Source organism: Butyrivibrio fibrisolvens, assembly GCF_037113525.1.
GTDB lineage: Bacteria > Bacillota > Clostridia > Lachnospirales > Lachnospiraceae > Butyrivibrio > Butyrivibrio fibrisolvens.
This window is the reverse complement of the sequence record NZ_CP146963.1, coordinates 807,399-865,069: the sequence shown is the minus strand read 5'-3', so window position 1 is coordinate 865,069 and position 57,671 is coordinate 807,399. Positions and strand designations below refer to the sequence as shown.

Below are 57,671 nucleotides of genomic sequence, written 5' to 3'. Positions count from 1 at the left end.
CGGAACAAGGCCATCGATCATTATCACACGGAAATACTTGATATATACATAAACCGGATTCAGTAAAAATAATCTCTGTCCAAAAGCTGAAAACTTATCAACTGAATAGAAAACAGCTGAAACATATGTCAGAAGTGTGAGTACGATATCGTAAAGGTATCTGATATCTCTAAAGAATACGAACATCGCTGACAGAATAAGACCAACTCCGATATTAAGTCCCAAAACGCAAAGAATCGGGAAGAACAAAAGGAACTGTCTTGGATGGAATGTTATTCCGTCAAATGCACAGAAAATAAAGTATACGACCAGTGTAAGTCCAAAGTTAACAAGCGCTGATACGTTCTTGGATAAAAGGAACATATACTTTGGCACATTGATCTTAGTAAATATCTTGGAGTTATTAACAAGGCTGGTCATACCATTCTTGGTAGATTCCTTATAATATGACAGAACAAGCTGACCACTGAAAAGGTATGTTACATAGTGTTCCATCTTGTGACCAAACAGATTTGAAAAGATCACATACATAACAAGAAGTGTGAAAAGAGGTGAAAGAATACTCCACCCCATTCCAAGAATACTTCTCTTATACTTTTGTTTAAAATCTCTTTTAACCAGTTCTTCAAAAAGGAACTGATACTTTTTGCATTTTTTAATTATCTTTTTCATTTTTTACTAAAATAGCTTTTAAGCCCCTCTTAAAGTTTGGTGACACCTTCTTATAAAGAAATGCCAATGCTTCAACTACAAGTGCCGTTACAAATGAACAGGCAATATAGATCAAAGTCTTTTCCTGCTTACTGAGACTGTCTTCCAGTATCAGATTCAGATTCTGAGCATAATATAAATGTGAAAAATACATTGCTGCTGAAAATCTTCCCAGTATCATACTGAATCTGTTGTTAAATGCATCAGATAAGATACCGACCTGCGCAAAGGACAGGATAATTGATATAGACAGCACCATCAGGAAGAAATAGTCATCTTTGCCCGGCTTATCACTATACATATAGATAATAGCCATACCATATCCTGCCAGCTGAAGAATTTCAAAAATAAATCCGGCCAGCTTAGACCAGTTTACAGACTTTATTTTCCTGACTATGTCGTATGACCAGATACCAATGCAAATCTCAGCAAAAGCTCTTATGTTGCCTTTATAAATAATACTGTACACCTTTGTAGGATTTCTTGGATGACCATCAAGAATGCACATCATTCCAAGAAACATAAGTGCCAAAAACGGACACCAGATCTTCCTCATCATATGAGGAAACCTTCTAAGCAGCGGATACAATATCGTCATGCAGATAAGCATTGAAGATATGTACCACATAACTCCATCGAGTCCGCCATAATAGATGCCTGTCATCTTCAAAAGAGAAAGTTCCCAGAAATCCTGCTTGAACTCCTCGAAAGCATCTACAATTGTCATGTGGTTAAGAATGATCACAAACAAAAGTCCTATAAACCAGGCAATAGGGAATTGTGGAAGTATTGCCTGTACCTTCTTTTTGATAAAAGAAGCTGTTTCATTTGCAAGATTCTTGTCAACCGGAATTGTATTATAGTTTTTGGAAGACACTATGCGGTCTACCGTATTCATCATCAGATAGCCGGACACTATGAAGAAGAACTCTACGCCCAGCGAACCTCCCAGAAAATAACAATTATCATCTCCCAAAAGGTACCTTGAATGATGAAGGAGTACAATAAAGGCGAAGACAAAACGCAGAATTTCTATTCTGCCATTTCTTCGGCTTTTTGTTTTTTCCGCCATATTCCAACCTCTAAATAATTATGTAAAAAATCCAAATAAGGGCGCAAAGGTACAATCCCCATGCGCCCTAACTATTTTAACCAAGAAGTTTCATAAGACGATCAGCGATTCTTTCACTCGCATGACCATCATCTATACATTCCTTACCATCCAGGAATTCCTTAACCTTCTTTGCATAAAGCTCTTCATCAAATGAACGAACATTGTTCATCATTTCATCATTGCTCTTTGCAACAGGGAATGGAGACTCTTCAAGTTTGAAGTAGAATCCACGTTCGTTGTTATATATATCAACGTCACGAGCATAGATAAATCCAGGCTTTCCGCTGAGAACGAAATCATAGATCCATGAAGAATAGTCTGTGATTCCGCAATCAACAAAAGAAAGAAGTTCCTGAATATCCGGAAGATCTGTTACGTCGATAACACAATCCTGCTTAAGCTTGTTCTGAGTCTTTTCTTTCTTCTTATCATTGTCATGATAACGAAGAAGTATCTTCCACTCGCCGCCAAAACGCTCTTCGAGTGCTTCAACAAGTCTGTCACAGTTAAGGTCATATACCTCGAAATTGTGAGTATCACGGAATGTAGGAGCATACAGACAAAGCTTTGTCTCAGGCTTAAGGCCTCTTTCTTCGAAGAAGTCCTTCTTCCACTGCTCTCTCTTTTCCTTATATGTGTCAAAGAAGATATCGTTTCTGGCATGTCCAAGACGCATGATCTTAGTTTGCTGCCAGAATGTCTCTCTGAATACATCCTCTTCAAACTTGGAGTTTGAAATACAGTAGTTTGTAAGCTTACCTGTACGGATAGCAGCTTCAGGCCATGAAAGGTTTGTATTGTAGTGATCAATGTCGAAACGCTTGATACCAAGACTACCATGCCATGTCTCAAATACACGCTGCTCCTTCTTAACAGGGAACGGATAAAACTTATCGCCAAGCAGTGAATTGATGATGATAACATGTGAAGAGCAAGCTGCTACGAAATATTCATAACTGTTCATCTTAACTACATGAACGTTAGGAAGATCCGGAACATAACCTCTTGTATTCATGTTGGTAACGCCCCAGTAAATCTCAACATTGGCATTACGCTTGATAAGCTCTTCGCAGATATACTTAGGGTTACATGAATAGCTGTGGTTAAATGTAATGAACATTATTCTGTTATGTATAACAGGTGTGTTCTGTGAAAGAACCTTACGGTTCTCATAACCTATAGAACGGTCAACCCATGTCTTAGTCTGCTTCCAGGCTACACCCATTCTCTTAAAGAATCTTCCTTCTACTGCAGCAGGAAACATTCTCTTTGCTTTTCTCTTTACAATCTGTACTACTGGCATTTTAAATCTCCTAAAATACTACTAATTATGTGTCTATGTACTAGTCTAATTTACAGACCAAAGATCTGCTGATTCTCACGGGCATCAATTATAGCACGGAACATATAGAAGTCAACCGGAGTTGTGATCTTGATGTTCTCAGCGCGGCCTTCTACTGTGAAAAGCTTATGTCCATAATACTTCATCATACTTGCTGAATCGATGAAGTCATCTTTCTGCTCTTCAATAGCCTTGCTGTGGCATGCCATAATGTCTTTGATATGGAAGCACTGAGGTGCTCTTGCCATAAGACACTGCTTACGATCAATGATACGTCCAACTTCGCCGTCTGCCTCGTTATCAAGGAAGATAGTCTCGATAGCAGGAGTAACAGTGATAGCATTACCCTTAGTATTAGCGCACTCGATTGCCTTAGTGATCGTATTAGGATCAACAAGTGGACGAACACCATCATGAATAAGAACCACGTCATCATCGCTATACATTGATGAGATAGACTTAAGACCATGATAGATTGATTCCTGACCTGAAGCACCGCCAGGAACAATAGCGCGAACCTTTGTGATATTGAACTGTTCACAGTACTTCTTCATCTGAGGGATCCACTCTTCGAGACATGCAATAACGATGCCGTCTACATCAGGATGGTTCTCAAACTTCTCAAGAGTATATATGATGAGTGGCTTACCATACAGTATAAGGAACTGTTTTGGTACTGCCTTTGAATTCATACGCTTACCGGTACCGCCGGCGAAAATTAATGCTGCGTTCATTTGTAAATCCTTTCACTACTACTTTTATCTTCAAGGCTCAGATAGAATGGTTTAAAGAAAATATGCTTCTCTATCTGATCCTGAGATGGCAACTTCATGTAATCTCCGTAAAGATTCTTCAGATACAGATCGATATTACGTGGAACTCTGTACAATTTATCATCATACAACACTTTTCTCGTTCTGCAAACATCTTTTCGTAAATACATCTCTCCCCAGAAATATTTGCGTCCTGTCGGAACCGTAATATACTTGGAATGATCATTCTTACAGATGCGGTTCCAATTATCTCCCGCCTTTACAAGCGTATCAAGAGAGATAAAAGAAATCAAGAATCCTATCACAATCTTCATTCTAAAAACTTTAGCCAGCTTATCTTCACCGGCATCAGATGCCATCTTCATCATCTCTTTCCTGTCACGGTAGAACTTTCTGCATGACACAAGAAATCCCAATCCACAACATCCTACTCCATGAAGGTTTCTGATGAGTGCATTGTTAAAAGTATTCTCCATGACAAAGAGGTCAATGAAAGCCCCGGCTTCTTTGTTTTTAAAATCTTCTCTGGTTACTACACTGGTTCCTTTTAGTCTTATTCGGGACAAAAGCAGATTGTAGCCTTTAGTTCCCTGCGGAGTATGTATCCAGTACTTCCATCCAAATTTTCTCTGAAAAATAGGGATGAATCTGTCATAGTCTTTTCGTGGCATATTGATATCAATATCATCATCCCACGGAATAAAACCATGATGGCGGACAGCGCCAAGTGCTGAACCGCCACCCAGTGTGTACGTTATATTATTCTCCTCGCAGACAGAAACAACATCTGCAAGGATCATGTTAAGTGTCTTCTGAAGCGCATGGAGCTGCTCATCATCAAGAACAACATTCCCTGCTGACTCCATGTGCTTAAAAGCATTAACCGTCGATAACAATTTTATTCTCCATTATTCATACTTCTCATGGAAAATCTTAGCACGAAGGAATTTACTTATCTTTTTAACCCAGTCTATTTTTTCCATGTACACATATGGAAGAATCTTCACTTCGGACTGATCGATTCGACCTGTCTCGATCTGATAATCCAGCCATACATTAAATATGATCTCACTGACTCTGCCGCAGTATCTACCCTGGAAGTGAGACATGTGTCTGACATCGATCTTCTTCTCAAGTTCTGCAAGGATGTTAAAGAGCCATGTGCAATATTCATCAAGAAGTTCACGGTCCATGATCATCATATTGAACATATGTCCACTTGTCTGACGAAGAACCTTGTCATACGTCTCGATGTATTCAGGATACATCTGAGATATGATTCCTCTTGTTACATAAAGGTGCTCTATATAATGAGTGTGCTGATAATGTGAATACAGCGACTCGATAACATAGTGACGTTTAGTCGGAAGGAAAACACGATACTTACCAAGCATGGGCTGAAGCTCACGACGAAGAAGAATCTTTCCCTTAGGGTTTCTTGATGATCTGAAACCACCAAAATAACGTCTATAATGGCAAAGGCCTATATAATCCGCATCAAGGTTCTTCCAAGCCCAGTACAGACCTGTAAGTTCGCAATAAAGCGGATTTTTTTCTGAAATATTATCACCCTCGTTGTCCTTCTGGTAGCCAAGATCCTTCTGATTACCATTGGTGTCCTTATCAAGGGCAGCACCAACCTGCATAGGAATATACATCTTGCTATGAGGCATCCAGTACTTCTTATGAGTGTTGACTATTATCTTTACTGACTGATACTTTTTCATGTTTTTCCCCTAGTTAGATGTCGGAATAGAGACCACTCTGTTAACAGTTATCAAAAAACTATTTTTACTAAATGTATCCGAGAGCCACTCTTTGGCTCGAAAAAAGGTACACTACCCTGTGTACCTCGCTTTCCCCTAACTAAATGATACTATAACATAAAGAAATTGCCGTGTCATTGACATTTGTAATAAAAGTAAACTTTTTTTGATAAATTTTTTGTAAATTTTAATAAAAGATGAACAAATTATGAACGCCGCCCCACTTTCAGCAGTGGGACGGCGTTTGGAATTTCTTAAGTCGATATATAAATATCATAAGGTAAAAAACAGATTAGATCCACTTTTATTAATGAAGCTTCTCGATCTTATTTGGCCTCTTCATCAAGTTCAGCCGGAAGCTCTGCAAGCGATACAACACTATATTTGAAGTCTGCTCTGGAACCTGCGATCTCTTTAAGTCTTCTATTGATACGGCGATAGATGATATCGCAGTCTTCCTGACTTGTTCCAACCAAAAGGATAAGGAACTGGCTGTTAGAGTACTTGGTAAAAGTATCTCCCTGACGAAGAGTATCATGGATTGCTTCCCAAAGAGCCTGGCTTCTTGCACGAAGCTTGTCCTGATTGCGGATCATCTTGCCTTCATAGTCAACCAGAGTACACAGCATCATGAATACTGAATATCCGGTTCTCTCCATATTTCTGGAAAGAATGTGATAGGCATCGATAAAGCTTGGATATGAGCAGTCGTAAGCGCCCTCATCATCTGTAACTTCAACAGATCTTCTGTCCTGAGTCATCTCAGCCTGAATCTGATGGATCTGTCCCGGTGCATTATCGATCTTTGCACTCATCTTGTGATATACATCAAGGAGTTTCTCCGGAATAGGAAGACCAAGCTCAGTTGTATAATAAGCAACTGTACTGTCATAAACTCTAAGAGCATTCTTATAATCACCCTTAGCGATAAGTGTCTCTATCTGACCAACCTGCCAGTCATTCTCAGGATATATCTCTGCTGCACGTCCATAGATATGGTAAGCTTCTTCATATTCCTTCTTGTTAAGGATATATTCGCCAAGCCATGCTACAACTTCATCATACATCTTGCGAAGAGCTACGCTTTCCATAATGACCCAGGTCTCTGTAGAAAGTGCAGGAAGAAGTTCTCCCTGATATAACTCAAAAGCTTTATTGAAATACTCGTATTTAAGTTCAGGGTCTTCTGTATCATGACCCTTTCTGTAGTTATCTTTAAAATCAAGAGCATCAACCCATACTGGTACTGCAGGGTCTATAATAAACATCTTCTTGTGCTTTTTAACATAGCTTTCTGCAGGGAGTCCTGCAGCAACCATCTGCTTACGCATCTGATAAAGAAGATTGTTGAAGCTGTTACTGATGTTCAGGGTCTCTTCTTCACCATAGAGCGCGGAAATAAGCTCATCTTTATAAACACCTTTATCACCCTGGAGCCACACGATCTGCAAAAGCTGAGTAAACTTCGATGCGTTGTTACGCCCCGGAGTCACTTCTTTTCCATCATAGATAAGAGAAAATTTTCCAAGAAGCCGTACCTGTAATACTTTTCCATCCACTTTGGTCTGTTCCATATTCAAGTCCTTCCCCTTTACAATACCCTCTGAATAAAAAGAACGAAATAGTATCTTTTATCATAAAATCAATCATATTTAGTATAACACATTTTAGTTATTCATCATATTTACATTGAAAATTTTTTTTAAGATATATTTTTATAATTTTTATAGTGCGCGGGGAGGTTTATTAATATGAAGAAACTCCACACCATGCTATCACAGTGTGGAGTATTGAAAAAACAAATGCTTTATGACTTCTATAAAAAATCTCCGTGTTAATAGATACTAATTACTACTTTTGAAACTAATATGATCATTTGTTTTTATTCTTGCAATGAACAAGGAAGCATGGAAGACCTACGAAGATCATTCCTCCGAGGATATTACCGATAGTAACAGGAATCTGATTAGCGATAAAGCCTCCGATGCTGAGTTTTGAAAGCTGATCTGCTGTTATTCCATATACTTCCTGAGCTTTAGCCACATAGTTTTCATTAGTTGCTGCCATGATTCCAACAGGGATATAGAACATGTTAGCAACGCAGTGTTCGAAACCGCCTACTACAAAAGCCATGATTGGGAAGAAAATAGCCCAAACTTTGCCGCCGATATCTTTGGCTGCTGTTCCCATAAGGATAGCTGCGCATACAAGTATGTTGCACAGGATTCCTGATGTAATGCCTTTTACAGGTGTAATAGAACATTTGCCGAGCGCAACTTTGATGGAATAAGCTCCGAGAAGTCCTGAAGAATAGTCGAGGTTGCCGGAAAAATATGTGAGTGCTGAAATTATAAGAGCGCCAACGAGGTTTGAAAGCCAGATGATGAGAAGGTCTCTTGCAACCTTGCCCCATGAAAATCTGTGGTCCATGGCGCCCATAGCTGTAAGGCAGTTACCTGTAAAGAGTTCTCCGCCTATGAAGGTGATGAGCATAAGGCCTACGGGGAAAATGATGCCTGATACGAATCTTGAAAGGCCTACATTGTCTACAGAGTGAGCTGCGGTTGAGCTTGTGGCTCCGCCGAGGGCGATGAAGGCGCCTGCCATGATTCCGAGGAGGATCATCTTAATAATAGGAAGATTAACTTTGGTTTCTCCTCCTTTAATATTTGTTTCGATAACCTGAGCTGGTGAATTAAATAGATTGTCCATTTTACAATATTGTCTCCTTGTTAAAAAAATCACATCACATTATAGCAGATTATGCGGGGATGTCCAATGCACAGGGGAAACATTTTAGGTGGTCGCGGATTCGGGAGGAGGGCAGTTAATAAATGATTTGGTTGTCATGAAAAATGTATAAAATTCAAGGCATGATATCTGGAGATTTCTATTCCCAGGGTCCGAAACTCGCTACGCTCAAACATGCGGACCCTAAACGGGAATATAAATCTCCATCTATCAAGCTCTTGAATTTAATACATTTTTCAAAGACAACCAAATCATTTATTAACTGCCCTCCTCCCGAATCTTCAAAGTATCGAATATGTTTATTTGTGCTTTGATTTTGTTATAAATACTTTTAATTGTACGGGATTGGTAAAGCTATAGCATTAATATGTAAAAAGACGTGAGCAATTCAGTCGTCAACTGTAGAGTTGGCGTTTGAATTGCTCACGGCGTGTTAGAGATATGGGGGATCATCTGATGACTACAAAGTCGGTAATTCTAGCGGAGTCACTATCGCTGTTTCCTTCAAAGCGCACGGGAATCACTAGGTATTCTTTGTCATAGGCGGTTATGAGCTGGGCTTTACGTACCAGGTCTAAGGGGAGTTCTATATCAATTGTATATTTAGTTGCTTCCTGGTTGCCTATGTAGTTGATGTGGTTTAGGTTGGAGTTAAATACTATTGTACCAGCGGCGGATATTTTTAAAGGCTTGCCATCATCTTCGGTGAGGACTGTTATGCTGAGGGTGTTGGGGCGGCCAGGGTTTACGATCATGCGGTAGGTGAAGCTACCGGAAGGTGTTGCTCTTCGGCTTGTGATGGGGCTGGTAGTTCCTAGGCTGCCGTTGTCTTCCATGTTATGGAGGGCGTCGTTTTCGTATTGGCCGTAGCCGGCTTCGATCATGTCGAGGACGCCGGATTTGTTGTTTTTCCTTGATATGAGGTCATCTTGCTGCTCTTTTTCAGACATATAGTAAAAGTATATTCCGTAGCGGTGTCTGTATTTGAGGAAGTGTGGAGCAAATATGTAGCCTGCGCCAGTGACTTTGAAGGCTATACTGCCATCGGCACTAAGGACGGGCTTTACATAATCTGTGATGTTCTGAGCAAAATCTTGGGCAGTCATATCATCAGGGATTGTGATGTATTCTGATTCTACGATCTTCTCAGCAGGGATGGTAACGTCAACGCCTGTGGTTGATGTCTTAAGGTCCTTGTCTCCAAGGTCTGCGGACAGAACATATGGACCGTAACATAATGCCATACAGCTCGCAGCATCAGGAAGAGGCTGTGCATATACTTTCATGTTAAATTTTACGATTACTTCATCGCCCGCTTTCAATACATTACTGATAATAAGAATTTTATTTGTAATAGTATACTCAGCTTTATTATCATTAACATGGATCTCCAGATCACCATCCTGCCAAGCGGGGATTCTAAGAGCAAGTTTTCTTGTATTTGTGCTGTCGCCTGTAAGTTTTATAACTACTTTATCTGATCTAAGAAGATCTGCACTGATCTCATAGGTTATATTCTTTCCATCGAGTCCTGTAGCTTGAAGCTTGGAGCTCATGTACATTCCTACGTAGACATTTTTTTCATCCTGATAAAAGAAGCCGTCGCCAAGCTTAGTGAAGTTCTCCATTCCTGTTCCTGTGCAGCACCAGAACTTATTGAACCTTTCGCCGTATACCTTGAAGTATCCTGTAGACATAGGTTGGAAATAAGTGGTCATGCCTGTTTCAGGATTTTGAGATGAGAGGATTGAGTTGATGAAGGTCTTTTCATAATAGTCAAGGTACTTAACATCGCCGGTTACTTCAAAGAGGGTCTTGGCGAGTTTGAGCATGTTGTAGGTGTTGCAGGTTTCGTTGTTTGCATTGGTACGTTCTGCATCAAGTACGTTGTCAAGGCCAAAATGCTCCCATTCGCTGTTGCCGCCGGTTGCATAGGTATGTTTTGAAATTACCATGTCAAAAAATTTCTCAGCATACTCAAGATAACGGGTTGCATCAACCAGCTCGCCGCCTACTGTCTTTCCATGGACCTGCACGTATCTATTGATTGCGCCAAGGAATTTGGGAATTGTGGTATTGGCATGGAGGCCGTCAAGAGCATTGGGGGCGCCTTCAGATATTCTTTCAAAAAGCTTATCCTGGTCAAAATAGTGAGCTGCTTTAGCGTACTTTTCATCCTGAGTGCAGTTATAGAGTTCATATAAAGCATCATTCATTCCGCCGTATTCTGTAGAGAGAACAACTTCGTTAAGATCAGGCCCCCATAAAGATGCTCTGTCATAGGTCCAGTCGCCAAGGCCTTTGGCAAGGGTGAGTGCTTCAGGATTTCCTGTAAACTTATACACGTCTATAATTCCAGCAAGGATCTTGTGCATGGTATACCACGGAACCCAAGCCTCTGTAATAATGTTGGTCTTGCGTTCTTCAACATTATCAAACTGAATCTCAACATTATCGCGGTCAAGAATAGCTGCTCCGAATATGAAGCCTTTCTTTCCTTTTGAATTATTCTGGCACTCAAGGAGTGATGAGATAAGATAGTCTGTTTTTTTCTTGATCTTGTTCTTATCATCAGGTGTTATGCATCTGCTAACATAGCTCTGGGCAAGAGCTGTGAGGTAATGTCCCATTGTATGTCCTCCAATGAGCATGTTCTCCCAGCCTTCATATCTGACTGCGCCTTTCATGTCAATGCCGGCAGTGTCTCTGAAGCCGGCGAGCATCCTGTCATCATCTATGGATAAAAGATAATCGAGTTCCTTTTCAAAGGCATTGGTCATGTAGGGATCTGTCGCCTCGACATTTTCTAATCCGAAACAATTTATGATTTTGGTATTGTGTAGCATATTGGCCTCCGGGTGGTTTTTTGGGCTTTGCCTTCAGGGCAATGACAAATATAATCATAAGTCTCATGTGAAAATAATCTAGTTCTTCTAAGGGGATTTTCCGCTTACGTAAACACGCAGTACTGCAGCTCCAAATCCCCTAAGAAGAACACGATTATTTTCAAAATCGACTTATGATTTTATTTGTCATTGTCCTGAATTGAAAGTTCTTGAATAAACTGGAGCGATAATTCTTCTGGCTCAGTTTACAAATTTCTGCAGATGAATTAGTTAACAGGCAACTTATTTGCAACAATATTTCAAATGAACTATCACTTCCTTTGAACAATACCATAGGAAATAAAGATAAAAAATAGCACTTTGATATTTTAGGTGTCATTTTTTCTCTATTTACAAAATGACACCTAAAGCATATATTTAAAATGTAAATATGTGATATTAAAGCTTAATATTTGGCGTAAAATGCGCAAATACATTGTTAGTCATAATATGCTCAGATTAGAATCAGTGCTAATACGGTGTCATTTAGTTATATTTGGTGTATTTTTGATAAGATATTTGTTTTTGCTAGTATTCAAGCGGTTTTAGCATGCGCCATGTTTTCAGGTGTATTTTTTACATTTAAATGATTCATTCGTTTTTTACAATATATTATGCCGAAAATCGCTCCTACAAAATTAGTTTTTCCTTTCAGTCAAAACATGAGGTTAGGAGTTAATCGTAGATTAACTCTGCGAATTAGTTCCGCTTCGCTACACTAATTTCGAACCATTAGTTTTTCCTTTCAGTCAAAACATGAGGTTAATCATGAAACTTATTCCAATTGCCTTATATTCGTTATATTCATACCATTACACGGGGAAGTTTAAGGCGCTTTCGTCGGAGTGGCAGCATAATAAGACCTCTCTCAAGGATTATGAACTGATAATCATGACAGAGGGAGAGCTGTATCTTAGGTATGATGGGAATAACTATACTGTAAAAAAGGGAGAATATCTTCTGCTGCCGCCATCAGAGAACGGGTTTAGGGAAGGTTTTAAGAAGGCTTACTGCTCTTTTTACTGGATGCATTTTGTGACTGACCATAGCAGTAAGGTGCCTTATGAGATAAGTCCGGGGAATCCTAAGATAAAAGAGATTGATACTTCCAAATATGGATTTATTCCTCAGAGCGGTGCGATAGCATCTCCCGAGAGAATTCTTGTAATGATGAAACAACTTCAGGATATGGTCAAGAATAACTATCCTACCGTTTCACTCAATGCTATGGTTACAAGCATAATGATGGAGCTTTATGGAGAGATAATCGTTGGTGCTCCTGCCGCCTCTGACCCTGCTGCCAAGAAGCAGATTTATCTTGATATCATAGACTATATCCAGACCAATATATCCAAAAATATAAAGATATCTGATATTGCAGACGAATTCGGCTACAATCCGAAGTATCTGTCGCATCTTTTTGTAGAGATCAGGAATATTCCGCTTAAGCAGTTTATAATAAGCCAGAAGATGGATGCTGCCAATTTTATGCTGGCAGATAATGACAAGACCGTATCACAGATAGCAAGTGATCTTGGATTTTCTGATGTTCATAACTTTGCAAGAGCATACAAAAAGTATACAGGACTAACGCCCAGCGAATACAGGAATGCTTTCGCAAAGCGTATGTTGTTTCATGTATAAACAATTCCAGCATAAAAGCCAACCAGAGCAGAAACCTCTTCATTTCAAGATCATAATATTTCCTGAACAGAACCAATCGTATGAAATGACCAGAACCTCTGTTAATTACGAGTACAGCAGATTCAGTATATCCTCTTTTGACGGCATCACTTTCAAAGCGCCTTTTCTTGTAGTAACGATTGATGCCGCAGCATTGGCGAATATCAGCATTTCTTTCAGGTTATCTTCATCAAGATTATCAAGCCCCTGCTCAAGTACATAAATTACTCCTTATTTATGTTCCAGTCTTATTCATCTTCCGGCAGATATTCGTACCCATACTCATAAATCTCATCAGTAAGGCCGATTTCCTGTTTGCGCTCTTTCAGCTTCTTTTCGTGTTCTTCCTTACTAACAACTTTAACACCATTCTTTTCGCACTCTTTTATGATCACTTCATATGGGTCATCAGGATTATTGGGATCATATGTGAGCTCATCACCATACATACCCCAAATTTCAAAATAGAAGTAATCATACTCACCGTCATCTCCATATGATATCTCTTCACTATACATACATGCGACTTCAGGAATATCAAATGTAAGATTAACAGATTCATGGTTTATAAATAGACGAACCGAGTATATTCCGTCATTATCATAATCGTACTGGCCATCTTCAGATTTGTCATACCAATGTTTATACTCACCATCAGCATTTATAAAGCCTTCATGTGTACCATGAGAATCTGCTCCAGAAGATCCATAAGAATATACTACTCCGTTGTAGTAGATAGTAGTGTGAGATCTGCTCCAACTTTCTTTGAAATAGCACATTTTCAGACAACCATCAATATTCTTGATCACCATATCAAAACTGAAGTCAATATTAAATGAAACACTCACAACCATTTCATAATCGCCATCTAAACCACAATCAATATATGTGTCGGTAATGTCTTCAATTGACTCATCATCATAAATTAGTGAATCCACAATTTCATCAAAAGTATATCCTTCTCCGTCTGTAAGTTTCCGTGAAAGATAATCACCCTCACTATTATCGCATCTTGTATCAAAAGTTACCTTTTCACTTCCATCCAGAAATGCCTGATACAATTTTGATGACTCTTCATCTATATTTATGAAATCCTTGTCGCGTGATGAAATAACAGTTCTATAAGCGGCATCTTCACCTTCATTGTTGAAATCAATATTCCATTCATTGTCTTTACAATAGATAATCTTATATGCTTCTTGGTAGACCATCCCCTCAACTTTGCCAAAAGATTTAAGTTCAAGTCCGTTCACAGTCTCATTGACTGGATAATCAAGCTTTACATCTCTAATCTGGCAGTCGTACAGTACGTCATCATCAACACTTTCTATTCCGCTTACAGGGAACAACTGTGAAACTTTCCCATCTTCAAAAGTATATGCATATATGATCTGATACTCTGTATCCGTATTGGCAAAATAGCCCAAGATAACATAATCATCAGTTCCATCATTATCAAGGTCAACCATCTGCAACTCTTTGACAGAAATTGGAATATCAGACTCGAAAGTCTGTATACTACCATCGCTCATGTTAAAAAAGATTTGGGTATTTTCTCCATTTCCTGAAGGCTTTGCCGAAGAATCATCCCATGTTACTGAATCGATGATAATATCAGAATCAGCGCTGCTATCATTTGTGCTATTTTCAGTACTAGTTTCTTCTGTTGCATCTTTATTTGAAAAAGTATCGTCAGCGCTGCACGCAGTTAAACAAGTAGTAATTAGTATAGCTGAAATCAGCCGTTTCCCACCATGAAAAAATTCTTTTCTCATATCTTGTAATTCTCCCCTAGATAAAATAACTAGTATATATTATCATCGTGGCAGTTTGTGAACAAGCCGTTTATAGAGCTTTCTAAGGCATTATAAAAGCTGCCACACCGTAGTGTGACAGCCTCAGCTAAATCCATACTTTTTCAACATTCTGATATTCTAAACAATTATCTTTATTTCAACGCCTCACCCTGGGCCTTTGCCTTTCTTATCAAGATCACATTTCTGATTCCAAGGATCAGGAATAATGCTGAAAAGCACCACATCATTATAGCAGCTCCTTTATTTCTGTGGGGAGGGATAGCTTTTTTGTTGAATTCCTCTTCGTCCATATATTCATCTTCGACTGAGAGGGCATCCATATCTTCGCACAGTTCCAGAGTATCGCCGTTCTGATAGCCAACTACTGTTACGTTCCCATCACCACTTATTTTGGATATGGTCCAACGCATCCTGTAGCTTCCTTCATAATCCTTCTCGTACTTTTTTTTGTTTAGAGCGCTTGAATCAAGCTGGCTTACCCATAACTGAGTACCATTTTGAAAATGATAGCCTTCGCTTTCAAGTCTTTCTATATCTTCCTGACTAAAATCACTCTTTTTTGCATCTACATTATTAAAACCAAACTGAATTGTAAAATCAGGACTAAGTATAAAATCACCTACCATAAGGCTTCCGCCAAGCATCTTGCCTTCGTAGCCATCAACTCCCTGACCGGCATATACTTCTTCCCAGACCCACTCTTTTGAGGATGAGCGATAGGCTAATTTCTCAACATGTCGATCTACTCTTGGGGCATCAAATGTCACATCAACAAGTTCGTCATAGCAAGAACTTGTCGATACAAGCTTACCTGAAATCGCAATGAGTTTACCTTCGTTCTCCGGATGAGGCTTGGCATCTTCTACATAAGTTGCATCTGTCCAGTAGAGATTACCTGCATGGTCCGGATCATCGTCATATCCAAGGTCTGCTATGTTGACCCAAGCCCAGAAAACTGCCAAAGCAAAAAATATGATCGTACTTTTTTTGCCGGGAACCTTTTTAGGTTTAGCTTCGGTTTTAGCCATATCCTTTATCCTCCATATATAATCCTGTACAGCTTAGTTAGTAGATCTTCACCTCTTTATATTCAATTAGTAAATAACTCATTCCTTCTGCGCGATCTCATTCTTCTCGTTCTTGATCTCCCAATGGATAAGGAAGGTAAGGACGCCTCTAAGAAGTATGATAGCGCCAAGAATTCCAAGCTCTGACCATTCTCTTACTACAACAGTTCTAAGGACCTCTCCGCCAAGCTTAAACTCAAGTGCAAGTGCTATTCCCTGAGCAAGGTGGAGCCTTATGTTCTCATCTTTTTTGAGCCATTCGGCGAAGCTTTTGATCGCCGTAAAAACAAGTATCATTACTCCGAAGAGTTCCATGATGATGGTACAGAGTTCAACAATGTAATATATATAGTTATCTGCTACAGAAATGACAGTTTCCATAGATTCCCCCCTTGTAAAACGCTGTCTCAAAGAAGTTGCATGGCAAAGACACTTTTACATATATTTGGTTATCATTTTTACAACTACTATTGTATCAAAAAATCGCTCCGATGTTCCTCCTATATGACTAATTAATTTGATGACGTAAGGGTCAAAAGTCATTTCGATTCGAGCTTGCTCGAAATCGAATATGAATTTATGACCCGCAAAACATGAGCAAAGTAGCACGTAGTGCGGATTTGCGAATGTTTTAGGATTGTGAGAGTTTCGAAGAAACGGAACAATCCGTTAGTCATAAGGTGTCAAAAGGAACTTTTGACACCTACCTCATTTGATTTTACAGTTAGTGATAAAGAAGTTTCCATTCTCTCCAAACCTCTAATTTCTGCTCTTACTGTTAAGACAACTCCCCCTTCTTCATATCCACTTCTGATAACTGCCATAGCTCTGCCTTTATAACTTTCAGCTATACTATCTGTATAGTTTTCTTCAGTAACAGGATTGCCACTTCCAAGCCCTGCAAGAATAGCCGGCCCTGTAACTTCTACTGTGATCACAGCGTTACTATCAGGCACTACATTTCCTTCATCATCCACAACTTCTATTCCAACATATGAAAGGTCATGCCCATCTGCCCGCAAATCATTCTTTTCCGGAACAAGTCTAATGCCAGACGGCGCTTTAGTTGTAGATATCTTATCTCTACTAATTTCCTTGCCATCTTTATAGCTGATTGCTTCAACAATACCGTTCTCATAAATCGTCTCGAAAGATGCTGCATTAGGGAATCTCTTATCGAGATCTGTTCTCTTTGTGCCGATGGATTTGCCATTTACTAATACCTCAACTTCATCTGCCCCGGAGAAAACAACTATCTCGATATTCTTGCCTTCATAGCCTTTATAATTCCAGCTTTTTTCTACATAAGGAAATCCCCACATGCCACAGATCTCCACCTTGCCAAAGGTATCGGGATGCTTGGAATAAACGAAAGTTTTGTCGCTGTGCCATGCTATGCTTCTATATTCGCCCTGGGGCATGAGCCGTCCTGTTATATCGAAATCCGCATCATTAGCGCATCTCCAGGGATATGGCGATGTCTCATATGGCATAACTGCCCATGGACCTCTTTTTACAAGAGGATCATCATTATCGACGTATACCGTCTTGCCTATTCCGGCCTCTCCGAGGTAATCCCAGGCTGTCCAGGTAAAGTCTCCTATCACATACGAATGCTCCTCAACAAAAGGCCAGCGAAATCCGATTTCCTTAGGGAAAGTCTCCGTACCAAGCATGACTCTGTCAGGAAACATGTCATGATCTTTCTCGTACAGATCTTCAAGATAGTTGTATCCCACAATATCAAGACCATTGGCAAAAGGCTCAGTCACCTTTTCCCATAATATATCATCGCCCTTAGCAGATGCATTCTGCTGATGGTCCTGGCACCTTGCAAGCTCATCATCAAGGCCGCTCCACATGGAACACAAGGCATTGCTTACAGGCCTTGTTGTATCAAGCTTGCGGAATGCTCTTGCAAGCATAGAGGCCGTCTTATATCCGCCGCCAAGACCGCCTCTTTCAGGGATTTCATTACCTGTAGACCAGATGATGACGGCAGGGTTGTTACGATCTCTTTTGACAAAAGAAGTAAGATCTTTATTCCAGTCGGTCGCAAAATACTGGCTATAGTCGCCGCTTCTCTTAGCCATATTCCAGGCATCAAAAGCCTCGTCAAATACGTACATTCCAAGCCTTGCGCAGGCTTCCAAAAGCGCAGCTGAAGGCGGATTGTGAGCGGTTCTTACAGCGTTATAGCCAAGTTCTTTGAGTTTTCGTATCTTCCTAACCTCTGCCTCGTATAATGAAACTGCACCAAGAAGGCCATTATCATGGTGAAGGCAGCCGCCTTTAAGTTTTATACTTTTTCCATTAATTCTTAATCCTCTTTTTGCATCAACCGATAACATCCTGATTCCAAAAAGAGTTCTCGATTCATCTATTCTCTCGTCTTCTTCAGGTATTAAATGAGTGCGGTATTCGCCAAGATTCTGAACCCTGACTGTCACTTCGTAGAGATTTGGATTATCTGCATCCCAGAGTTTTGGATTATCTATGGCAAAAGAAAATGAGGCAATCTCAGATGAACCTTTAGAGACATAAACTGCGCTACAGGCTTTTTTGATAACGTCGCTGCTGCCTTCTTGCTTCATCTCAAGTACTACCTGCACAAGTCTGTTTTTGTCAGAAGCATTCTCTATAGTTGCTTCAGCTTCGATCAAGGCATACTCTGCCCTGTCAGATTCTCCGTCAAAAGATACGTCACCTATTTCTTTGGTATATACATAGATGCCGATTTCTGCAACATGTACTTTAGGTCTATGGCACAGCTCAACGCTTCTATACAGACCGGTTCCTGTATACCATCTGGAATTCTCCTGCATGCTGGTATTAAGATTAACCGTGATCCTGTTAAGCTGACCGAAGGTTACATAGTCCGTAAGATCAGCATAAAATGGAGCATATCCATAGTGCTGAGAAGTTACCTTATAGCCGTTTATATCGATCGATGCATTGGACATGGCACCGTCAAAGCAAAGAAAAACACAGTCACCTTCCCACTCTTTTGGAATATCTATCTTTTTAGTATAGTTAACAATACTACCTTTAAAGTAACCCATATCAAAACGCCCTGGGGCATCAGACGTTACGGCGCCTCCTATCATGGCATCATGTGGAAGATTAACGAGTACTCCATTTCCATCTTCTAAAGTCTCCACCATATCAAGAAATCCTTTTCGAAACTCCCAGCCCTGATCAAGCAATATACGCTCCATTACTACCTCCCAAATAAAATCAAACTAATGATTTATATCTACAACGCTTTTACATAATTGGCAAAGTTCTTTTGCCACTAATCTATTATATTCTTAAACTATCATTGACATATTTCATATACAACATCATTTCTTATGATATACACCACATTTTTTGCGTTCAAGCTTGTTCTACTTATATTCGGACTTCAGTTTAAAGCATGGATCAATGTCTGGTGGCTTGGAGCTGTGGTTGTTACAAAGGTGGCAGAGTGATATCTGCCATAAAAAAAGGAGTCTTGAAGCTTTTGCTCCAAGGCTCTTTTTACAAGGACTCAACCGATTGAAAGTCCACCAAATATAATCTTAAGGAACCAATCTATACAATAAATAATAAATGGTACTGCGGCTATAGATAACAAAAATAAAATCACACCGCCGACAAACCACGCAATTGCAATTGCTTTCCCAGCTTTTCGTGTTGAGTTATTGATGCCCCCTGCTTGTACTGCCTTATTTGAATAAACAAGCGCCAGTACTGTTCCTACGATAGGTACAAATATCGAAACTATTGCCCATATAAGAGTCCAGTTGCTATATTTTTCAGCAAGCTCATCATTGGTCTGATAAGCTGCGTAAGTTCCCTGATTCTGTTGGGCCTGCTGAGATGACCAGTAATACTGATCTGTACTAGCCTGCTGATTCTGCTTTTTTTCCATAGCATCTATCTCTTCTTTGGAGTAGCCTGCTGCTACAAGTTTTTGAATTTCTTGTAATTCCATACCATATTCCCCTTTAAAATCTATGATTTATATTATGCCATTTAAAACTGTTTTTGTATGATCAGCCATTTATAGCTGATATCAAAAGAGATAATCTAAAAAATACACAAACAAGAAAGCCGGACCAAGGCACACCACCACAGGAATAAGTATAAGCTCTATAACAGCTATCTTATGTCCTAATTTTCTTTTACTGTTATCTTCTCCGCCTACTTTTTTTGCTTTTGAAGAATATATCAGTGCCACAATTGATCCAAAAAACGTTGCTGGCCAGATTCCAAGTAAAGCCCAGATATAGGTTCTTTTACTGTATTTTTCAGCCAGCTCGAGATTTTTCTGTTTCCATAAATAATCTCTTACCTGATAATCTTCGCTTCCTTCCTGAGGCTGTTTAGATGACATATCCTGCCAAAAAGTCTCGTCCTGCTGCTTTTTCTGCTCCTTGTCTAAAGCATCTATTTCTTCTTTGGTGTAGCCTGCAGCTACGAGTTTTTGAATTTCCTGTAATTCCATACCACTTTCCTCCAAAAGTTCAAACTTAAAAACTTAAAAAAATTTTATCTTCCCCCAAAAGACAAAGCATGGCAGAAATTATAACATATTGTTAAAATATTTTATACTCTTATGTACTTGGCCATATATTATTCACTTTTTTACCATTAAAAAGAGTCCTGAAGCTCCATGCTCCAAGACTCCCTTTATAATAGGTCCTTTATATAACATATTAGTAATGCTTATATTCCTCGACTTTTTCAGACATTCTCAAAGAAACTACTAACCCTTTACAGATCCCGACAGTCCTTCTACATAAAACCTTTGCAATACTATAAAAAGTATCACTATCGGTATAGACACCATAAGTGCGCCTGCTGCAAACTGAGTGTAGTAGCTGTCTATTCTCTGAAAATCTGTAAGCCACTTAAGACCTACTGCTACTGTATAGGATTCCTGCTTGTCTCCAAGGACCATACTTGGGAAAATATAGTCTGTCCAAGGCCCGAGGAATGAAGTCAGGATCGTATAGATGATGATGGGTTTTGAGAGAGGGATGGTGATCTTTATAAAAGTCTGCCACCGTGTCGCACCATCTATAGTTGCTGCTTCATCAAGAGACTTTGGAATTGTATCAAAAAATCCTTTGCAGATATAGTAGCCCATAGCTGATCCCGCAGCGCTTACTATTACCAGAGCCGCAAGTGTCTGGGAAAGGCCTATTCCCTTTAAGATGTTATAAACTGCGATCATAGACATAAATCCAGGAAACATGCCGATTATGAGCATGAACTTCATAAGGGTCTTGCGTCCTGCAAATCTTGTCCTGCTTAAGGTATAGGACGTTGCGAGTATTATCATGGTAGAAAGAAGGCATGTACATACCGCAACTATAAAGGTATTGACCCACCACTTTCTAAACGGGATGATACTGCCGGGACTAAGAAGCTTTATGAAGTTATCAAAGGTAAGATTCTTAGGGAAAAAATATCCTACATAATAACCGCCTTCACCTCTGAAAGCTGTAAGCACTATCCACAGTATAGGGAAGAGCCATATGATACTTAATATCACAAGAATTATATATCCTGTGTGAATTCTCATGCCCTTCATAACATTAGCCAGTGCCACATATGCGGCTATCAGACTTATCCAGTAGACGATTCCAAAATCCTGTACCAGAAACTTCCCATTCAAGATTCCAGCTGCGTCAAAGATAAGCTTGCTTGCAAATAGCTCAATACTTATAGCAACTGTATTAAGCGCAGAAATAATGAGCCAGGAAAAGCCAAGTTTTTTATCTGGTCTTATATTCGTGATGATAGCCATAAGTATCTGAGCACAAATAAATACCGCCCCCCAAAGGTAAAGTATGAATCCTGCGCCTCCGGATAAGCGTAGCTGTCCTACGATTTCCACATAGCTTCTACCACCTACGCTTTTACTTGTTACAGGCATAAAAAGACCCAGCATAGGAATTATAGATGCAATAAGAGCTATTCTTAGATTTCTAAGTCTTATACCTATCACGATTTTTTCTTTCCCTGTGATATCAGCTTTTTTCTCAAAATTCATCATATTCGTATCACCTGTAAGACTTGTCATATTCATCACTGGAATCCCTCCTCATCCTTAAGCGCCTTGGATCTTGAATAGGAAATCAGTGAAAAAACAACCGAGATAAAGAAAATGATGATACCTATTGCTGCTGCAAGGTTATAGTCCTTACTGTCTTTGGTCAGCTTATAAAGCCATGTAACAAGAAGGTCGGTCTTGCCCGCTCCCTTATAGTATGACAGGGTATTGGGCTCGCCCCCTGTAAGGAAGTAGATAACGCCAAAATTATTAAAGTTACTTATAAGGTTGGTTATAAGATATGGAGTTGTGATAAAGAGCATATACGGAAATGTGATCTTTACAAATACCGTTACAGGGCCTGCTCCATCTATAGCTGCGCTTTCATATAGCTCAGCCGGAATGTTCATAAGTATTCCGCTTACCATAAGCATTGTCACCGGAACTCCGACCCAAAGGTTTACGACTATTACAGTAACCTTGGCCCATAGACCATTAGTCAGAAAAGGCACAGCCTGCGTTGTAAATCCCCAGGTCTGGAGAAGAACGTTTACGATACCATTTTTGCCCAGCATTGTTGAAACAACGAGAAGAGATATGAAAGTGGGTATAGCCATTGCTGTTACAAAAATTGTTCTCCAGACTTTTTTGCCTTTAATTCCTTTTGAATTGATAAGCATCGCCAGAAATATTCCAAAAAAGTAGCATGAAAAGGTTGCTACAAAGCCCCATACAAGTGTCCAGCCAAGTATTGGCCAGAAGGTTTGGGACAAGGTATCTGATGATGATAATAGGAGTCTGAAATTCTCAAGACCGACCCAGGTAAAAAGATTACCAGGTGGCTGGTGCTCGGCATCATAATTGGTGAATGCCATAAGGATCATATAGATAAGCGGCATTACCGTAAACACTAATATTCCAAGCATCGGAAAAAAGAGAAAAAGCCTGTGAATATTACCGTTAAGAAGACTTCTAAGATCCTGACCAAATGAAGGAACCGGGTGTCCGCCTTCCTTTAGCTTTCTGACCATCTCACCTGAATAGACAGATGACATCCATACTCCAAAGAATATAGCCGTTATAACTATCGCTATTACTCCATATAAAAGAATGAGCATGGAATTATCACCCTGAGTTATCTCATAAATACCTATAGCTTCATTAAAGGTCATACCCTGTGTACTTGTTCCAAGACTTCCAAGCATTGCCATGTTATGAAGTCCGCTTGATATCATAAACCAAATGTATGATATCTCTAACAAAAGATATATAATCCCCTTTATAAGCTGGCCCCTGACAATATTTCCAAGGCCCCATATAAGGAATGACAGCTTTGTGATGCCGTCACCCCTTAAAAATATTGAAACCGGATTTGTTCTTTGCTCCCGTTTTGCCATGGGATGCCTCCTATAATTATTCTGTAAGACTTGATGTTACAGAGCTTGCTACTGTATCAAGATTTTCTTTGAGATTATCTTTATTGATCTCTTTATTAACGATGCCTGTTCCAAAGGCTTCCACAGGAGTCCAGTACTCGTTGATCTGAGAGATGGCAGGCTGTGGTATAGCATAGGCTGTCTGTGCAAGAAGAGCTGATGTAGCAACGTTCTCTCCTATCTCCTCATTGTCCTGAAGTGAAAGGCATGTTGGTGTTGTTGCATTTGCCTTATATCTGGCAAGCTGGTTTTCTTCATTGGCAAGCCACTCGGCAAGCTGCTGGGCTGCAAGAGGTTCACTGGTACTGGACTTAACTGAATAGCACTTATAATCTGCGAAGTTACTCATCTGAGCTTCTTTTCCATTAATGTTGAATGTAGGAAGTGCTACTGCACCAAGATCATCGCCAAGGACTTCGTAAAGTTCTGAATATGCCCATGTTCCGGAACAAAGAGCTGCAAGTGTACCCTCTTTCATACGGGCACCGGCAATTCCATCCTGATCTTCAAGGTACTTAGGATTATTTACAAGATCGATAAGATACTCACCTGCTGCAACTCCGTCTGCGTTATTCCATGTACAGTCCTTAGGATCTGTTCCATCTGCTCCATAAAGTGTGCATCCTGCGCCATAGAAGAAAGCTTCGATATACCATGAATTAGCGATAGTGCAGGAGAAGTTTGCAATGCCGTCACCGAGATCTTTGGCCATCATGGTATCAAGGCTTTTTACCTCCTCCTCTGTGTACATGGTCTTGTTGTAATACATAAACCATGAGTTGGGTGTTGAAGGAATTCCGTAAAGGATATCATCCTTTGAGCAGGCATCAAGAGCATTCTCACTGTACATAGTCTTGATATTGTCCTGATCATAAGTGATAGGATAAAGAAGACCGGCATCCACAAGCTGTGATACAGAGCCTGACGGCATGATAAAAACATCTGCTGCCGTATCTGCATCTGTCGTGAGTGCGTCACATGATTCATCAACATTAGTAATGGAAATATCCCATGTAATGTTGTATTCAGGATGTGCCAGCGCAAATTCATCACACATAGACTGTGTAAGCTCAAGATCCTCTTCAGGGCTCCATACCTTAAGACTTACATTCCTGATGTCCTGACCGGATGTCCCGGCATTACCACCTCCGGCATTTGTTCCTGCAGCCTTACCTGCGCAGCCAGTTACTACACTTGCGACAATCCCCATTGTCATTACAGCACTTAATAGTTTTTTGTAATTCATAATAATCTCTACGCTCCTTCTCTTTTTAGATAGATTCCAACGTTCATTTTCTTTGTTATGGTTAAGCGGTTAACTATATGCGATATTAATCTAATACCAACACTTTGTCAATAAATTACGGATTAATTAATCCTGTTAAAATACGATTTGTGGTTAACCGCTAAATCTAGTGGGATAAATTTTGTGAAAAATGTATAACTTTTAATCTAAAAATTACAAAAACGCGCATTTACTGCGCGTTTCGTAATCATATGGTCATATTAAAAGATTTAAAAAGCCGTTACAAATTCAGTTATAGCTCCATAAAGTTCCGGCATCACATCCATAGAATATACTTCTGCCAAGAACTGTACATCAGACTTTCTGTTAATGTATCTAAAATAAATATCCTGCTTAAGGTTATAGCTGATACATGCTGCCTGAAGAGTTTCAAAGAGCATATTTGTGATATCCATTTGACGAATGCTGCTATCTGTAAGATTTATGTCAATTTCAAAGCTGCTACATCCTTCTTTTCCTGCATCAATACTGATCTCAAGACACCTTGCCTTATCATCGTATGAGTAGGTATAGTCCTCCTTGTTAAGCCCTTTGGCAGCTACTTCTTCTGCATCATATACTCCGTTTAGTCTTATCTTATATCTGCGATCCTTTGGAATAACATCCATATCTCCCGATACAGATACACGTATAGAGCTTGATACGCCATCGCCCATGATATATTCAACTTTGGTAAATGCTTTCTTCTCAGGATCATCCGGAAGGTCTTCATAGATAGTGAATTCCCCGCTATCGCCATGATATATGTTAAGTACCATTTCATGCGGATTCTCCACGTGACAGTTCATATAATCACCAGCAGTTGGAATAATGCTTCCTGCCTTCACAAGTACAGGTATTGACTCAATATCCCTATACATCTTGATCTTTTTGCCGCCGCTATATACAAGGCCTGTAAAAAAGTCATAGTATGTTCCTTCAGGAAGCCAGGTCATGGTTTCAGATCGTCTGGTAACATGGCTGGACGGACTAGTTACAGGGCTAACTATGATATTTTCACCAAAATAGTATTCATTGGGAACATATCTGGCAGCATAATCCTCGTTCTTATAATACATAGGCATTATAAGAGGCATACCTTTTGTATGAGTAAGGTAATTCATGGTATACAGATATGGTATGAGCTCATTACGAAGCTGCAAAAAGCGCTTCATTGAAGGCTGCACGTATGCTGCATACTTCCATGGTTCCTTGCCAAGGAATATGTTAGATGTCGAATGAAGACGCATTATCGGAGAAAAAACTCCAAGCTGAATCCACCTAAGTGTTCTCTCATCGTCATGGTCGCCGTTCATATGTCCGCCGATGTCGTGACTCCACCAGGTATATCCTGCATTAGTCGCAGTTGCAGTAAAGTAGGGCTGGAACTTAAGCGATGCCCAGGTTGCCACAGTATCACCGGAAAAGCCTATAGGATATCTATGGCTTCCTATTCCGGCAAATCTTGAAAAGGTCAAAGGATGACTGTTCCTTGCAGCATTATCAAGGTAGTGAAGGTGATTGAGCATCTTAAGAGTATTAATTCCCTTTACGCTGGAGCCATTTTTTTGCTGCCAGTCGATCCACCAGAAATCAACACCTTCGTCCTCAAGTGGGTGATGAAGATCTTCAAAATAGCATTCCATAAACTTCTTGTCACCAGCATCAAACGGAATCTTCTCTTTAGTCTTTGGGTCTTTTCCCATATCAAGAGCCATCTTCTCATAGGCATCTTCAAAAGCCCTGACTCCATCAGCAGGGTGGACATTAAGAGTTGTATGCATTTTCCTTCTGTGAAGATCCGCAAGAAATCTCTTCGGATCAGGGAACAGGTCCTTATTCCAGGTATAGCCGGTCCAGCCGGAACCGTACTCTTTGGGGACATCCGTGATATGCCAGTCCATATCTATCACGGCAACAGATATCGGTATATTTTCCTGCTCAAACCTGTCCATAAGCTCCAGATAGCTCTTTTCTGAGTACTTGAAATATCTGCTCCACCAGTTGCCAAGTGCGTACCTGGGAAGCATAGGAACTTCTCCGCTTAGATGGAAAAAATCTCTGAGGCAGGAAAGAAAGTCATGACCATAGCCAAAGAAATAAAGGTCTGTAAGGCCCTCTTTTCTCGGAGCCATGAAGCCATCATCAAGAAGTATCTCAGACTTTGAATCATCAATAACACTAAAGCCCTCGAAAGACATAAGTCCATCCTCGATAGGAATAGCGCCGTCTGCTTCGTCCAACGTCCTTGCCGTTCCACCTATGTTCGATACTTTATCGCCGTATGACCATCTTGAACCATGAAGAGTATAATCGCCGCACAGGTGCACGCTAAGACCTTCGCTGGAAAAAGGCCTTTTATCATAGTATAGATGCAGGTCGTCCGTTACTATCTCAAGACTGTTTTCAGCCTCTTTTACGGAAAAAACAGGCCTGTCAAAATTTCTGTTTATGGCAAGCCAGGTGGCATCATCAGTAAACTTACCATCTTCCGAATACTCCATCCTTATCATTCTGGAGGTAAGGATGGTAAATCTGTATTTATCGCCTTTTACAATGCATGACTTATCTGCTCTAGCCATACTTGTATCATATTTATAATTCATAAAATATATAACTCCTTAGGTATGTTTCAATAGATATTGATGCCCTTACGAGTTCTTTTAGTTAGGTCTTATGGTCCTTACAGATTCTCCTTCTGATATCTCAACATCTACGATCTCGTTAACCGCTATTTTCTTTTTATCTTTGATCATTTTGAAGAGATACTCACCTGCAAGCAAAGCTTTCCTGCTCAGATTCTGGGATACGCTTGTAAGGTGGGGAGTTGTATATCTGCATTCAGGAAGGCCGTCAAAACCTATGACAGAAATATCATCAGGCACGACAAGGCCGCTAAGATGCAGGCCCTCCATAATTCCAAAAGCAAGGACATCAGACATGGATACTACTGCTGTGATCTTTTTGGATGCAAAGGCTATTTTCTTGCCAAGTTCTATTCCATCTTCGTAGTTGGTGGGAGCTTCGAATATAAGATCTTTGTCTAAATGAAGATCTTTCTCTGCAAGGGCATCGTTTATACCCTTAATGCGATTACCTATAACGCCCGGACTATCGATCCCGGGACCTGCATATCCGATATGCTTATGCCCCTTACTAAGAAGATATCTTGCTGCAAGATATCCGCCCTTATAGTCGTCAATTCCTATATTTGCGATCTTTGATTCAGCATAAGTATCTATAAAGACAACAGGAACTCTTATACTTCCGATGATCTCCTTAACTTCTCTCTTGTCCGCTCCAAGTATTATCATGCCGTCAACGTTCCAGGTGTTGAACAAGGGAATAACTTCACCGCATCCGCCTGTGCAGCGTATCATCATATAGTATCCCTGCTGCCTTATATAGTTTTCTAAAAGCGCCAGTATTCTAGTATAATACGGGCTTCTGGAAAAATCCTCATCCATTCCTACATAAGGAAGGACCACACCTATGATCCTGCTCTTCTTACTTGCAAGAGACCTTGCTGTTGCATTGGGGACGTAGTTATGCTCTTTGATTATCTTGTTAACCTTATCTATGGTTTCTTTGGAAACCTTGTTGTGGTTGCCGTTTATAACATTAGATACAGTAACAGAGCTGACCCCTGCAAGCTTGGCAATGTCTTTAAGATTCATAGTGTGCTCCTTGAATTTCGGGTTTAGATTTGGGTTTTGGTTTACCGCTTAACTAGAGTTAGGATAGCATTACTAAGAGGGAATCGTCAAGACAAAAAAATAGTGCCAGGCATGTAGAGTTGGCACTATTTCGAAAACACTTATTTTATTGTTACCGGCAATGTCCCTGTCATAGGACTTCCACCAAAGATCGCATATATAGCTGCCGGAATGCCGGGACCATACTTGGTCTGTCCGGGAAGTCCTGTTGGAATCTGATCCATACCCCTTGTGTTATAGCAGGCAACAATTCCATCGGCATCTGTAAAAAGAGCTGTGTCGTAAGGAAGCTGTGAGCTAAGGAGTATGAACTTGCCGCCATTTGTATGGGTCTTAGCTATCATATATAGGATCGTATCTGCACCTGTTACCGTTGCAGAAGATGTAGCTGTTATCGCTATTACAACGTCTGCGCCATTGATAGAAGCTTCAAGGGCCTCTATTGATTTATCCTTGGTACATATACTTGTTACATTTCCCGCATTAACAGCTATACCATCTTCATTAAGCTTTTTTACCGCATAATCAATAGAATTCTTTTGATCTTCTGATGGATATAGAACTACAACTTTTTTATCTCCAGTTACAGGGAAAGCATTGTCGTTCTTAACTGATGTAATCGCCTGCAATGTAATGGTCCATTCTATATCGTGATGGGCTTTAGAACCTACTGTTGCTACCGCAAGTTCTTTAGACGGAGTAATACGGGATGCTTTTTTCATAACGTTCAGAGAATCATCATTCATAAGGCCGTACTTTGCTTTAGTGCTAAGTATGCGGTATACAGAAGCATTTACATTATCTATAGATATTAGCCCCGAATCTATCTGAGCTACAATACCATTTATATAATTATCCATAGCTTTGATATCTGCAGTTGAAGACATATCAACGGGAATAAGAAGCATATCGGCACCTGCATTTATTGCAAGTCTTGCAGCATCCATAGAATCAAAGTGCTTGGATATTGCATCCATCTCCATGGCATCTGTGATTATAATACCTTCAAACCCCATATCATTTCGAAGAATTCCTGTAAGGATCGTCTTTGAAAGGGTTGCAGGAAGGTATACCTGCTCGCCTGTTGAAATAGAGGTATAAGTTCCTTTTTCTATATTAGGGTACTGAATATGAGCAGTCATGATGAAGTCAGCTGTTTTTGCTGCACTTGCAAAAGGAACAAGCTCTGTCTGTTTGATCTGCTCATAAGTTTTTTCTATAAGAGGAAGGCCTGTGTGGCTGTCGGTATCTGTATCGCCGTGGCCGGGGAAGTGCTTGAGAGCTGCCATTACAGCGTTATTGTGAAGACCGTCAACAAATCTTGTGCCGTACGTAGCTACAACATTCGGATCATCAGAAAAAGAGCGAACGCCTATAATAGGATTGGCAGGATCGTTATTAACATCCATTACAGGGGCGAAGTTAACGTTAATGCCTTGAACCGCAAGTTCATTGCCAATGACATCTGCTGCCATATATGCATAATCAGGATTGCCTGTAGCTGCAAGAGCCATATTGCCGGGCATTGATGTTCCTGTTCCAAGGCGTGTAACCTGTCCGCCCTCCTGGTCTATTGCTATGAACAAGGAACTGCAGGAGGCGCCCTGGCTATTAGCTTTTTGCATGGAATTTACAAGATCTACAGTCTGACCTGCTTCTTTGGTGTTCTGACCAAAGAGGATCACGCCGCCAAAGCTGTATTTTTTAAGAACTGCCTTTTGCTCAGAATTAAGGGTCGTGGCATCTTTCCAGCCGCTTCCATTATCCCAGCCTCTGAATGCAGGGATTATCATCTGGGCGACTTTCTGCTGCGTTGTCATTGAATCGATGATGGACTGAATAGTGCCGGATGCGTTTGCGATGGTTACATTAGAATTCATATTGAAGACTCCCGTGAACATGATAAGTGTTAGAACAAGTGAAAAAAGCTTTTTCCTGTTATTCAAGTGACACCTCCATAAGTTTTACTTCAGCCTATAAGTACCTTCTTACCTTCAATTCAGAAATCCTATTATCGATCATAACTGTTCTCCTTATAACTTCCATTATAGAACAAAAAAATTGCCAAATGGCAATTTGCATCATTATTATATTTCCATTTGGTAATTTGTGAAGTTTATAAATATCCAGTTCTTTTTTCTTCCAACAAGCATAGCGCCTTCAATTTTACTTAATCGTGATTTTAATATAACTTTAAGTAGATTCCAATGCCACTTTCATTATCTTGAAAAAGTTTAGAAAAGGCAAAATTGTAGAAAAAAATCAAAGTAGTAGAATAGATTCAGTAATACATTCATATCTGTTGAATTAATAAGAGCCGGATAATCACTATCCGGCTCAAATACTCAATTCGAAGATACTTTATCTTTATTAAGTTCAGCATAAATCTGCTCAGAATCATAGTTAGGAGCATATTTCAAAGCGATATCGTAAATTTTCTTTATTTCATCTTCCTTCTCTTCCAATTCTTCTGCAATTATAGCAATAGTCTTACCCTTTTCCATCTTACGACAAATCATCTGAATAAGTTTTAATTCTGACCCTTCTGCTTTTCCTTGATCATAAATCCTAAACTCAGGTAAATCCAGTACTTTTCCACCCATAACATCACCCACTTTCTTCTGAACATTATCCTGTTTCATGGTGATCTTGTATGCAACACTATATGTCAATTTAATGATAGCACTGAGAGAAAGTGCTGACAATTTTCCAGCAATAATGTAAAGTTTAGAATGTTCTCAAAACTATTACATACGTTATTATATACATGTTCCGTTCTAGATTGTTTTATTAAATTATTACTTACTAACCCCCTATGATTCCACCATCACTTTCACATATTCCTCAGACTTGTTTCGCATGATATCAAGACCCAAATTCATGTCTTTAAGGCTAAAACGATGAGTTATAAGATCATGTGGAAGCATAATAGATTTACCTTCAGCCCTTAACTTAGACCAAACAACCAGACGATCAAGCGCGTATCTCCAGTCGTCTCCTTTGCCATCAATTCCATAGAACGAGGAATTCCAGGTTCCTCTAAGAGTCAGCTGATTACGCAGGATCTTCCAATATATATTCCGTGGCAGGCTCATGTCAGAAGCTGGATTTCCAACCAACATGATCTGTCCAAACGGTGCAACACAGCTAACTGCCTGCTCATAATTCTCTGAGCGCCCAATGCACTCAAAGTAAACGTCAACTCCCTGGCCACCGGTTCTCTTTTGAAGTTCCGCCACAGTATCAGCTTCTCTAATATCAATAATCTGCCCCGGCTCATAACCCATATTCAGCAGGTTCTTACGTTGTATATCTTTATTGCCTATGCAAAAGACGTTTTTATACCCCGCATCTTTTAAGAATAAAGCCACAAGTAGCCCTATTGTTCCCAGTCCGCAAACAGCTATACTCTGATACTTAATACCTCCACTACTGCCAATTGCGGCATCTCTATCACATTCCGTCTTTGCATCTGTCCGGATCAGGTTCATAAGTCGCAGTGCATGAACTGCAACGCACATAGGCTCCAACATTGCAGCATCGTCATTTTCTACTTCATCAGGAATAGGTAAAAGATTCCAGACCGGGGCCTTCACATACTCGGCATAACCACCATCACTGCGAGATCCCAGATAATCATAGTTCTCACACATCTCATAATTATGTGCAAGACACTGTGGACATTTCTTGCAGGGAATAAGAGGAAAGATACCAACTCTTTTGCCTACAAGATCCGGCCTACTATCGCAGCGCTCCACAACTCCGGCCATCTCATGTCCCGGTACCAAAGGCATGTTGTGAGCACCAGTCTTGAACACCCTTGGTATATCAGAGCCGCAGATTCCGCAGGCACTGACCTTCACCAGCGCTTCGTCTTCCTTTATGTCAGGCATCTTTATATCTGAGTATTGCAAATTACCAATTTCGTATAAAACCTGAGCTTTCATATTCCCTCCAATATGAAAAAACTGCAGCGTAAGTTTCTTTCTGGCTGGATTGCAAGAAACATAATCTATTAAAAAATATCTTTTAGGGGTACTGATGGACTTTTATTCGGATATATATTATCAAATATATAATAATAATTGCATTTTTTCTCTATTATTTCAACCAAACAGATCATCCACCTCAGATATAGCATATTCTGAATTGTGGAAGATTGTGGAAGTAACTATTTATAATCACGTATTATTGAAGCAAATTCAACACTCCCTGCTTTGACTGGTTAGCCTGCGCAAGGACCGTCTGTCCGGCCTGAGCTATTATCTTGGTATTGGCATAATACTGCATCTCTGACGCCATATCCGTATCACGGATTCTGGATTCAGAAGCTGTAGTATTCTCAACAACATTATCAAGATTCTTGATTATATGTTCAAGGCGGTTTTGTACCGCACCAAGCTTTGCACGCTCCATAGAATTGGTATTGATGGCATTTTTTACTTTCTCAATTCCATCCATACCACCTGCGCCGTCGTTTCCTCTTACGTTAATATCTGCAACGCCCAAAGTTGACGCGCTTACTGCATTAATTTCAAAACTAAAGGTATGCCCCTTTTCAGATCCAACCTGAAGAGTTATTGGAAGTGGGCCTGAGAAATGTATATCAAAAACAGTCTGACTGGCACCTTTGGTATACCTTACACTTGCGCCATCAGCAACATCTGAGTTCGCTTCAAGATTGACTCTGGAAAGATTCCAGGCTATCTCATTAAGAAGTTCATCTTCACTTGTTACAAGCTTTGCTTTATCAGAAGTAGAGCCGTCTCTTTCTACAGGTTCAGTTCCTCCGGATGTCTCATAATCACTCCACTGCTGATCATAATCGGCTACATCCTGATTGCTGGCATATTTCAAATACATTGCAGAAGCAGATCCATGTGCAGGAATATATACAACATCGCCTCTTTGCAGATTATTGATCGTATATTTTGCGTCTTCATTCTCAGTTGCCTGCGTAACCTGGCCAGTTCCTCCATTAACTGTAGCAGTAGCAGCTACTGCTGTTGCCTTAGTCTGCGGAAGGCCATCAAGCAGCATTATATTATTGAAGCTTGTTGAAACTCCAACTCTGTCTATTTCTTTAGTTATCTGAGAGATTTCGTCCTGAATGTAGCCTCTATCGTCAGACTTAAGAGTACCATTAGCCGCCTTTACGCACAGTTCATTCATTCTGTGGAGCATTTCATTGACTTCATGAAGTGCGCCCTCAGCAGTCTGCACCATCGATATTCCATCCTGAGCATTATCGGAAGCTTGCGACAGACCTCTTATCTGACGTCGCATTTTTTCAGACATAGAAAGACCGGCAGCATCATCTGCTGCCCTGTTGATCCGATATCCTGAAGATAACTTCTCTGCAGATTTACTTAAATTGATCTCGACAATGCCATCCATTCGGTTGGCATTTATAGCCGATAAATTATGCTGTATAACCATAGCCATCTCCCTTCATCCTTGATAAGGAGACTCAAGGCTGTGTACACAAAAGTACGTCCATGTTCTTCTTAGCATGCACAAGCCCAAACGTATAACTTCAATATGTATATCGTACAAAATATATTAAAAACTTAGGTATAAAGCAAAAAACTTATCTATTATTAGATATTTTTGTATAGCCTATTTCTTTTAAAAATACCTTGCATTAAACATAAATCTCTTTTTGCACATGGTAAATCTTAAGACCTGCAGGATTCGTCATAAAATAAATGTTAGTCAGAACCTCAGCAACATAAGACAAGGCCCTTGTGTCCCTGATGTCAGGAACATCTCCCTGCATAGTCTCCATATACCCTGTGATCTCGAAAAACCACCTGCAATACTCGTCAAATACATCATTTCTTGCACAAACCATGTTGTAGGTGTACTGATAAGGCCCGTTTAAGACCTTGAGATAATCATCATATTCATCAGGATGTACGTGTTTAAGTGCTGTAAAAAGAGCTTTGCGCACATCTTCGCGGACAAACCTTCCGAACTGATATAATTCACTTGGATAGCAAATGTACGGAAGCGGCAATACCACGTCCACGTCATTTCTCAAAAGCTCAGGCCTTACCAACAGGTGCCTTCTGTAATGCTCTATCCCCTTCCAGCCACACTTTATATTCTTCCAAACCCAGTAACTTGCTGTCATCTCGCAGTACTGCCTGTTCTTTAAAGAAATGTTATCTCCGGTATTGTCTTTTAATTCGGTTATCTCTTTATCCGAAAGTGCAGCTCCTGCCTGAATAGGATATTCGTATTCTTTCAAAGAAGGCTTTGACGATAATATGCTGTCCCTATGGTTACACACTTCGTACATACGAAGATCAAGTTCTCTGGCTGAGGCCCTAGCTTTCGTCCAGTCACTGCAATCAGGAGATAATCCCCGAAGCGCTTCAAGCGTAGGGAACCTTCCTATATTTTCATAATACTTTGACATTAATACATGTTCTTCATACTGGGTCAGAGCCAGAAAGTTTGTATATCCATTATCTTTAAGAAATGGGATTACTTCTTTTTGGACAAGCTCCGTAACTGCTACAAGGATGAACATATCCTTAGGACATGCATCAATATGGCAAACTTCTATACCATCTATCACCTCAAGATTTCCATTAAGACCTTCCTGGGGCTTGGCATCTCTACTTCCCACAACAAAAAAATCAGGTTTTCTGCCCGTAAGCCCATTTATGGCTGTATATGCGCCAAAGGCTATAACCTGAGCTCCGTATATGGCAAAACTGTCTTGTTTTTGAATTTCATCAAGTACCATATCGTGTCCTGTTTATCTTATAATCATTCAGATTTCATACGGCATAATGATCTTTTCTTTTGGTATACCCATCTGCAATGCCTCATCACAAATCTCATCAAACCTTGAATAATGGGCGATCATCAGATAGTCAAACTCATCGCCGTGATCCCTAAGATACTCCGGCGCATGAACCCTTGCTCCGTAGAAATCAGTATTTTGCTTCTCTTCGTCCTTATCTACCGCAAGTTCCAGTATTCCGCCAGAACTCTTAACTGTATCAGCAAGAAAGCTTCCGGATAGGCCCATCCCCCAGATGGCATATCTCTTGCCCTTTTCAATAGAATCTCTATGCCACTCAAGAACCTTGTCCGTATCAGCAATATCGATCACCTTCTCAGGAATCCACAGATCCACAAGCTCCTTAAAGCTACTAAGAACCGATATCCTGTCAAAACCAAGCTTCTTGATCGAAATGGCATTTTTATTAAATAGATAGTAGTCACCGCCTACATGCATTGTACCAGGGTTCATGACACACCCACGCATCATGTCCTTAACCCCCGTTTCTTTGGACTTATCCTTGGTAAACAAGATCCAGCCGGCGGCGCTCTTCATAACACTATTTAACTTATCTCCAAATCCATCGCCATCTTCTATATAGACAGTATCAAATTCATCAGTATATAAAAGAGATTTCTCGGCATTAAACCTGTCTTCGTAATGCTCAACGTACTTCTGTGTTGCAAAAAATCTTTTGCCAGTTGCCTTGTCTCTATCGTCAATCTTGCCATCTTTGATGTCCACAAGGTGCGTACGACCAGATTTAAGCCTTGGGCTTCCTATTTCCTCTAGCTTTTTATACATGCTTGGAGATACGTCATCAATCTCATCGCTGGACTTTCTCATAAAGGTCTGAAGCGGGAAGCCGCAGTACTCGCACCACCTCTTCTGATCCCCAAAGTCTTCAGGCTTTCTCTTCCACCAACCAGGCTCAATAGGCCAACCTCCTGGACCATCAAACAACATATCCATAGCTGCTGCCACTTCGCAGAAGAATGCTCCCTTAGGAGTTATCGTAGCCGACCATGCACTTTGAAGCCAGCAGTTATCACGAATAGAAATCCACTCCTCATCAGAAATCCCAAGATCTTTCCTTGCAAAAAGACCCGGCTGATGGAAAGAAGGATTGATGTGATCATTAAGAAATTGAACCTGAAAAGTATCCTGAATCATCTCGTGGTATTTGTGATAATTACCACTCGTATTAGAATAGATGCCTATGCCCGCCCTTTCAAAAGTCCTTGTGCCATCCGGCTTTGTAGCTATTCTGTGACTTTCAAATTCCTGATGAAGGAGCTCTTTAATGAACTGTTTCTGGGGATAAAAGAGCCTCTTTTGCCTATCCTGTCTTGGATACCTTGTCTGAAGATATTCCATAAAGCGCTCAAACTCAGGATGAAGCGTAGGTTCGCCGCCTATAAGCGCAACAAGCCCAGGGAAACCTTCCATGGAGTCAACAGCTCTTTTGAAAGTCTCAAAATCCATGAAAAAAGGCTTCTTGTGATTGCCACAAAAACGCGTGCAATTAGAGCACCGCTCTGTGCAGGCGTTGGTGATGTCTATAAGAACTATCTGCATATCTTGTGGTGAACGCATAGGGTCCTCCTGTGTGATGAGATATTCAGCAAACAGTATTGCTCTGACATTTCAAAGGGCTTTAAAGAGTAGTTCTGTTATTTTTAAAAAGATTTCATCCCAAAAGCTTCTAACGAATTTTCACTTTTTATTAGATTTTCATCTATTTCATATATACATTTATCAGGATATTTCATTCTTAGATCTTTCATAATGCTATATCTGTTTTCCGCAAAAGATATTGCAAGCACGATCTCATCAAATTCAAGTTCCGAGATTACACTAGGAGAACTGGCCGGAATTCCCTGCTTTTTAAGTTCCTCATAGTTTCTATCTACAAGTGCGACCACCTTGCAAAATCCCGTTTTCTCACAATATCGATATAACCTTTGACCATATTCTCCGGCGCCGTATATTACTATGCGCTCTCCTTTATGAACATCAGGAAATGGAAAAAGATAATCAAGATCATTGAATCCATCTAATAGCAAATCTGCTCTAGGTACTGACAAGAACAATATATAATCTCGCCACTGTCTGCACAGATCGTCTATAGCATTTCCATCCAAGACATATCTACTAGTATCATCAAAAGCTTCACTTTCACTAATAGTCTTACTATCTCTACGTATCGCGCGCTTTCTGATCAATCCCAGCACAGAACTATACAGCGTCCTAAATCTCTTCCTCTCAGTTTCCACGTCAGAACTGGTACTAGTCATAGAAGTTGTAGTCTGCCTGTAATGATAAAAAGCTTTGTGAGTTATATAGAGACTATCGCAATCTAAAATATACGGATAAGTGCAGGCTGCATCCTCTCCCATTGTTAGAAGATCATCAACATCCATCTGACACTTTAAAAGCTTTTTACGTTTAAAGATCCTGTCCCACATGTTGGGCGAAATCCCCCAGCGAAAGAACGCATCATTTACGATCATATGCGGAAGGATTTCCTTTTCAATACGGCTTCTGTCATATCTTCCTTCGGAAAAAGCCTGCTCGATCTTTCGACTAGAAGCGCCGGTATCCTTGTACCTAGCCGCAAGTACAATATCAACATTTTCATAATCCATAAGACCTGCGAGATACTCAAATGCCCCTGCTTCTATCCAGTCATCACCGTCAACGCATATCACATAATCGCCGGACGCCATTAACAACCCTGTTTTTCTTGCTCGTACAAGGCCTTCGTTATCTTTGTGGATCACCGATACTCTTTTTTCATTAGAAGCATATTCATCGCAGATAGCTCCGGAATCATCCGTCGAACCATCATCCACGAGTATAAGCTCATAGTCAGTAAAGGACTGACTCAGTATACTATCAAGACACTCCCTTAGATATGTAGCGACATTATAGATTGGCACTATTACTGACAGTTTAGGCATATACTTATTCTCGCCGCCGAAGTTTTTATATCCCATCAGCCCCCAGTGAAGGTATCACACATCTTACAATTTCCGCAGTATTTTCTCCCTTTATAAAGAGCTTCACGAACCTTCTTAAACCTTGTTCCGAACCATACATCTTTTATGCTCTCGGTCGTAAGATCCCCTAGGGTAAACTTACCTGTTGCATCATTACAACATAGCGACACCTTGCCATCAGGCCTTACGATCATCTGCTTATATGGAAGAACGCACCTGTCATCGGAATAATCTCCGATTGTCTCTCTGTTAGGCGCATCGCCGCCGCGGGATGTGAGTATTTCATTAGGTTTTCTTAGAACTATCGTAACCTTCTTATTAAGCTCAAGCTCTGGATTCAAGTCCACATACTCTTTAATCTCCTGACAAGGCTTTATGAGCTTTAGATCCTGCTGATAGTTATCTATTACCAGTTCGTCCAGAATATCTGTAAGCGCTATAAACTTGTCGATAGTCATGAGCGTTCCATTGGAAAAAAGATGCATTCTCGCCTTTGGAAGCTTAGCTCTCGCATATCTATTAAATTCAATTATCCTCTCATCAAGGAGAGGTTCGTTGTTAGAAAAAGTGGTGAATTTACCTGAATAATCCATTGCAGAAAGCTGATCAACAATAGAATAAAAGAGCTCTTCACTCATCTTAGTTTCTTCTCTTGGATCAACATTTCGATTAACAGGGCAGAACGCACAAGTTCCATTGCACCTGTTTATAGTTTCAATTTCTATATGATTAAAGAGCTGGTCCTTACCATAGAGCTCTTCAACTTCTTCAAATACTTCTTTTCTTGAGTAGCGGAGCTTCTCAGACTCGTTCCACTCCTTTTCGGAAGATGCTTCGTGCACACTCTCATAAGGATTAAAGACAAGTTCCGGCGTCTCATAATAACTAAACAAGTAGTTTCTAAAAACCTCATAGTCGCTAATACCATGCGCCGCAAGATCCTGCTTCATACTGGAAATATACTGACTTGCTATAACAAAGTGATACTTATCCTTGTCCGCCTCAATCTTGTCGAACCCCACTATCTCTTTGCCATTACAAAAAGTGCCGTGCTTGGCGGCATTATTATCCAGAAAATATGCAACCTTCTCATCTCCCATCATCTTAAGCGCCTGCTGACCATGCATTCCGGCACCGAAGATGATAACCTTTTTGTCAGTTGCTGGCATAGTGGAGCCCCCTCGCATGTGTTGGACTGTGACATTTATATTTTATCACATTTTCGTTATAGCCAAAAACTGTGCATACTCTGAAGCCAATATTTTATTGATTATTTATAGAATTAATTAAATACATATAGTAAATATTCCATGGGCAAGGTACTCTATGGACTCGACAGACTCGATATAGTTTTGTCGAGTGACTCGATACCAGGAGTAATTTTAATTCTCAAAAATTTCTCAGCAACTTTAAATTTAGATGAATTGTGTATATAGTCACGTCCATTCATCTAAACTTCTAGTTGTATGTGTCCACTCTCGAGCGACCCTATGTTCATTCTGATTACAATATCTGCAAAAAGGTATGGGGTGTCTTAAAAAATCCAGGATTTCATCTGCATCTTGAGCACTATAGATATCTATTGAATCTTCTTTTGAAACTTGTAAATCCATATTGAAATACTTATTGAATTTATAAATTGCTGCAGGTCTTGTACACGTATATAACCTTCCATCGCGTAGCTTTATGCAATTATTAGCCTCATAGCAATGAATAAAACTATCTTCAGGATTTTGTTTCCCTTCAACATCTACCCCTATATTACTCATATACTTATAATCTTTGGAAGTTCCTGCAAATTGAAACGGTACATCTTTTCCTTGAACATATGACTTCAATTCATCATAGTTAACCCCTATGGGATAACGTGTAACGATTATGCCTATTTGCTTGTCTCGACAAATACTCCAAAATTCATCGTTCATCTTTTTAAGTAACAATCCATTGGTAAAAAGATCTATCTCTGAATCTTGAAAATTATTACGCGCAATACACATACATTCCGTCACTTCTTTATGCAGTAACGGTTCTCCACCAATTAAATATATTCTCTCTGCTGTTCCATCAAATAACTCTCCCAGTCTCTTAAAATCTTTTTTCAATTGCTCTACATTAACAAACTCAGTTTCTGCTAATGGTGCAAACTGAGAGCAACAGTTACAATCAAGATTGCAATGCATAGCAAGATCAACTTCAAATTGTAATTTATCAAGCTTTTTGCATTTCTGAGCCCAGAGCACTTGTATCTCATGCATCAAGCTCTCTTTCGTAACTCCATACAGGATTCTTTCGCTTGGAACACCTTTGTTTATTAGGATTTCCCGCATCACCTTTTCGTTACTGAAGCTTGCAATTACTACTATGGCATCTGGTAATTTCTCTAATGCTTCGTCCAAAGATACTACTTTTTGATTTTTATATTCTACTTGTTTATTACTATCATTATCTGCAAGAATTACTGGAAGATCCGGATAGGCATCAACTATCAGATCATATAGATAGTCTCCGATAATTGAGTGGCTCCAGACTATAACTTTTGTATAATTTTGTAGACAATTAAAGAAGCAGCAATTTGAAATCCTATTCATTTTTTCACTAAATCCTATTCTGAATCAAATATTCAGCAGTATAATTTAAAACTTGTCGCAAAAACAACCATAAGAATCATTAAATTTCCTATACTTCAGAGCAATCATTAATTGCTAATTTCAGCTCTCAGAATTCCATGTACCAACCTTGGTTCTTGCTGTAAATTATCAACAAAAACCATATATCCCTTAGTATTTTGCATTACAAAACTATAAGGTTGTAATATATTTCTTATTTTTACCTCATCGTCATTATTATGATATGCACATACAACCATTTTCAAACAATCTACTCTATTAAAAAAATCATTACCGCCTTTTAGAGCATCCACCTCCGCCCCTTCTATGTCCATCTTAACAAATTTAATATTATGCTCTTTTGTAAGACTATTTATACTGACATGTGAACTATCATCCATATCTGATAGGTATTTGTTAATTATAATAATCTTCTCCTTCCAAGGTTCAAATGTCTTCAATAATGCTTCATTCCAGTCACTGTCTGCTTCTACTAATATTGCTTTTTCAGCTTTTTCAATTATTTCCAGTGTAAAATTACCCTCTGCAGCACCCGCATCCAAAACTATTCCACCATCAAACGTAAAGTTTTCATCCAAATATCTATGTGGTGATTTTTCATCCTGTTCAATATTCAGATATTTTATATAGTGTTCCGCTTGCCTCTTGGTTTTATAATTCCTATTCAGATATAAACGCTTCCCTTGATATAATCCATAGTACATACCGCAAGAATCATCGAAGTGGCACTCTGCACGGCTATGTAACTCAACAAAATCATAATTAAATACGCCTAGCTTGTCATTCTTTTCTATGTTATCAATAACTTTAATCGCATTATCATCGCATAATTCACGAGAATGGTAAAAATCGAGTAATTCCTTACGCATCCAATATGTCCAATGTCTAATCTTTTCTACAGGTATTCGTAAATCATTACATAGCTGGTGATAGACTTCTTCGTAATAGATATCCCCTACACATATAACTATTGCGTCAAATTCTTGATTACATATATCTGTTGGAGGGATTATGCTTACGTTGTCTATACTCTTCCCCCACTTAGCTTTGTCATTATCTGACAAGTTCATAATCTTAATATCTTTTCCCAACAGATAGTTATATGTTTTTTTATAGATATCCCCTGTTCCAAAGATTATTATTTTTTCCATACTTACCGCTTATTTTATGATTTCAACAATCTGCTCTTCATATATTGATTTATATGGTTCTGAAATATCTTCATATACTTCTTTATCAATAAATTCACTTACCGTTTTATAACTAACATCACACTTGTCTTTCGCTTCTCGTAAGAACCACTCATACTCAGTATCCAACTGACCTATATCAATTGCTCTATACCCCATTTTAGCCAAATCAAATACAAGAATCGTAGCTGTAGGCCCTATAACGCATATTATCAATCTTTTATAACCATATTTTTTCGTTGCTTCAATAATAGCGTCATATTTTGAAAATGCATTTTTGTCAGGGACTAAAAGCCGAACAACACTTGTTGCTCCATCCATTAAATCATTGCTGACTCCAAACCTGGTATGCTCGCCTTCAACAATTAGCACATCTTTACCTGACCATATTTCCTTAATATGATCAAACTTCCGTTTTATTACACCGAATGATTTATCACGATATATATAATATGGCCTAGAAAGGTAAGCATCGTAATAACACCTATGCATATCAAGTAACGACATATGGTTCTTCCTAACTTCAGGAGACATGTAGTGTCTTATGGCGTCTGCAGCCTCATCTGTATACTTGCTCAAGTCACCATAGTTATCAGCAATAGCTATCATGAGGTTTGGTAATGATTTTTGTAAAGCCTCACAAAGTCTATTGCCAAGCTTTTTATCAAGAACCTGAAATCTGGGTCTGTTACGCCCAAACATCATTTCAAACTCTCCATCGCCAAATCGCGTAAGACTTTTCTCCTCACCAATCAGGATATCTATTGTTTTGTCGACATCTATTATTGTTGGCAGCTCGTAGCGCTCTTCCAATTCCTTGGCATTCGCCTCATAATATGCATTATCTGCTCTGGGAATTTCAACTTCCTGTTGATATTTCCACATAAGTTCAGATTTCCATCTGTGCGAGTCAAGAACCGAATAAAATATATCTTTTTCTGCATCTTCCCGATCAAAGAAGCTTATTATTCTTTGCCGTCCTATTCCTTGCTTCAGTAGGTCACTGCGCACTACTTCATATTTCATAAGGGTGATTATTATAAAATCAAAATCCTGTAACAACTCATCTTTCTTTATGATAGATATTCCATCACCACTAACCTTATCTTGAGCATAGTTATCTATGTAGGCAATTATCTCAACCTGTTCAAGCAAACACCTCTTAACATATTTAAACCCAAGACCCCTTCCATAGATATATACTCTCATGCTATACAGCTCCTTGTAGACAAGCTATACTTATTCTATTTCCAGTACTTCATCAAACACTTCTGCCAGTTGCTTGGTTAACCCCTCTCTACTAAAAGACCTCACATAATCATCAGGCTCTTTTATTTGACTTAATCCATCCTTCTGCCAAGCATTGTATTTCTCTACTATGAATGATTTTATCTTTTCTTTGTCTTTCATGGTCGCTGTGATACCACGATCATGTTTTTCAATCATTTCATAATGAACTCCATATGGACTAGAAATAGAAAGGATTGGTACTCCTGTTCTTAAATATTCAAATACCTTACCTGAATATATTAAATACGCCCCTTTACCATATGCACCAAATATGACTAACACGTTGGCTTTCAGTATTGTTTTTATGCTTTCTGAATGTGGTAAATAACCACTAAAACTAACTATGTCATATTTGTCCAAATCCACTAATCCATCTATTTTTGTTGGATCACTGCCATTAAATACAAATTGAAAATTATTAGCATTTACCTTGCCTTCATCAATTAGTTCATTTACCAATTCCAATAACGGACAAATTTCAAAATGAGAATAAAAAGAGCCGTTATGAACCAGCTTAAATGTCTTGCTTTCATCGCAATCATTTATTTTTACACAAAAATCTTCTTCGTCATATCCGTTAGTTATACACTTTGTTCTTATCGTCGGTATTATATCTAAGAAATTTTTACATATAACCTCTGCTATAGAAGTCACATAATCCGCATTGTTAAGTAACGCCACTTCCATTTTCTTTTCAAAATCACGTCTACCCATCCTGAAACTATAAAAAAGTTTCATGGTATCATCATCGAGACACCACGGATCTCTGTAATCTAGGACCCACTTTATTCCATACTTCAATTTAATATATGCTCCAAATAGCGCAGAAGAGTACGGACCTATGGTTGAAAAAACAATAGAAATGTTATTAAAATCAACTAACTTCTCAATCTCTTTAGCACAGTCGAAAAACCAGGTTACATCGTTATCTGGTAAAAACTCCCACTTATCTCTTAATATGGTAAAATAGTCTTCTATCCATTTTCGATCCAAACCAATTGAATATAGTAAATTTGAAAATAGCTTGATATCGTCAAAAGACACTTCTTCAGGATAGTAAGGTTTTTCTTGAATTCTAATTATCTTAACATCTTTTATTTCATCTAAAAAACTGAGATCTATGGGTAGAATAGTTTCACAATTCCCCTTGGTAACAACTATTGGTGTGTATCCAAACTTACTTAGATATTTTGCAAACTTCAAAGCTCTTTGAACTCCACTTCCACCTATTGGTGGAAAATAGTTTGCACATATTAGAACATTTTTGGTGTATGAATGAACAGATTTATTTGAAGTACTGTCTATTTTTTCAAGTTTATCAAAAATATATACCGGAACTTCTCTCGGCAATTTTCTTAATACGAATTCTCTTTTTCTTGATACAAGATTTAAGTACTGAGCAAAATGCCATATATTATTTATTCCCATTCCATACAATTGAAAAGCAACCTCATTATATCTTTTAACAAGTGCTATTACCACTATTGCATCTTTTCTTTCCAGTATTTTTTGAGGAGGTCTCACGTCATAATCTCCAAGACGATTCCACCACTTCATCTCACTATTGTCGCACACAAATAAAACTTCATTATTTTTAGAAAGATATTTACAAGCGTACAATCCATTTTCTGAAGCCCCAAATACAATTATCTTCTTGCCATGCAACATATGGGATTACCTCATCCACGCTAACGACTTATCTATTACCATTTTTCTGATATGAGTTTCTGTTTTTGGAGAAGAATACTCCTACTTTTCACCATTCACATAAGTACTTCTAAGCATGCCATTAATTAATAAATATTTTTTTCCGCAATCTGGACAAATGTACTTGCTTCCTAGTACCTTCCCACATTCACACACCCACCCAATTTGTTTTGCAGGTATTCCCGCAACGAGAGCATATGGTGCAACATCATGTGTAACCACCGCCCCCGCTGCTATCATAGCATACTCACCTATAGTACATCCGCACACTATTGTGCTATTAGCCCCAATAGAGGCATCATGTTTCACCCGGGTATTGTGATAACATTCATGTCCTTTCGGCATTCTAGCCCTTGGCGTAAGATCATTTGTAAAAACCATTGATGGGCCACAAAAGACATAATCCTCAAGCTCTACGCCTTCATACACAGATACATTGTTCTGAATTTTGACCCCATTACCTATTATCACATTATTAGACACATTAACATTCTGTCCGAAGACACATTTTTCGCCAATCTTTGCTCCTGACTGAATATGCGAAAAATGCCAGATTTTTGTTTCTTTTCCTATTTTAACGTCTTCATCAATACAAACAGTTGGATGAACATAGTATCCATTTATTTCTTTTAATTCATTTCTCATAAACATTTCACCAGTACTTTATAAATCGGCCATTTTTCTACAAAACTTTCTAAAAACCACTTTGTAATGCCATAATTATTTTATTTGCCGCATTTCCATCACCAAAAGGCTGATAGTTGCTATCTATTACCATATCTTTGCTTAGTTTATCTATAATATCTTCAGCATCGGGTCTTGCTAACTGATTCATATTTCCTATCATCGTTTCCGGCCAACAAACAAAATTCAAAACTGTCACGCATTGCTTTTTTGCAAAGAAAGCCTCTCTCTGAAGTCCGCCAGAATCTGTAACGACTTTTATGCAGTTCCTGACAAGAGCCATACTTTCCAAATAACCCACAGGCTCAACTACAACAATATCCTTAAATCCATAATCATTAATTATTCTAAGCACACGCTCCCTGTTCCTCGGGTGAACGGGAAATATTGTTTTTTCTCCCATAGATTCCATAGCCTTAAAAATCTCAGTAATCGACTTATCACTAGTATTTTCTTCTCTATGACATGTTATATAAAAATACTTCTCAGGTACTTCAATCTTGTCAGAACTGCCAAGCTGAGTAAGATAAACATCTCCAACATTCATATTTCCACTATACTTAACGTATACATCGTACATTGGATCTCCGACTAGAAATGTTTTATCAGAAAGTCCTTCTTTCTCCAATTCTTTAACTCCTGCATCAGTACATGCCAATAGCAAGGTCGACACGTGGTCAGTACAAATTCTGTTAATTTCCTCCGGATTTGTAATACTATGAGTTCTTACTCCTGCTTCAATATGACAAATAGGTATATGCAATTTTGCCGCCGCCAGAGCTGCTGCCAAAGTTGAATTAGTATCTCCATAAACCAAAACACCGTCTGGTTTTTCATTAATCAATACCTTTTCTATTTCGATCAGCATCCTGCCTGTCATTTCGGCATGTGTTCCACCCGATATACCTAGATTATAATCCGGGAATGGAATATTTAATTCCTCAAAAAATTGTTCAGACATATTGTAGTCATAATGCTGTCCAGTATGAATCAATACTTCCTGATAATGATTCCGGAGTTTTGGAGAAATCACTGCAGTTTTTATAAACTGGGGACGTGCCCCAACAATTGTTGCAATCTTTTCCATTATACCTTTCCAAAATTTTTTCTTAATTTACTAAATATCTCAATTACTTAATAAGCTTTCTATATAATCCTATTAATGCTTCTGCTTGATCTTCCATCGTAAGCCTATTGTGCTTAACAAAGTCGTCTGCTATCTCTATTTTTGACACTTTATTGAACTGTTCCAACACATCTTCATTCCAGTTAATAATCCTTCCAACCCCATATTTCTCAATATAATTTCTATGAAATAAGTGATCACTAGCGGCAATCGGTAATCCTGCTGCTAAGTATTCAAATAATTTGTTAGAGCTAGTCGTATCTAATTTCACTTTATAGCATGGTAATTCAATAAATGTACATAACCCTACATCATATTGTGTCATGGTCTGTATCAACTCATAGATATCAGCATTGCCTTCATAATGAATAAACTCACTTAAAGAATCAATTTTTTGACAATAGCTCTCCTTGAACTGTGTATAAAAGTGCACATGAATCCCTAACGATGCCAGCAATTTCCACTGTTCTTCAAAGAAGCGAAAATGATTACAATCATCCGACAAACCTCCTTCATAAACACAATGAATCTTGCCATCAATAGAACTTAGCTTCGTCAGTTTCTTTTTGGGTAACGCATCGATAGATGGGCGATTTTCAAGATATATTGCCTTTCTCCGATCTGTATGGTACCTTTCAATTGCCATTTCCATACACATCTTACTTGCATATATAAATCCATCACTTTTTGTATTTGCAACATACTCTAAAGCCATATTCTCAGCATTCAGATTATCTCGTAATGATATAAAATCATGGCAATCGTGTACAACAGGTTTACCACATCCGCCAATTAAAGAAATCAATATATCTGGTTCATTAGAACAATGAATCAGATCATAATCGCTATTTTTTACATATTCCAAAAAATCTGTATAAGAAAAAAAGTGGATAACCTGCTCATAATATGTTAATGCCTTTCGCGCTTGTTCCGACATCTTTCCAAAATATGCAAGTGAACACTTTATTCCATTTCTATTAAGCAATTCAGCGAATTTATGCGTTCTTGTGCATGGATTAATCTGTGCAAACAAAACATGTTCCTGTACATCATTGCTCTTATAAGGCGTATTATATTCTCTTATTTCATTAGCTATATCCGATTCGCCGTAACTATAGATTAATCCTGGTTCCACAAACAAAGAAATTTTTGTAACCCCCATCGAAATCAATTGCCGCTGTACAGTCTTGGGTTCGCGCATACATATTAGGACTGTGTCGTATTCGTACAACTTTATGTCATTAACAGAAGCTATAATATATCCACACTTATCGGTCCCAACTAAAGAAGAATTATTGTCAGTCACAGCTATTACTTGATACTTCTCTTCTATAATAGATATATATGATTCAAAATATTTTCCCGCTCCAAATATTATGCATTTTCTCTTCATTCGATTCTTCCTATTATCTAAACGCATCTTCTAATACATTTCCAAAATCATGAATTGACCAGTCTTTCACTCCTATTCTAGGCAAATACATTACATCTGAGTTCTTAGTAACCACCCCTTTATTAGAAGTCATTGCTATTTTGTATCCACATGTATCTAAAACTGACCGAACTTTTTTAGGGGCATCTCCAAAAGGATAAGAAAAAATATCAACTTTTTCACCAGTTATTTTCTCGAGTGTTTTTTTTGATTCACTAACTTCATATTCTATTTCTCTTTCATTCAGGCAAGACAAATAAGGATGTGATACAGTATGAGCTCCAATAATCCCACCCCGTTCCTTAATTCTTTTAATATCATCTATATCCATTATTCTATAAGAACTACGTACGCTATTCCGAATCCCCGCCCATTCACGAATCTTAATTGATATTTCATTCCATTCTTCACATGATGAAGTCTTGTATATTTGCTGAAGTGCTCTATAGAATGCAACCCTATTTTCAAGGCAATCCGTCATGAATACTTTTTGTTCACCATCAATTATTAATTTACACTCCTCGTGAAAAACTTCTGGCTCAAATGCAACTCGTGTAACAACATCAGTCCAGTTTTCATCTCCTCCCCAGATATTTTGTGTTGTAATGAGGCATGTATAATTAATCTCCATCGATTCTAACAAAGGCACAGCATTATTAAATACATCTTTATACCCATCATCAAAGGTAATTGCCACTGCATTTCTGTCTCTCTTAAAGGCTGATCCATCATATATATCATAAATCGATATAAGATCATATTTTTCTAGCAACATTTTCAACTGCGCTTCAAAATTACCGGGACTTACATTAGTCAAATTATAATCAGTTTTTTGCTCATTTATTCTGTGATAGTACAATATTACTACTTTATTCATACTTATCCTTATACAAGTCCACGACTATGCAATATACATCTTTGCTTGATTCATTATTGACACGATGTAGATAACCCTTTGACAAATCGATTTCTTTTTTATGTAAAATCCCGTCCATTGAATGATAACAAAGCCAATCAACATACTTGAATTTTGTTTTTTCTATCTTTTCTTTTAAAACATCATAATTCGTATACCATATGCTGCCTCCAATCAAACCGGTCTTCCCATATTTTATTGCATAAGTTTCTCCGGCATCATATAGAATTTTTCCATTTTTATCTGTCATAGCTCTGTTTTTTAAAAAGGGACTATAATAATCTGGAACTGATAGTCTAAGTTTTCCACCTGGTCTTAAAATTCTATATATTTCGTTAAGGGCTGGCAAAACATTTTCCTCTCCTATGAGTTCAAATACGCATTCAGACTCATAAGAAGCAATACATGCGTTAGGTAGCGGGTAAGGTTTTGTTACATCATGAGCTATATGCTTATCGTCGTTTTGTGTTATTGAAAGCCCAAATAAATTATCATTGTTTAGATGCACATCATCATTAATGTCTCCTGCATAGAGAGTAATATCCTTACTTAAATCCAATTTTTCGAAAGTTGCCCATGGATATTTTTTAATCCTATTATCTAAAAACACGCCTTCTATTCTGACATTATATTCTATACATTCTTTGATAATTTCATTGTAGTGCTGAATTGAAGCTATAATTACAGAAACACCCTTAATATCAGATACTTCTTTAATGCTCATTATCTTATGACCATATGTATAATTTCCTTGTTTATATTTGGAATTATCCGCAAATCCAATTAAATTATATCTAGGATCATCTTTTATTCTTTTTGCTAATATAGTCCCATAGTATCCATATCCAAATATCACAATATCAATCATCGCTAGTCTCCATCTAAACAATCTTGTCTGCACAAAGCATTTCTTCAACTTTTACTTTGCCACTTGTTCTTTCCCACTCATAATACTTTTCTCGCCCACAATACGCGCAAGTTTTAATTGGATTATATAAATATTCGTGAATTACTTCTGGTGTAATGCTATCATCTGATAAATCTAAAACATCTTGTGGGATTTCGGTTCTAAAATAATTATTAAATATGCTAATATTCATTGTGATAGGGCATTTAGCCAATTTTCCTTTTTTCAGAACAAAACAGTCTGAATTAACACATTTATTTAACATTTTATGCGAATCTGAGTTCCCTTCTATATTTAATTGCGTCCAAAATTCATCTACGGCTTTACTGAGTTCAAACTTTATTTCCTTATTTCTCATAAATTGAACGATATCATCAATCTTATCTTTCATTGGTGGGTATAGCGTCATCCTAACTATTGTCTGTGTCTCTTTTATTGCCTGAACAAGTTCAGTAGAAATCTGTTTTAATAAAAGACCATTTGTCAAAACTATAATTTGCGTATCTGGATAATAGCTTTTAACCACATAAATCAGCTTATATAAATCTGTATTTAGTAATGGTTCTCCACCAAGAAATGAAAATGTTCCTATTCTTTCAATTTTCGAAGATAATAATTCCAAATCATGCGTAAATTCATCCGCGCTTTCTTGATTATCATTATCTATTAGGTTTGAGAAATGGTCACACCGTTTACAATTCAAATTACATTTTTCCGACGCTTCAAAAGATAAGTATTGCACAAACGGCACTTTATAACACTTATAATCTGAAAATTTAACAAGTCCCTCGAGTTTTTCTATGAAGCTCTTAGTTTCAACAATCAATACATCTTCTGCCTTGACTCCATTTTTTCTTAAATCATTTTTCATAGAACGTATGGTACTTAGTGAATAATCAGGAATAATTATTTTAAGTATTTCCTTTTGCTGATACATTCGAAGAAAAGAATATAACGAAACCACACCAATATTATCTGTCTTAGTGCCAATTTTGCTCACATTATTATCAACAAATATAACTTGATCTACATCCTTCTTCTCCAGCAATTTATAAAGTATTCGTATACCATATTCTGTATATCCATACACAGCTAACTTCATGAACATTGCCTCTCTATTCGCAAATGCCTATCGATCTAATATAGTTTTCTAACGTATATATCTGTTTTGATTCTGTGAAAATCTGTGACACATGCTCGATCCCTTCTAACAGATTTATATTATTCAACACATCCCTAACTTTCTGAGACAGTCTCATATGTATTCTTTCAATTTCATCCAATTTTTTATTATATATAATCCATTCGTTATCCCGGTTTGAATATAGCCATATGTAATCTTCAAGCTGTAAGACATAAGAATAGTTAGGTCCTTCTCCACTTGAATAATAATTATTTATGATTTCTCCTCTTTGTCTTACTTCTTGAGTTGATAGATTTATTGAAAATATCATATTTGAATATCTCGGAAACACAATCACCTCATTGTCTATATATGCTATACCAATCCCTGGATAATACTTATTGTATGCTATTTTAAAACCATTCGGTTTTTTTGAAATACGTTTTTGCAACTGATAATCCTTATTCAAAACTACAACGTCTCCGACCCCTGTTTCCAATATCACAAATCCATCACTTATTTTCTTGATAATTTGAATTCCTTTACCTCCACACTCAATTTGATGTGTCTCAACACTAAAGTCTTTCTTTCTAATACATACGATCTGTTTTTTCTCCACGCTAGGCAAAAACACAAATTCTTTGTCTTCATCAGAATAATTCCCCCAAATGTTGTTTCCCAACGATATATTAATCAATTCCATATAATTTAAGCTAGTGTCACATTTAATAAGCTTATTAGGATTATCGTTTGTAACCATGTAAACTACATGGTAATCACTATACATGTAAGCAATAGAAGAAGGCCTACCATTAGTTCCTATAGGCAAACGAAAAACATCTTCTATCTCATGTGTTACCATATTAAATTTAAACAGAAAATTGTACCATGCAGAGCAAAACCACATATAGTCATCAATAATAGTTCCACTAGTAATGCAGTAATTTCGAATACTATCACTCATACTGATTTACCTTTCCTTAAAAAAACAAATATTTACAAATCGCTTAAATACTTATCAAATATCGATGTTAAAGCAATTGATCCTTGATAATTTACATGTTGCTCATCTCTCCATAAATAGTAATTACTTGATATCCTTTTTTCAGATTTTAAATCCAAATAATATATTGTTCCTCCATCAACAAACTCTTCCATAATTCTTATAAATTTCTTTTTTCAGATATCATGTGCTTATTCTCAGCATGAATATCCTCAATAATCCTATATCTAGGAATCAATGTCAGTATTACTTTAGTTTGAGGCGCCTCAGTCTTAATTCTCTCGATCATCTCTTTAAAAATTATATAATTCTCTTTTTCTGTCTTCTTGTACCTCTTATCGTTTAAAGATGATCTTAGAAGTAACTTTGCTGATACTTTGGGAACTTTCTCTATATGCCCACTATTCGAAAACTCATTAGGAAAATCCTCATATCCCAATCCCATAGGACCAATATCACTATAGTATTTCCCTATGCTCATAAATACTTTCTCTTCATCAAAAACGCAACTTCTCTTAATTAGTTCTTCTTCTTTTCTATAGGGATAATAAGCTGGATATTCTTTAAATTTTTCTGCCAATTCAGCATCTATATCATTACCGTAGCAAAAATTCAAGTTGTAATTATGAATATCCGGCACCCCTCCAAATATCCAATAGGGCAAAGCAAATGCACTCATACTAGTATCAACGGAGAAGAATGAATAATCATACATATCGATAATAATATATTTAAGCGCATCAAAGTTACGCTTATACAAATAAAAACATTTCTTTAATACCTCATTATGATAGTATATGTCCTCTGATGTAGTAGCTAAGTTAACCCAGTTCCCGCTTAAATACTTAGGGTTGATTCCGTATGCTGCATGACTAAGGCCGATTATCACACCGTCATATTTTGTATGCATATTTAAACGCATAACCTTACTTATTTTATCTTCATGAAAAATCTCAAAAAAAGAGATTATTTTTTCTTTTGAAATCCCCTTATTATCTATTGTTTTAATTATGCTATCTCGAACTCCCCGGTCTCTCGCTGTTATCACTATATAGTCAAATGTTATGGCATTTATGTCTTTTATAAATGGTATCGAACCAAAACTATCAAGGTCAGAAAAGCTATCACTAATTCCAATAATACTATTTTGTGGTTTAATCGATGTAATAATATATTCTGTATATCTATCAATGCCATATATCAAAATGTTTAATCCACTCATTATCCATCTCCCGTTTTATCATGACTCATGAAATTTTTTGATTTCTTCAACAATATATTCAATCTCGTCGCTTGTCAGATATGGATGGAATGGAATTGACAAAACCGTATCAGCGAGCTTTTTACTACACGTAAAACCTTTATCATCATATTTATAGTTAGAAAAAGCCAACTGTCTGTGCATAGGCTTTTGATAATAAATCATTGAGGGAATACCTTTTTCTTTTAAATAAACCTGAAGACCATCGCGTTCTTTTTTATCACTTAGCTGTATTGTATATTGCGCCCAGCTCGAATAATAATTCTTAGCAATAACTGGCGTCCTGACTACGTCTGCTAACGCTGCTGTATATATATTTGCTATTTCCTGCGCTTTATCAAGTTCTTCATTTATAAATATTGGAAGCTTCGCATTTAAGACAGCCGCCTGTATAGAATCAAGTCGGGAGTTCATTCCGATCCTAACATTGTCATATTTATTATCGCCTTTTCCATGAACGCAATAGGATCTGATAAGCGCTGCCCATTCATCATTATCCGTGAATATTGCTCCACCATCTCCATAGCATCCCAGTGGTTTAGCAGGAAAGAAACTGGTTGTAGAAATATCCCCAAATGAGCAGGCTCTCTTTTCGCCAATTTTTCCTCCAAAGCCTTGCGCACCATCTTCAAGTAGTAGAAGCTCATGCTTTAGGCAAATATTTTTGATTGCTTCATAATCAGCCGGAAGTCCGAAGAGATCCACTGCAATAACAACTCTTGGAACAAGCTCCCCTGTATCTTTGATTTTCTGTATCTGATACTCCAAGGAATTGACATCAATATTAAATGTATCTTTTCTTACATCAACAAAAATTGGAGTCGCACCGACAACTGAAACCACTTCGCCAGATGAAAAGAAGGTGAAATCAGGAACAAATACAGCATCGCCAGGCCCAATCCCCCACGCCATAAGTGCAAGTTGTAATGCATCTGTCCCATTTGCACAAGAGACGCAATGCTTAACACCTACACAATCTGCCAGTTTCTCTTCGAGTTCTTTTACCTCTTTTCCCTGAATAAAGGTTGTCGAATCGATTACAGTTTGTATTCTTTTATCGATGTCACTCTTTATGTGATTGTATTGTCTATTTAAATCTCGAAATTGCATCTATTATTTGAATCTCCCTACAAAGTCCATTGTGGAGCACTCAGTTAGTGGAAGTTTTACTACTCCACCTTCTGCTGCTGATTTATAGATTGCCAAAACCAGTTCCAATGCCTTTTTACCTTCCATCGCCGTAACATACGGCTGTCTATCCTGTTCTATTGCATGTATCATATCTGCATACAGCGGTGTATGGCCATAACCATAAACATTAGGTGGATTCTCGTGAAATCTCTTTTTTACCTCATTAGGATCATCCAGTAAATCTGAAAATCTCCACTCTTCTATTACGTTTACGGATATTCCTCCAGCTTTTACCGTACCTTTTTCGCCAAATATATAAAGGGTCTCTTCAAGATTTTTGGGATACACATCAGTCGTACCTTCTATAATTCCATAACTGCCATTTTTAAACTTTACAAGAGCAATACCAAGATCTTCAGCTTCAATATAATCATGATTAAGACGATCAGTCATGCCAACTACTTCTGTGATGTCGCTTCCCATCATCCATCTGAGAAGATCAATGTTATGAATGCACTGATTCATGAGCGCTCCACCATCCTGTTCCCAAGTTCCTCTCCAAGATGCGCGGTCATAGTACTCATGATTTCTTGCCCACCTAACATGTGCAGTACCATAAAACAATCTTCCAAATCGATTCATATCTATCGCTTCGCGTATGATTTGAACCGATCTGTTAAAACGATTCTGATGGCATGCACAAACTTTTATATGGTGCTTAATTGCTGCATTTATAATTGCATCTGCATCCGCAATAGAAAGAGCAATTGGTTTTTCTATGATGCAATTAACATCTCTTTTTATGCAATCAATGGCAATTTTGGCATGCTTACCACTTTCTGTGCAGATGGCTACTAGCTCTGGTTTTTCGTTTTCCAGAAGTTCTATATAATCGGTATAACGCTTAACGGTATCTGGAAGTTTAAATTTTAAAGCCTTATCTTCCATACACGCTTCATCAATATCACATATGGCCACAATCTCAAGATTATTATTCTGAGCTGCAGCAATATGATTTGGTGATATTCTTCCACATCCGATTAACGCATACTTCATCTTATATTTTCCTATCCTTTCTGAAATATAAAAAACTCCCGACATAAGTTCCATACCTTACATCGGGAGTTCTCATCCTTATAAATACTAATTATTTACTTTTAATCCAAAAAGAATCTAATTCTATTTCAAACTCATCATATACTAATCCAATACTTCTTTGCCCACGCTGTCACACCATCTTCCGCCCATAATTCATAATCATTGTGAGTTTAAGCACTACACAACATCCCTAATGTAAAGCATGAACTTGTCAAAGTTCAGTAGTACTTTGCATTTCCTAAATATGTGTATATATTTTATTTTATCACTATTTTTATGTTATTCCAATTATTTTAGTGCGTTATATAGTGTTGTATTACATTCAATCTAAACAGTATCCCGCGATTGCACTAATCACCCAAACAGATCATCTACTGTAACCACCGACTGAACATTACCCGCATAAGCATTTTCAACAAGACCATATACCGTTATAAGTGTTGGAAATATCGCGTATTTTGTCTTTGTACTTTCAACAAAAGACGCTATCTTATTTCTTATATTGGCATCATCAGACTCTGATAAAGTGTATTCTGAATTTGCATACTTCATTTCACACAGATTTATGACCTGATCCTTTCTAACTATCAGCAGGTCTATCTGCGCACCTCGTATTCCCTTAGAATCATCTTTTTTGCAGTACCATGAATTAATATCTGTATAGACGCCTAATATTCCAAGCTTCTTTTTGATCTGGTCTATATGTTCGAGGCACACCCTCTCAAAAGCCAGTCCTTGCCAGGTATTAACTGCCGGAGTATTGATCTGATTGGACCAAAAGTGTTCATCATTGGGTTCCTTTGAAATAAATTGGTGATAGAAAAGAGTGAAATTGTCTATCAGCTGATACACTGCATTTTTCTTTTTCATTCCAAAAGAATAATACTTCCGAATGAAACCACAACTTTCCAATTCTTCAAGCTTTACAGTAAGATCTCCAGAGTTGATAAGTCCTGATCCTTCTATTATCTCTTCTCTTGTCATTCCAACCTTTTTCTTACCAAGAGTCTCAATTATCTTTTGGTGTACCGTTGGATTCTTATAAATGGAAGCGTACAAATATTTGTATTCATCTTTAAGTGGTGCATTTTTGGCAAAAAAGATCGCGTCAATATTCTGCTGCAGGCTCAGCCCTTTCTGCAAAAAGCCCCAATAATAAGGAATGCCTCCAAAGATCATGTAGCACTGAAGTATCTGATTTCTTGTAAATACTATTCCATTTGCTTTGACGCACTCTTCACATTCTGCAAGCGTAAACTGTTCCAGATGAATTTGCTCCGTAAGCCTATTATACAATCCGCCTTTGTTATGAATTACTTTAGATATCATCCACGATGTAGCTGATGCACATACTATCAGAACCACATCTTTTCTTGCTGATGCCCATCCATTCCAAAAGTTCTCCAGCGCAACTAAAAGGTCACTATTAGGAGTATCCATCCAGGACAATTCGTCTATAAATATTACTTTTTTCTTTTCGGTCGAAGCTCTGATTACGTCTTTCAAATCTTCAAATGCTTCAAGCCAATTCTTTCTCTTTTTCTTAACTTCAAGTCCTGCATCTTTTATAGAAGACTCAAAAGCAAATATCTGCTCCTGCAAACCTCCTTCAGACAAACCTGAATGTTGAAAGGTAAATCTATATCCAAAGGCTTCTCTTATAAGGAAGGTCTTACCAATTCTGCGTCTTCCGTATACTGCTATAAAGTGCGAATACTCATCTGTAACCGCTTTATTAAGAATATCCAGTTCCTTTTTTCTTCCAACAAGCATAATAGCCTCCGACTTTACTTAATCTCTAATTATTTACCACTTTAAGTAAAGTCTAGCACGCAATTATGCATTTTTCAACAAAATATAAGTTTGGATTCTACTTAATCTCACTTTAAAATCAACATTAAGTAGAATCCAGCACAATATTGCAATTTCTCCCCCAGCCATAAAATTTTTGTTCCATGTGTGACCTTGACGATATTATTCCCG

General features: G+C 38.3%; 45 protein-coding genes (1 of these 45 only partly in view). 1 reads left to right on the top strand and 44 read right to left on the bottom strand.

What is annotated here, in order from left to right; genetic code table 11:
* The 9 genes from WAA20_RS03450 to WAA20_RS03410 form a co-directional block, all read right to left on the bottom strand.
* On the bottom strand, window positions 1-672 hold the 5' portion of the coding sequence (locus WAA20_RS03450) for an ABC transporter permease (RefSeq protein WP_073389729.1). Its footprint begins 105 nt before the window's first position; 672 of the gene's 777 nt are visible here — the first part of the coding sequence; it begins with the start codon at window positions 670-672; its stop codon lies beyond the left edge, outside the window.
* Complete coding sequence (locus tag WAA20_RS03445) at window positions 656-1,783, bottom strand: acyltransferase family protein (protein ID WP_073389731.1); 1,128 nt, start codon at window positions 1,781-1,783, stop codon at window positions 656-658. Before WAA20_RS03445 ends, WAA20_RS03450 begins: the two co-directional genes overlap by 17 nt.
* Window positions 1,784-1,859: 76 nt before the next feature.
* Complete coding sequence (locus tag WAA20_RS03440) at window positions 1,860-3,128, bottom strand: CDP-glycerol glycerophosphotransferase family protein (RefSeq protein WP_073389732.1); 1,269 nt, start codon at window positions 3,126-3,128, stop codon at window positions 1,860-1,862.
* Between the two features lie 50 nt (window positions 3,129-3,178).
* Entirely contained in the window at window positions 3,179-3,901 is a 723-nt protein-coding gene (ispD, locus tag WAA20_RS03435; protein WP_073389734.1) for a 2-C-methyl-D-erythritol 4-phosphate cytidylyltransferase, read from the bottom strand.
* On the bottom strand, window positions 3,898-4,836 hold the full coding sequence (locus WAA20_RS03430; protein ID WP_073389735.1) for a LicD family protein: 939 nt from the start codon (window positions 4,834-4,836) through the stop codon (window positions 3,898-3,900). The genes ispD and WAA20_RS03430 overlap by 4 nt, the downstream gene beginning before the upstream one ends.
* Before the next feature lie 12 nt (window positions 4,837-4,848).
* Complete coding sequence (locus WAA20_RS03425) at window positions 4,849-5,667, bottom strand: DUF4422 domain-containing protein (protein ID WP_073389737.1); 819 nt, start codon at window positions 5,665-5,667, stop codon at window positions 4,849-4,851.
* A gap of 365 nt (window positions 5,668-6,032) precedes the next feature.
* Window positions 6,033-7,280, bottom strand: a complete 1,248-nt coding sequence (locus tag WAA20_RS03420; protein WP_073389738.1) for a bacterial transcriptional activator domain-containing protein — start codon at window positions 7,278-7,280, stop codon at window positions 6,033-6,035.
* A gap of 298 nt (window positions 7,281-7,578) precedes the next feature.
* A complete protein-coding gene (locus WAA20_RS03415; protein WP_073389740.1) occupies window positions 7,579-8,418 on the bottom strand; it encodes a formate/nitrite transporter family protein in 840 nt (279 codons plus the stop codon).
* A 488-nt stretch (window positions 8,419-8,906) separates the two neighbouring features.
* Complete coding sequence (locus WAA20_RS03410) at window positions 8,907-11,303, bottom strand: beta-L-arabinofuranosidase domain-containing protein (protein WP_073389741.1); 2,397 nt, start codon at window positions 11,301-11,303, stop codon at window positions 8,907-8,909.
* 807 nt (window positions 11,304-12,110) lie between these two features.
* Between WAA20_RS03410 and WAA20_RS03405 the strand changes: the two genes are divergently transcribed.
* Window positions 12,111-12,986 carry an AraC family transcriptional regulator gene (locus tag WAA20_RS03405; RefSeq protein ID WP_073389743.1) on the top strand — a complete coding sequence of 292 codons (876 nt, stop codon included), beginning with the start codon at window positions 12,111-12,113 and terminating at the stop codon, window positions 12,984-12,986.
* A 287-nt stretch (window positions 12,987-13,273) separates the two neighbouring features.
* On the opposite strand, the gene WAA20_RS03400 is transcribed toward WAA20_RS03405, so the two are convergent.
* From WAA20_RS03400 to WAA20_RS03230, 35 genes are all read right to left on the bottom strand, one after another.
* Window positions 13,274-14,800 (bottom strand): hypothetical protein, encoded by a 1,527-nt coding sequence (locus WAA20_RS03400; protein WP_073389744.1) that lies wholly within the window; start codon window positions 14,798-14,800, stop codon window positions 13,274-13,276.
* 173 nt (window positions 14,801-14,973) lie between these two features.
* Complete coding sequence (locus WAA20_RS03395) at window positions 14,974-15,870, bottom strand: hypothetical protein (RefSeq protein WP_073389746.1); 897 nt, start codon at window positions 15,868-15,870, stop codon at window positions 14,974-14,976.
* Between the two features lie 78 nt (window positions 15,871-15,948).
* A complete protein-coding gene (locus tag WAA20_RS03390) occupies window positions 15,949-16,290 on the bottom strand; it encodes a DUF1622 domain-containing protein (protein WP_073389747.1) in 342 nt (113 codons plus the stop codon).
* 302 nt (window positions 16,291-16,592) lie between these two features.
* A complete protein-coding gene (locus tag WAA20_RS03385; protein ID WP_073387117.1) occupies window positions 16,593-19,127 on the bottom strand; it encodes a glycoside hydrolase family 2 TIM barrel-domain containing protein in 2,535 nt (844 codons plus the stop codon).
* Window positions 19,128-19,441: 314 nt separating this feature from the next.
* The gene (locus WAA20_RS03380) at window positions 19,442-19,888 is read right to left on the bottom strand and encodes a hypothetical protein (protein WP_073387119.1); all 447 of its coding nucleotides are present in this window, start codon (window positions 19,886-19,888) and stop codon (window positions 19,442-19,444) included.
* Between the two features lie 81 nt (window positions 19,889-19,969).
* A complete protein-coding gene (locus WAA20_RS03375; protein ID WP_073387120.1) occupies window positions 19,970-20,401 on the bottom strand; it encodes a hypothetical protein in 432 nt (143 codons plus the stop codon).
* A gap of 261 nt (window positions 20,402-20,662) precedes the next feature.
* Window positions 20,663-21,991, bottom strand: a complete 1,329-nt coding sequence (locus WAA20_RS03370) for a sugar ABC transporter permease (RefSeq protein ID WP_242951166.1) — start codon at window positions 21,989-21,991, stop codon at window positions 20,663-20,665.
* Entirely contained in the window at window positions 21,991-23,352 is a 1,362-nt protein-coding gene (locus WAA20_RS03365; RefSeq protein ID WP_073387122.1) for a carbohydrate ABC transporter permease, read from the bottom strand. The genes WAA20_RS03370 and WAA20_RS03365 overlap by 1 nt, the downstream gene beginning before the upstream one ends.
* A gap of 16 nt (window positions 23,353-23,368) precedes the next feature.
* Window positions 23,369-24,637, bottom strand: a complete 1,269-nt coding sequence (locus tag WAA20_RS03360; RefSeq protein ID WP_073387123.1) for an extracellular solute-binding protein — start codon at window positions 24,635-24,637, stop codon at window positions 23,369-23,371.
* 269 nt (window positions 24,638-24,906) lie between these two features.
* Window positions 24,907-27,282, bottom strand: coding sequence for a glycoside hydrolase family 31 protein (locus WAA20_RS03355; RefSeq protein ID WP_073387125.1), 2,376 nt, complete (start codon window positions 27,280-27,282; stop codon window positions 24,907-24,909).
* Window positions 27,283-27,339: 57 nt separating this feature from the next.
* Window positions 27,340-28,353: a LacI family DNA-binding transcriptional regulator gene (locus tag WAA20_RS03350; RefSeq protein WP_073387126.1), complete on the bottom strand. Its 1,014-nt coding sequence runs from the start codon at window positions 28,351-28,353 to the stop codon at window positions 27,340-27,342.
* 140 nt (window positions 28,354-28,493) lie between these two features.
* Window positions 28,494-30,338: a glycoside hydrolase family 3 N-terminal domain-containing protein gene (locus WAA20_RS03345; RefSeq protein ID WP_073387128.1), complete on the bottom strand. Its 1,845-nt coding sequence runs from the start codon at window positions 30,336-30,338 to the stop codon at window positions 28,494-28,496.
* A 399-nt stretch (window positions 30,339-30,737) separates the two neighbouring features.
* On the bottom strand, window positions 30,738-31,034 hold the full coding sequence (locus WAA20_RS03340; RefSeq protein WP_139263712.1) for a hypothetical protein: 297 nt from the start codon (window positions 31,032-31,034) through the stop codon (window positions 30,738-30,740).
* A 171-nt stretch (window positions 31,035-31,205) separates the two neighbouring features.
* Window positions 31,206-32,339 (bottom strand): galactitol-1-phosphate 5-dehydrogenase, encoded by a 1,134-nt coding sequence (locus WAA20_RS03335; protein ID WP_073387129.1) that lies wholly within the window; start codon window positions 32,337-32,339, stop codon window positions 31,206-31,208.
* A gap of 241 nt (window positions 32,340-32,580) precedes the next feature.
* Entirely contained in the window at window positions 32,581-33,831 is a 1,251-nt protein-coding gene (locus WAA20_RS03330; RefSeq protein ID WP_073387131.1) for a flagellin, read from the bottom strand.
* A 205-nt stretch (window positions 33,832-34,036) separates the two neighbouring features.
* Window positions 34,037-35,149: a DUF4422 domain-containing protein gene (locus WAA20_RS03325; protein WP_073387132.1), complete on the bottom strand. Its 1,113-nt coding sequence runs from the start codon at window positions 35,147-35,149 to the stop codon at window positions 34,037-34,039.
* A gap of 27 nt (window positions 35,150-35,176) precedes the next feature.
* Complete coding sequence (locus WAA20_RS03320; RefSeq protein WP_073387134.1) at window positions 35,177-36,787, bottom strand: radical SAM protein; 1,611 nt, start codon at window positions 36,785-36,787, stop codon at window positions 35,177-35,179.
* Window positions 36,788-36,870: 83 nt separating this feature from the next.
* Window positions 36,871-38,190: a glycosyltransferase family 2 protein gene (locus WAA20_RS03315; protein WP_073387135.1), complete on the bottom strand. Its 1,320-nt coding sequence runs from the start codon at window positions 38,188-38,190 to the stop codon at window positions 36,871-36,873.
* Window positions 38,190-39,362 carry an SPASM domain-containing protein gene (locus tag WAA20_RS03310; RefSeq protein ID WP_073387137.1) on the bottom strand — a complete coding sequence of 391 codons (1,173 nt, stop codon included), beginning with the start codon at window positions 39,360-39,362 and terminating at the stop codon, window positions 38,190-38,192. The genes WAA20_RS03315 and WAA20_RS03310 overlap by 1 nt, the downstream gene beginning before the upstream one ends.
* 267 nt (window positions 39,363-39,629) lie before the next feature.
* Entirely contained in the window at window positions 39,630-40,781 is a 1,152-nt protein-coding gene (locus tag WAA20_RS03305; protein WP_073387138.1) for a radical SAM protein, read from the bottom strand.
* A 107-nt stretch (window positions 40,782-40,888) separates the two neighbouring features.
* The gene (locus tag WAA20_RS03300; RefSeq protein ID WP_073387140.1) at window positions 40,889-41,971 is read right to left on the bottom strand and encodes an FkbM family methyltransferase; all 1,083 of its coding nucleotides are present in this window, start codon (window positions 41,969-41,971) and stop codon (window positions 40,889-40,891) included.
* Between the two features lie 9 nt (window positions 41,972-41,980).
* Window positions 41,981-43,219 (bottom strand): GT-D fold domain-containing glycosyltransferase, encoded by a 1,239-nt coding sequence (locus WAA20_RS03295; RefSeq protein ID WP_073387141.1) that lies wholly within the window; start codon window positions 43,217-43,219, stop codon window positions 41,981-41,983.
* A 30-nt stretch (window positions 43,220-43,249) separates the two neighbouring features.
* Window positions 43,250-44,968 carry a hypothetical protein gene (locus WAA20_RS03290; protein ID WP_073387143.1) on the bottom strand — a complete coding sequence of 573 codons (1,719 nt, stop codon included), beginning with the start codon at window positions 44,966-44,968 and terminating at the stop codon, window positions 43,250-43,252.
* A gap of 81 nt (window positions 44,969-45,049) precedes the next feature.
* The gene (locus tag WAA20_RS03285; RefSeq protein WP_034485682.1) at window positions 45,050-45,652 is read right to left on the bottom strand and encodes an acyltransferase; all 603 of its coding nucleotides are present in this window, start codon (window positions 45,650-45,652) and stop codon (window positions 45,050-45,052) included.
* 49 nt (window positions 45,653-45,701) lie between these two features.
* The gene (gene wecB / locus WAA20_RS03280) at window positions 45,702-46,778 is read right to left on the bottom strand and encodes a non-hydrolyzing UDP-N-acetylglucosamine 2-epimerase (RefSeq protein ID WP_073387144.1); all 1,077 of its coding nucleotides are present in this window, start codon (window positions 46,776-46,778) and stop codon (window positions 45,702-45,704) included.
* Between the two features lie 43 nt (window positions 46,779-46,821).
* The gene (locus tag WAA20_RS03275) at window positions 46,822-48,210 is read right to left on the bottom strand and encodes a glycosyltransferase (protein ID WP_073387146.1); all 1,389 of its coding nucleotides are present in this window, start codon (window positions 48,208-48,210) and stop codon (window positions 46,822-46,824) included.
* Window positions 48,211-48,223: 13 nt separating this feature from the next.
* The gene (locus WAA20_RS03270; RefSeq protein ID WP_073387147.1) at window positions 48,224-49,126 is read right to left on the bottom strand and encodes a polysaccharide deacetylase family protein; all 903 of its coding nucleotides are present in this window, start codon (window positions 49,124-49,126) and stop codon (window positions 48,224-48,226) included.
* Window positions 49,119-50,033 (bottom strand): hypothetical protein, encoded by a 915-nt coding sequence (locus WAA20_RS03265; RefSeq protein ID WP_027207422.1) that lies wholly within the window; start codon window positions 50,031-50,033, stop codon window positions 49,119-49,121. The genes WAA20_RS03270 and WAA20_RS03265 overlap by 8 nt, the downstream gene beginning before the upstream one ends.
* 13 nt (window positions 50,034-50,046) lie before the next feature.
* Window positions 50,047-51,174, bottom strand: coding sequence for a radical SAM protein (locus WAA20_RS03260; RefSeq protein WP_073387149.1), 1,128 nt, complete (start codon window positions 51,172-51,174; stop codon window positions 50,047-50,049).
* A 13-nt stretch (window positions 51,175-51,187) separates the two neighbouring features.
* The gene (locus tag WAA20_RS03255; protein ID WP_073387150.1) at window positions 51,188-52,159 is read right to left on the bottom strand and encodes a hypothetical protein; all 972 of its coding nucleotides are present in this window, start codon (window positions 52,157-52,159) and stop codon (window positions 51,188-51,190) included.
* 32 nt (window positions 52,160-52,191) lie between these two features.
* Window positions 52,192-52,353 (bottom strand): hypothetical protein, encoded by a 162-nt coding sequence (locus WAA20_RS03250; RefSeq protein WP_338802182.1) that lies wholly within the window; start codon window positions 52,351-52,353, stop codon window positions 52,192-52,194.
* A gap of 5 nt (window positions 52,354-52,358) precedes the next feature.
* Complete coding sequence (locus WAA20_RS03245) at window positions 52,359-53,420, bottom strand: hypothetical protein (protein ID WP_338802181.1); 1,062 nt, start codon at window positions 53,418-53,420, stop codon at window positions 52,359-52,361.
* 18 nt (window positions 53,421-53,438) lie between these two features.
* Window positions 53,439-54,569 carry a DegT/DnrJ/EryC1/StrS family aminotransferase gene (locus WAA20_RS03240; protein WP_073387153.1) on the bottom strand — a complete coding sequence of 377 codons (1,131 nt, stop codon included), beginning with the start codon at window positions 54,567-54,569 and terminating at the stop codon, window positions 53,439-53,441.
* A 3-nt stretch (window positions 54,570-54,572) separates the two neighbouring features.
* The gene (locus WAA20_RS03235; protein WP_073387263.1) at window positions 54,573-55,646 is read right to left on the bottom strand and encodes a Gfo/Idh/MocA family oxidoreductase; all 1,074 of its coding nucleotides are present in this window, start codon (window positions 55,644-55,646) and stop codon (window positions 54,573-54,575) included.
* A gap of 396 nt (window positions 55,647-56,042) precedes the next feature.
* The gene (locus WAA20_RS03230) at window positions 56,043-57,461 is read right to left on the bottom strand and encodes an ATP-binding protein (RefSeq protein ID WP_073387155.1); all 1,419 of its coding nucleotides are present in this window, start codon (window positions 57,459-57,461) and stop codon (window positions 56,043-56,045) included.
* Window positions 57,462-57,671: the final 210 nt, after the last annotated feature.

Coding starts and splice junctions, on each gene's coding strand:
- WAA20_RS03360 (WP_073387123.1), bottom strand. CDS start 24,637: ATGAATTACAAAAAACTATTAAGTGCTGTAATGACAATGGGGATTGTC.
- wecB (WP_073387144.1), bottom strand. CDS start 46,778: ATGGAAAAGATTGCAACAATTGTTGGGGCACGTCCCCAGTTTATAAAA.
- WAA20_RS03405 (WP_073389743.1), top strand. CDS start 12,111: ATGAAACTTATTCCAATTGCCTTATATTCGTTATATTCATACCATTAC.
- WAA20_RS03415 (WP_073389740.1), bottom strand. CDS start 8,418: ATGGACAATCTATTTAATTCACCAGCTCAGGTTATCGAAACAAATATT.
- WAA20_RS03265 (WP_027207422.1), bottom strand. CDS start 50,033: ATGATTGATATTGTGATATTTGGATATGGATACTATGGGACTATATTA.
- WAA20_RS03295 (WP_073387141.1), bottom strand. CDS start 43,219: ATGAGAGTATATATCTATGGAAGGGGTCTTGGGTTTAAATATGTTAAG.
- ispD (WP_073389734.1), bottom strand. CDS start 3,901: ATGAACGCAGCATTAATTTTCGCCGGCGGTACCGGTAAGCGTATGAAT.
- WAA20_RS03240 (WP_073387153.1), bottom strand. CDS start 54,569: ATGCAATTTCGAGATTTAAATAGACAATACAATCACATAAAGAGTGAC.
- WAA20_RS03230 (WP_073387155.1), bottom strand. CDS start 57,461: ATGCTTGTTGGAAGAAAAAAGGAACTGGATATTCTTAATAAAGCGGTT.
- WAA20_RS03330 (WP_073387131.1), bottom strand. CDS start 33,831: ATGGTTATACAGCATAATTTATCGGCTATAAATGCCAACCGAATGGAT.
- WAA20_RS03375 (WP_073387120.1), bottom strand. CDS start 20,401: ATGGAATTACAGGAAATTCAAAAACTCGTAGCTGCAGGCTACACCAAA.
- WAA20_RS03445 (WP_073389731.1), bottom strand. CDS start 1,783: ATGGCGGAAAAAACAAAAAGCCGAAGAAATGGCAGAATAGAAATTCTG.
- WAA20_RS03395 (WP_073389746.1), bottom strand. CDS start 15,870: ATGGCTAAAACCGAAGCTAAACCTAAAAAGGTTCCCGGCAAAAAAAGT.
- WAA20_RS03355 (WP_073387125.1), bottom strand. CDS start 27,282: ATGAATTATAAATATGATACAAGTATGGCTAGAGCAGATAAGTCATGC.
- WAA20_RS03390 (WP_073389747.1), bottom strand. CDS start 16,290: ATGGAAACTGTCATTTCTGTAGCAGATAACTATATATATTACATTGTT.
- WAA20_RS03365 (WP_073387122.1), bottom strand. CDS start 23,352: ATGGCAAAACGGGAGCAAAGAACAAATCCGGTTTCAATATTTTTAAGG.
- WAA20_RS03425 (WP_073389737.1), bottom strand. CDS start 5,667: ATGAAAAAGTATCAGTCAGTAAAGATAATAGTCAACACTCATAAGAAG.
- WAA20_RS03420 (WP_073389738.1), bottom strand. CDS start 7,280: ATGGAACAGACCAAAGTGGATGGAAAAGTATTACAGGTACGGCTTCTT.
- WAA20_RS03310 (WP_073387137.1), bottom strand. CDS start 39,362: ATGCCAGCAACTGACAAAAAGGTTATCATCTTCGGTGCCGGAATGCAT.
- WAA20_RS03320 (WP_073387134.1), bottom strand. CDS start 36,787: ATGCGTTCACCACAAGATATGCAGATAGTTCTTATAGACATCACCAAC.
- WAA20_RS03250 (WP_338802182.1), bottom strand. CDS start 52,353: ATGGAAGAGTTTGTTGATGGAGGAACAATATATTATTTGGATTTAAAA.
- WAA20_RS03400 (WP_073389744.1), bottom strand. CDS start 14,800: ATGAGAAAAGAATTTTTTCATGGTGGGAAACGGCTGATTTCAGCTATA.
- WAA20_RS03325 (WP_073387132.1), bottom strand. CDS start 35,149: ATGGTACTTGATGAAATTCAAAAACAAGACAGTTTTGCCATATACGGA.
- WAA20_RS03380 (WP_073387119.1), bottom strand. CDS start 19,888: ATGGAATTACAAGAAATTCAAAAACTTGTAGCAGCAGGCTACTCCAAA.
- WAA20_RS03440 (WP_073389732.1), bottom strand. CDS start 3,128: ATGCCAGTAGTACAGATTGTAAAGAGAAAAGCAAAGAGAATGTTTCCT.
- WAA20_RS03350 (WP_073387126.1), bottom strand. CDS start 28,353: ATGAATCTTAAAGACATTGCCAAGCTTGCAGGGGTCAGCTCTGTTACT.
- WAA20_RS03285 (WP_034485682.1), bottom strand. CDS start 45,652: ATGAGAAATGAATTAAAAGAAATAAATGGATACTATGTTCATCCAACT.
- WAA20_RS03290 (WP_073387143.1), bottom strand. CDS start 44,968: ATGTTGCATGGCAAGAAGATAATTGTATTTGGGGCTTCAGAAAATGGA.
- WAA20_RS03260 (WP_073387149.1), bottom strand. CDS start 51,174: ATGAAGTTAGCTGTGTATGGATATACAGAATATGGTATACGAATACTT.
- WAA20_RS03235 (WP_073387263.1), bottom strand. CDS start 55,646: ATGAAGTATGCGTTAATCGGATGTGGAAGAATATCACCAAATCATATT.
- WAA20_RS03410 (WP_073389741.1), bottom strand. CDS start 11,303: ATGCTACACAATACCAAAATCATAAATTGTTTCGGATTAGAAAATGTC.
- WAA20_RS03340 (WP_139263712.1), bottom strand. CDS start 31,034: ATGAAACAGGATAATGTTCAGAAGAAAGTGGGTGATGTTATGGGTGGA.
- WAA20_RS03300 (WP_073387140.1), bottom strand. CDS start 41,971: ATGGAAAAAATAATAATCTTTGGAACAGGGGATATCTATAAAAAAACA.
- WAA20_RS03335 (WP_073387129.1), bottom strand. CDS start 32,339: ATGAAAGCTCAGGTTTTATACGAAATTGGTAATTTGCAATACTCAGAT.
- WAA20_RS03385 (WP_073387117.1), bottom strand. CDS start 19,127: ATGGAGCGTATATTGCTTGATCAGGGCTGGGAGTTTCGAAAAGGATTT.
- WAA20_RS03315 (WP_073387135.1), bottom strand. CDS start 38,190: ATGGGATATAAAAACTTCGGCGGCGAGAATAAGTATATGCCTAAACTG.
- WAA20_RS03370 (WP_242951166.1), bottom strand. CDS start 21,991: ATGAATATGACAAGTCTTACAGGTGATACGAATATGATGAATTTTGAG.
- WAA20_RS03305 (WP_073387138.1), bottom strand. CDS start 40,781: ATGAATAGGATTTCAAATTGCTGCTTCTTTAATTGTCTACAAAATTAT.
- WAA20_RS03245 (WP_338802181.1), bottom strand. CDS start 53,420: ATGAGTGGATTAAACATTTTGATATATGGCATTGATAGATATACAGAA.
- WAA20_RS03270 (WP_073387147.1), bottom strand. CDS start 49,126: ATGAATAAAGTAGTAATATTGTACTATCACAGAATAAATGAGCAAAAA.
- WAA20_RS03255 (WP_073387150.1), bottom strand. CDS start 52,159: ATGAGTGATAGTATTCGAAATTACTGCATTACTAGTGGAACTATTATT.
- WAA20_RS03275 (WP_073387146.1), bottom strand. CDS start 48,210: ATGAAGAGAAAATGCATAATATTTGGAGCGGGAAAATATTTTGAATCA.